Origin of the sequence: Micromonospora sp. CPCC 205546, assembly GCF_036902715.1 — a bacterium.
Taxonomy (GTDB): Bacteria; Actinomycetota; Actinomycetes; order Mycobacteriales; family Micromonosporaceae; genus Micromonospora.
The window spans coordinates 1-46,874 of the sequence record NZ_JBAKHL010000051.1; the positions used below are offsets into that span (position 1 = coordinate 1).

General features: G+C 73.3%; 36 protein-coding genes. 26 read left to right on the top strand and 10 right to left on the bottom strand.

Features of this window, described 5'->3' with window-relative positions; translation table 11 throughout:
• The 4 genes from V6U77_RS21840 to V6U77_RS21855 form a co-directional block, all read left to right on the top strand.
• Positions 1-1,538 (top strand): non-ribosomal peptide synthetase (locus V6U77_RS21840; RefSeq protein WP_334608381.1); only part of this gene is annotated, 1,538 nt, incomplete at its 5' end.
• Complete coding sequence (locus V6U77_RS21845; RefSeq protein WP_334608383.1) at positions 1,535-4,411, top strand: type I polyketide synthase; 2,877 nt, start codon at positions 1,535-1,537, stop codon at positions 4,409-4,411. The genes V6U77_RS21840 and V6U77_RS21845, both read left to right, overlap by 4 nt.
• A complete protein-coding gene (locus tag V6U77_RS21850; protein WP_334608385.1) occupies positions 4,408-6,411 on the top strand; it encodes an amino acid adenylation domain-containing protein in 2,004 nt (667 codons plus the stop codon). Before V6U77_RS21845 ends, V6U77_RS21850 begins: the two co-directional genes overlap by 4 nt.
• Positions 6,412-6,574: 163 nt before the next feature.
• A complete protein-coding gene (locus V6U77_RS21855) occupies positions 6,575-7,618 on the top strand; it encodes a zinc-dependent alcohol dehydrogenase (protein WP_334608387.1) in 1,044 nt (347 codons plus the stop codon).
• Positions 7,619-7,645: 27 nt separating this feature from the next.
• Here V6U77_RS21855 and V6U77_RS21860 read toward each other — a convergent pair whose 3' ends face one another.
• Both V6U77_RS21860 and V6U77_RS21865 read right to left on the bottom strand, forming a co-directional pair.
• Complete coding sequence (locus V6U77_RS21860; protein WP_334608389.1) at positions 7,646-8,602, bottom strand: DUF1152 domain-containing protein; 957 nt, start codon at positions 8,600-8,602, stop codon at positions 7,646-7,648.
• 76 nt (positions 8,603-8,678) lie between these two features.
• Entirely contained in the window at positions 8,679-9,506 is an 828-nt protein-coding gene (locus tag V6U77_RS21865; protein WP_334608434.1) for a DUF72 domain-containing protein, read from the bottom strand.
• 528 nt (positions 9,507-10,034) lie between these two features.
• Here V6U77_RS21865 and V6U77_RS21870 point away from each other — a divergent pair.
• The 7 genes from V6U77_RS21870 to V6U77_RS21900 are packed head-to-tail and all read left to right on the top strand — an operon-like array spanning position 10,035 to position 17,452.
• On the top strand, positions 10,035-11,087 hold the full coding sequence (locus V6U77_RS21870; RefSeq protein WP_442934478.1) for a LacI family DNA-binding transcriptional regulator: 1,053 nt from the start codon (positions 10,035-10,037) through the stop codon (positions 11,085-11,087).
• Between the two features lie 32 nt (positions 11,088-11,119).
• Positions 11,120-12,715 (top strand): FAD-dependent oxidoreductase, encoded by a 1,596-nt coding sequence (locus tag V6U77_RS21875; RefSeq protein WP_334608391.1) that lies wholly within the window; start codon positions 11,120-11,122, stop codon positions 12,713-12,715.
• A 22-nt stretch (positions 12,716-12,737) separates the two neighbouring features.
• Complete coding sequence (locus V6U77_RS21880) at positions 12,738-14,021, top strand: ABC transporter substrate-binding protein (protein ID WP_334608392.1); 1,284 nt, start codon at positions 12,738-12,740, stop codon at positions 14,019-14,021.
• 12 nt (positions 14,022-14,033) lie between these two features.
• The gene (locus tag V6U77_RS21885) at positions 14,034-14,981 is read left to right on the top strand and encodes a carbohydrate ABC transporter permease (protein WP_334608393.1); all 948 of its coding nucleotides are present in this window, start codon (positions 14,034-14,036) and stop codon (positions 14,979-14,981) included.
• The gene (locus tag V6U77_RS21890; protein WP_334608394.1) at positions 14,971-15,813 is read left to right on the top strand and encodes a carbohydrate ABC transporter permease; all 843 of its coding nucleotides are present in this window, start codon (positions 14,971-14,973) and stop codon (positions 15,811-15,813) included. Before V6U77_RS21885 ends, V6U77_RS21890 begins: the two co-directional genes overlap by 11 nt.
• A gap of 2 nt (positions 15,814-15,815) precedes the next feature.
• Entirely contained in the window at positions 15,816-16,760 is a 945-nt protein-coding gene (locus V6U77_RS21895) for an ROK family protein (protein WP_334608396.1), read from the top strand.
• On the top strand, positions 16,757-17,452 hold the full coding sequence (locus V6U77_RS21900; RefSeq protein WP_334608398.1) for an N-acetylmannosamine-6-phosphate 2-epimerase: 696 nt from the start codon (positions 16,757-16,759) through the stop codon (positions 17,450-17,452). The genes V6U77_RS21895 and V6U77_RS21900 overlap by 4 nt, the downstream gene beginning before the upstream one ends.
• Before the next feature lie 15 nt (positions 17,453-17,467).
• Here the strand turns inward: V6U77_RS21900 and V6U77_RS21905 are convergent, their stop codons facing one another.
• Positions 17,468-18,529: a LacI family DNA-binding transcriptional regulator gene (locus V6U77_RS21905; protein ID WP_334608399.1), complete on the bottom strand. Its 1,062-nt coding sequence runs from the start codon at positions 18,527-18,529 to the stop codon at positions 17,468-17,470.
• A gap of 322 nt (positions 18,530-18,851) precedes the next feature.
• On the opposite strand from V6U77_RS21905, the gene V6U77_RS21910 reads away from it, so the two are divergent.
• The gene (locus tag V6U77_RS21910; RefSeq protein ID WP_334608401.1) at positions 18,852-21,812 is read left to right on the top strand and encodes a glycosyl hydrolase family 28-related protein; all 2,961 of its coding nucleotides are present in this window, start codon (positions 18,852-18,854) and stop codon (positions 21,810-21,812) included.
• Between the two features lie 250 nt (positions 21,813-22,062).
• On the opposite strand, the gene htpG is transcribed toward V6U77_RS21910, so the two are convergent.
• The gene (htpG, locus tag V6U77_RS21915; RefSeq protein ID WP_334608402.1) at positions 22,063-23,976 is read right to left on the bottom strand and encodes a molecular chaperone HtpG; all 1,914 of its coding nucleotides are present in this window, start codon (positions 23,974-23,976) and stop codon (positions 22,063-22,065) included.
• Positions 23,977-24,180: 204 nt separating this feature from the next.
• On the opposite strand from htpG, the gene V6U77_RS21920 reads away from it, so the two are divergent.
• The 4 genes from V6U77_RS21920 (at position 24,181) to V6U77_RS21935 (ending at position 29,669) form a co-directional block, all read left to right on the top strand.
• Entirely contained in the window at positions 24,181-24,558 is a 378-nt protein-coding gene (locus V6U77_RS21920) for a hypothetical protein (protein ID WP_334608404.1), read from the top strand.
• Positions 24,545-25,570: a T3SS (YopN, CesT) and YbjN peptide-binding chaperone 1 gene (locus V6U77_RS30090; RefSeq protein ID WP_442934479.1), complete on the top strand. Its 1,026-nt coding sequence runs from the start codon at positions 24,545-24,547 to the stop codon at positions 25,568-25,570. The genes V6U77_RS21920 and V6U77_RS30090 overlap by 14 nt, the downstream gene beginning before the upstream one ends.
• A gap of 213 nt (positions 25,571-25,783) precedes the next feature.
• The gene (locus V6U77_RS21930; protein WP_334608406.1) at positions 25,784-28,573 is read left to right on the top strand and encodes an ATP-binding protein; all 2,790 of its coding nucleotides are present in this window, start codon (positions 25,784-25,786) and stop codon (positions 28,571-28,573) included.
• A gap of 442 nt (positions 28,574-29,015) precedes the next feature.
• Positions 29,016-29,669 (top strand): C39 family peptidase, encoded by a 654-nt coding sequence (locus V6U77_RS21935; RefSeq protein ID WP_334608407.1) that lies wholly within the window; start codon positions 29,016-29,018, stop codon positions 29,667-29,669.
• A 133-nt stretch (positions 29,670-29,802) separates the two neighbouring features.
• Here V6U77_RS21935 and V6U77_RS21940 read toward each other — a convergent pair whose 3' ends face one another.
• Together V6U77_RS21940 and V6U77_RS21945 are read right to left on the bottom strand one after the other, a co-directional pair.
• The gene (locus V6U77_RS21940; protein WP_334608409.1) at positions 29,803-30,573 is read right to left on the bottom strand and encodes a hypothetical protein; all 771 of its coding nucleotides are present in this window, start codon (positions 30,571-30,573) and stop codon (positions 29,803-29,805) included.
• 135 nt (positions 30,574-30,708) lie between these two features.
• On the bottom strand, positions 30,709-31,959 hold the full coding sequence (locus V6U77_RS21945; protein ID WP_442934480.1) for a snapalysin family zinc-dependent metalloprotease: 1,251 nt from the start codon (positions 31,957-31,959) through the stop codon (positions 30,709-30,711).
• A 276-nt stretch (positions 31,960-32,235) separates the two neighbouring features.
• Between V6U77_RS21945 and V6U77_RS21950 the strand changes: the two genes are divergently transcribed.
• Positions 32,236-33,441 (top strand): chitosanase, encoded by a 1,206-nt coding sequence (locus V6U77_RS21950; protein WP_334608411.1) that lies wholly within the window; start codon positions 32,236-32,238, stop codon positions 33,439-33,441.
• A 9-nt stretch (positions 33,442-33,450) separates the two neighbouring features.
• Here the strand turns inward: V6U77_RS21950 and abc-f are convergent, their stop codons facing one another.
• The 3 genes from abc-f to V6U77_RS21965 form a co-directional block, all read right to left on the bottom strand.
• Entirely contained in the window at positions 33,451-35,100 is a 1,650-nt protein-coding gene (gene abc-f, locus V6U77_RS21955) for a ribosomal protection-like ABC-F family protein (protein ID WP_334608412.1), read from the bottom strand.
• Between the two features lie 232 nt (positions 35,101-35,332).
• A complete protein-coding gene (locus tag V6U77_RS21960) occupies positions 35,333-36,427 on the bottom strand; it encodes an SRPBCC family protein (RefSeq protein WP_334608414.1) in 1,095 nt (364 codons plus the stop codon).
• Positions 36,428-36,552: 125 nt separating this feature from the next.
• Positions 36,553-37,752: an RtcB family protein gene (locus tag V6U77_RS21965; protein ID WP_334608416.1), complete on the bottom strand. Its 1,200-nt coding sequence runs from the start codon at positions 37,750-37,752 to the stop codon at positions 36,553-36,555.
• Positions 37,753-38,202: 450 nt separating this feature from the next.
• On the opposite strand from V6U77_RS21965, the gene V6U77_RS21970 reads away from it, so the two are divergent.
• Genes V6U77_RS21970 through V6U77_RS21985 form a run of 4 tightly spaced genes read left to right on the top strand, consistent with a single transcriptional unit; the run spans position 38,203 to position 41,088 of the window.
• Positions 38,203-38,655, top strand: coding sequence for a helix-turn-helix domain-containing protein (locus tag V6U77_RS21970; RefSeq protein WP_334608417.1), 453 nt, complete (start codon positions 38,203-38,205; stop codon positions 38,653-38,655).
• Entirely contained in the window at positions 38,648-39,049 is a 402-nt protein-coding gene (locus V6U77_RS21975; protein ID WP_334608418.1) for a DUF4180 domain-containing protein, read from the top strand. Before V6U77_RS21970 ends, V6U77_RS21975 begins: the two co-directional genes overlap by 8 nt.
• A gap of 43 nt (positions 39,050-39,092) precedes the next feature.
• Positions 39,093-40,283, top strand: a complete 1,191-nt coding sequence (locus V6U77_RS21980) for a spore photoproduct lyase family protein (protein WP_334608421.1) — start codon at positions 39,093-39,095, stop codon at positions 40,281-40,283.
• A 22-nt stretch (positions 40,284-40,305) separates the two neighbouring features.
• Positions 40,306-41,088 (top strand): alpha/beta hydrolase, encoded by a 783-nt coding sequence (locus tag V6U77_RS21985; protein WP_334608422.1) that lies wholly within the window; start codon positions 40,306-40,308, stop codon positions 41,086-41,088.
• 58 nt (positions 41,089-41,146) lie between these two features.
• Here the strand turns inward: V6U77_RS21985 and V6U77_RS21990 are convergent, their stop codons facing one another.
• Positions 41,147-41,653 (bottom strand): DinB family protein, encoded by a 507-nt coding sequence (locus tag V6U77_RS21990; protein ID WP_442934481.1) that lies wholly within the window; start codon positions 41,651-41,653, stop codon positions 41,147-41,149.
• A 309-nt stretch (positions 41,654-41,962) separates the two neighbouring features.
• On the opposite strand from V6U77_RS21990, the gene V6U77_RS21995 reads away from it, so the two are divergent.
• The 5 genes from V6U77_RS21995 (at position 41,963) to V6U77_RS22015 (ending at position 46,784) form a co-directional block, all read left to right on the top strand.
• Complete coding sequence (locus V6U77_RS21995; RefSeq protein WP_334608424.1) at positions 41,963-43,012, top strand: dipeptidase; 1,050 nt, start codon at positions 41,963-41,965, stop codon at positions 43,010-43,012.
• Positions 43,013-43,050: 38 nt separating this feature from the next.
• Entirely contained in the window at positions 43,051-44,661 is a 1,611-nt protein-coding gene (locus tag V6U77_RS22000; RefSeq protein ID WP_334608426.1) for an ABC transporter substrate-binding protein, read from the top strand.
• A gap of 67 nt (positions 44,662-44,728) precedes the next feature.
• Positions 44,729-45,601, top strand: coding sequence for a tetratricopeptide repeat protein (locus V6U77_RS22005; RefSeq protein ID WP_334608428.1), 873 nt, complete (start codon positions 44,729-44,731; stop codon positions 45,599-45,601).
• A gap of 2 nt (positions 45,602-45,603) precedes the next feature.
• On the top strand, positions 45,604-45,807 hold the full coding sequence (locus V6U77_RS22010) for a tautomerase family protein (RefSeq protein WP_089000078.1): 204 nt from the start codon (positions 45,604-45,606) through the stop codon (positions 45,805-45,807).
• Positions 45,804-46,784, top strand: a complete 981-nt coding sequence (locus V6U77_RS22015) for a D-2-hydroxyacid dehydrogenase (RefSeq protein ID WP_334608432.1) — start codon at positions 45,804-45,806, stop codon at positions 46,782-46,784. Before V6U77_RS22010 ends, V6U77_RS22015 begins: the two co-directional genes overlap by 4 nt.
• The last annotated feature ends 90 nt before the right edge of the window (positions 46,785-46,874 follow it).

Here is a 46,874-nt window from a genome sequence, read left to right on the forward strand (position 1 = left end):
CGGCCGGCGCGGAGTGGTCGGGCGCCGCCGACTGCGCCCTGGCCGGCCCGGACACGCCGGCGCGGGCCGGGGCGGCCGGCGGCCCCGGCGTCGTCGGGACCGGCGACGACCCGGTCGAGGCGGCCCCGGCCGACCCGGCACGGACCGCGTACGTCTCCTTCACCTCGGGCTCGACCGGGGTGCCCAAGGGCGTGGTCGTGCCGCACCGGGCGGTGCTGCGGCTGGCCGACGACCCGGCGCTGTTCGCCGACCGGGCGGGCCTGCGGATGATGCGGCTGTCCCCGCTGGCGTTCGACGCGTCCACGCTGGAGCTGCTGGTGCCGCTGGCCAACGGCGACACGGTGGTGGTGTTCCCGCCCGGGGAACCGACGCCCAGCGGGCTGGCCGAGTTCCTACGCGCCGCCGGCATCACCCACGCGTGGCTCACCTCGGGCGTGTTCCACCTGGTCGCCGACCACCGCCCGGACGCCTTCGCCGGGCTGCGGCAGCTCTTCACCGGCGGCGGCGTGGTCTCCCCCGCGCACGTGCGCCGGGTGCTGCGGGCCTGCCCGGGGCTGCGGGTCACCAACGGCTACGGCCCCACCGAGAACACCACGTTCACCACCACCTGGTCCGTCGACCACGCCGACGCGACGCCGGACCCGCTGCCGATCGGCGCGCCGGTGCACGGCACCGACCTGTACGTCGTCGACCCGGCGGGGCGTCTCGTCCCGCCGGGTGCGATCGGCGAGCTGGGCACGGCGGGCACGGGGCTCGCCGACGGCTACCTCGACGACGCCGCGCGCACCGACGCCTCCTTCGTCCGGCTCGGGGATCCGGCGGTGCGCCTGTACCGCACCGGGGACCTCGTGCGCTGGGGTGCGGACGGGCAGCTGCGCTTCCTGGGCCGCAACGACCGGCAGGTGAAGATCGCCGGGCACCGGGTGGAGCTGGTCGACGTCGAGCGCAGGCTGCGGGCGCGGCCCGGGGTGCGCGACGCGGTGGTGTTCACCACCGGCGACCCGGTGACGGGCGTACGCCTGTGCGCCGCGCTCAAGCCCGCCGCCGACGGCCTGGACGTGGCCGGCGTGCGCCGTGCCGTGGAGGCCGAGCTGGCCCCCTACGCCCGGCCGCAGCAGTGGGTGACCGTGGCCGAGTTCCCCCTCGACCGCAACGGCAAGGTCGACCTGCGGGCCCTGGGCGCGCTGGCCGGGGTGGCGGAGCCCGCCGCCGCGACCACCACCGCCGGGACGAGCACCGGCGCGGCGGCGGGGCAGCCGGCACGGGTCCCCGCCGCGCGCTCGGCGTCGCTGAGCGAGTTCGAGGAACTGGTGACGGGGGCCTGGGTGCAGGCGCTGGGCACCGACGACTTCGACGTCGACGAGGCGTTCTTCGACGTCGGCGGGGAGTCGCTGCGACTGGCGATCGTGCGCCGGCTGCTCCAGGAGCGGCTGGCCGGCCGGGCCATCCCGCTGACCGACCTCTACCGCTTCCCCACCGTCCAGACCCTGGCCCGGCATCTGCACGCCCAGACCGAAGGAGCAGGCGCAACCTCATGAACGGCGACATCGCGATCGTAGGCATGGCGGGCCGGTTCCCCGGCGCCGCCGACGTCTGGGAGTACTGGTCCAACGTGGTCGCGGGGAAGATCACGATCAGTGAGCTGACCCGCGGGGAGCTGCTGGCCGGGGGCGTGCCCGCGGACCAGCTCGACGACCCCGCGTACGTGCCGGCGCGCGGCGTGCTGGCCGATGCGGACCTGTTCGACGCCGCCTTCTTCGGCATCACGCCGCGGGAGGCCGAGACCATGGACCCGCAGCACCGGCTGCTGATGCAGACGGCGTGGGCCACCCTGGAGTCCGCCGGGCTGGCCACCCGGCACCCCTTCGGCCGGGTCGGCGTCTTCGCCGGGGCCGGGTTCAACTACTACGCGCTGCACCACGTGTACGCGCAGCCCGGCCTCGTCGAGACCCAGGGGCTGCTCTCGGTCGTGCTGGGCAACGAGAAGGACCATCTCGCCGCGAAGGTCGCGTACCGGCTGGACCTGGGCGGTCCCGCCGTCACCGTGCAGACCGCCTGCTCGACGTCGCTGGTGGCGGTGCACCTGGCCTGCCAGAGCCTGCGTACCGGCGACTCGGACGTCGCGCTCGCCGGCGGCGCCTGCGTGGCCGTGCCGCAGCAGGCCGGCTACCTCTACGAGACGAAGGGCATCATGTCGCCCGACGGCGCGTGCCGACCCTTCGACGCCTCGGCCGCCGGCACGGTCCCCGGCAACGGCGTCGCCATGGTGGCGCTCAAACGCGCCGAGGACGCCCGCCGCGACGGGGACACCGTGTACGCCCTCATCAGGGGGTCGGCGGTGAACAACGACGGCGGCATGAAGGTCGGCTACACCGCGCCCGGCGTCGCCGGCCAGATCGACGTGCTGACCCGCGCGTACGCCGCCGCGGGCGTCGACCCCGCCAGCGTCGGCTACCTCGAGGCGCACGGCACCGCCACCGAGGTCGGCGACGCGATCGAGCTGTCGGCGCTGACCGAGGTGTTCCGCCGGGGCGCGCGGCCGTGCTCGATCGGCTCGGTCAAGGCCAACGTCGGCCACCTCGACGCGGCCGCCGGCGTCACCGGGCTCATCAAGGCCGCGCTGGCTCTGCACTTCCGGCAGATCCCGCCGCTGGCCGGCCTCAAGCAGGCCCGGCCCGAGCTGCTCGACGGATCGACCCCGTTCACCGTGGACAGCGTGGCCCGCCCGTGGGAGGCCGACGGGCCGCGCCGGGCGGCAGTCAGCTCCTTCGGCCTGGGCGGCACCAACGCGCACGTGGTGTTGGAGGAGGCCGACGACCCGGCCGGGTCCGGTCCCGTGGCGGACGACGGTCGTACCGAGCTGATCGTGTTGTCCGGGCGCGACCCGGAGGCGGTGCGCGCGGCCGCCGAGCAGTGGAGCGAGCACCTGCGGCAGCGCCCCGACCTGGCCGTCGCCGACGTCGCGCTGACGTCGCAGACGTACCGCAGGCACTTCGCGCACCGGCTCGCGGTCGCCGCGCCGGACGTCCCGGCGGCGCTGGCCCGGCTGCGCAGGGCGCCCGTCCGCGAGGCCGCGCGCCGGCCCAGCGTGCTGTTCCTGTTCCCGGGCCAGGGGGCGGAGTTCCCCGCCATGTCGCGGGGGCTCTACGACCGCTACCCGTCCTTCCGGGCGGAGCTCGACCACGGGGCGGGGCTGCTGGCCCCGCTCCTGGGGCTGGACCTGCGCGACGTGCTGGTCGACGACGACCCGCGGGGGGTCGTGCACCGCACCGACGTCACCCAGCCCGCGCTGGCGCTGCACGAACTCGCGCTCGGCCGGCTGCTGGTGTCGTGGGGCGTGCGCCCGGCGGCGTTGATCGGCCACTCGGTCGGCGAGTTCGCCGCCGCGGCGCTGGCCGGCGAGATGGCCGCCGACGACATGCTCCGCCTGGTCGCGACGCGCGGCAGGCTGATGCAGGACGCGCCCGAGGGCGGCATGCTGGCCGTGCTCGCGTCGCCGTCCGCGGTGCAGGAGCAGCTGGCGGGCCTGGACGGCCTCGACGTGGCCGCCCGCAACGCTCCCGAGTTCACCGTGGTGGCCGGGCCGGTGGCGCAGCTCGCCGCGTTCCGGGAGCGTCTCGACGCGGTCGGGGTGCAGTGCCGGGCGTTGCCGGCGCGGCGTGCCTTCCACTCGCGGATGATGGCCGACGCGGCGCGGCTGCTCGGCGTCGAGGCCGACGGCGTCGGCCAGCACCCCCGGAGCGTCCCGGTGATCAGCACCGTCGACGGCACGCTGCTGGGCAGGGGGCTGCCACGCGCCGAGGGCTACTGGGGTGCGCAGCTGCGTAGCCCCGTGCGCTACCACGACGCGCTGCTGACCGGGCTGGGGCTGCCCGACCCGGTCCTCGTCGAGGTCGGGCCGGGCACCGCGCTGACCGGCATGGCCCGGCAGGGCGGCCAGCGGGTGCCCGGGTTCGCCCTCCAGCCCCGGTCGACGGGGCGCGCCGACGCCGGCGACGTGCTCGCCGGACTCGGTGGGCTGTGGACCGCCGGGGCGTCCGTCGACTGGGCCGCGGTGCGCGACGGGAGCGTCGCCCGGCGGGTCGCGCTGCCCACGTACCCGTTCGCCCGCACCCGGCACTGGCTCGACGCCGCGCCGCCGCGAGCGGCCGCGGCCGTCGAGGAACCGGCGCCGGAGCCCGCCGGCGAAGGCGAGAACGAGGTGGTGCGGGAGATCATGGAGCTGTGGGGCAGGATGCTCGGCTCGGCCGAGATCGGACCGGACGCGAACTTCTTCACCCTCGGCGGTGAGTCGCTGCTGTTCATCCGCATGGTCACCCAGGTGCAGCGCAGGTTCGGGGTGCGCATCCCGGTGGAGACGCTGTCGGCCGACCCCACGCCGCGCGCGCTGGCCGGGCTGGTGACGGCATGACGGGCCACGACGACCTGGTGGCGGCGGTGGCGGCCGTGCTCTGCCACCGTCTCTCGGGCGCGGCCTCGGTCGCCGTGCGCGGCCCGCGCGGCGACGCCCTGGTCCGTCTGTCCGCAGACAGCACCCTGACGGAGGTACGCGAGCAGACGCGCGGCCGGTGGTGGGGCCCCGCCGTCGACGCCGCGCCGGGCGGGCGAGTGGACGTCGCGCTGGCCGCGACGGGTGCCGCCGGGGCGTCGGCGGTGCTGGCCGGGGTGCCGGTCCGGCTCGCCCGCGACCACGGCGATCCGGCGTACCTGCAGGAGCGCCTGGACACCCTGCACGCCTGGCTCGCCGCCCATCCGGACCGGCCGGTGCGGGAGGCCGCGCTGGTCGGCCCGGTGGAGCGCAAGACGCTGCTCGGCTTCAACCCCGCGCCGACCCCCGCGCCACGCACTGCCGTGCACGAGACGATCTGCCGCCAGGCGGAGCGCACCCCGGACGCCGTCGCGCTGCGCGGCGGCGGCCGGGACCGCAGCTACCGCGAGTTCCTGGACGAGGCGGCGGCGCTGGCCGGGCGGCTGCGCGCCGAGGGCGTGGGTCCGGGGTCGGTGGTCGGCCTGTGCACCGAGCGCAGCCCCGAGATGGTGGTCGCGGTGCTCGGCGTCCTGCTGGCCGGCGGGGCGTACCTGCCGCTGGATCCGTCCCACCCGCGCCCCCGGCTGGACCTCATGCTCGCGACGGCCGACGCCGTGCTGGTGCTGGCCGACGACGCGGGGCGGGCCGCGCTGGGCCACGGCGGCGAGCCGTCCGTGCCCGTACGGCCGCTGACGGGCGGCGACCTGCCGGCCGCGCCCGTCGACTGGCGCGGCTACCGGGCCCCGGAGGAGGTGGTCGAGGGGCTGTCGTACGTCATCTTCACCTCCGGCTCCACGGGGGCGCCCAAGGGCGTGCAGATGACGCACCTGTCGCTGGCCAACCGGCTCGTGTGGATGCAGGACGCGTACCGCATCGGCCCCGGCGACGTGGTGCTGCAGAAGACGCCGTACACCTTCGACGTGTCGGTGTGGGAGCTGCTGTGGCCGTTCATGGCCGGCGCGACGCTGGTCACCGCCGAGGCGCAGGCCCACCGCGACCCGCAGGAGATGGTCGCCGTCGTCGCCCGCGAGTCGGTGACCACGGTGCACTTCGTGCCCTCCATGCTCGCCCTCTTCGTCGAGGAGGCCGGCCTGGATCGCTGCATCGGCCTGCGCCGGGTCATCTGCAGCGGGGAGGCGCTGCCGCCGAAGCTGGTCAACAAGCTCACCGGCACGCTGCCGCAGGTCGAGGTGCACAACCTGTACGGGCCCACCGAGGCCGCCATCGACGTCACCGCCTGGCCGTGCCGCCGACCCGAACCGGACGACACCGTCCCCATCGGCCGCCCGATCGCGAACGTCGCCGCGTACGTCCTCGGCGAGCGCGGCGAGCTGGCCCCGCTGGGCGTGCCCGGGGAACTGGTCGTCGGCGGCGACTGCCTGGCCCGGGGGTACGCCGGGCGACCCGACCTGACCGCCGAGCGGTTCGTCGAGGTGGCGGTCGCCGGGTGGCCGCAGCGGGTGTACCGCACCGGCGACCTGGCCTGGTGGTCGCCGGACGGGCACCTGCACTACGGCGGGCGCATCGACACCCAGGTGAAGATCCGCGGGCAGCGGGTGGAGCTGGGCGAGATCGAGTCGGTGCTCAACCGGCACCCGCTCGTCGCCAACAGCGTCGTGCTGCTGCGCGACGACCTGGGCGCCGCCGCGACCCTGGTGGCGTACGTGGTGGCCGAGCGCGACGCAGACCCGGGCGCCGTGGCCGAACCCGCGCTGCGCGCCTTCCTGGCGCGGCAGCTGCCCGACCACATGGTGCCCCTGCGGTACGTGGTCCTGCCGGAGCTGCCCGCGACCGCGAACGGCAAGGTCGACCGGCGCGCCCTGCCCGCCCCGCCGGCCCGGGTCCGCCGGCGCGCCGCGGCCGGTCCGGGCAGCCCGGCGTGATCCGCGATCCGTGGCGTTCCCGCTCGCCTTCGCCAAGGCACGTCGGGGGGCGTTCTGGTGGCCGGCGGCGGCGAGCGCGCGCCGCGCCGGCTGATTCTTCCTGGTAGCGGGCCTGGTGGCGCAGGTCGGGTGGGAGACTGGGGCGGTCGCCGAGGAGGGTCGTATGTCTGCTGGTCGTTACCTTGCGGTCGCCGGTCCGCGCGAGCTGCGCGAGGGCGAGGTGGCCGCGGCCGAGCCGGGGCCCGGGCGGGTGACTGTCGACATCACGTACACGGGGATCTGCGGCACGGACGTGCACGGTTACACCGACGGGCACATGCTGCCGCCTGCGGTCTTCGGGCACGAGTGGACCGGTGCGGTCTCGGCGGTGGGCGACGGCGTCGACGGACTGCGGGTCGGCCAGCGCGTGGTGGGCGGCGTGGGGCCGGTGTGCGGCCGGTGCCGCCAGTGCGTCGCCGGGCACGCCCGCAACTGCGACACCGTCTTCGCCGAGGCCAACGGGGTCGACGCCGACGCGCCGCCGCACGGCGCCTTCGCCACCCGGGTGCAGGTCTCGGCACGGCGGGTGGTCCCGGTCCCGGAGGGCCTCTCGGCGGTGGAGGCGGCGCTGGTGGAGCCGGCCGCCGTCACCTTCCACGCCGTGCGGCGGGTGGCGGCGGAGTACGGCGCCACCACCCTGGTCCAGGGCGCCGGCCCGATCGGGCTGCTCACCGCCCAGCACGCGCGCAACGCCGGGGCAGGGCCGATGATCATCTCCGAGCCTTCGGCGGCGCGGCGCGCGCTGGCGGGCCGGCTCGGCTTCGCCCACGTGGTCGAGCCCGCCGAGCTGCGGGCCGCGCTGGACGAACTCACCGCGGGCCTGGGCGCCGACGTCGTGTACGAGTGCAGCGGCGTACCGGCGCTGTTCCAGCCGTCGGCGGAGCTGGTGCGCCGGGGCGGGACGCTCGCGTTGCTCGGCTATCCGCTGGAGGACTCGAGCGTCAGCTACGGCGACTGGCAGAGCCGCGAGCTGACGGTGATCGGGTCGCTGGCGTACCACCACGAGGACTTCGTGGGCGCCATGCACGCGATCGCCGCGCGTCGCATCGACGTGGCGGCGCTGCACACGGGCACCTTCGGCCTGTCGTCGCTGAAGGACCTCCTCGAGGAACTCGACTCGGGCCGCAGCGAGCACACCAAGGTGCTGATCGACCCGAACCAGGCCTGATTCGGCCGGTGGCGCGGCTGCGCCGGGTCAGTGCGGGAACGCCCGGGGCGTTCGTCGCTCGACCTCCTCGCGGAACTCGTCGATGCGGGACGCCACCTGTCGTATGCCGACCGTGTGCTCCAGCCGGTCGAGGTAGAGCGAGCGGCGGGCCAGACCGTCGAGGTAGAAGCTGAAGTAGATCGCCATCAGCGGGTTGACGAACAGCGTGCTGCCCCGGGTGCGGCGGGTCACGTGCACGTCCCCGTCGGCGCCGCGGATGGCGGCGGCGATCTGCCCGTGCACGATGCTGGGCCGCAGCGGCGTGGCCGCCTGCCCGTACGCGACCGCGTCCCGGTAGAGCCGCGCCTCCCGGCTGGCGCCGGGGATGGACAGCGCCCCGAGGTACGCGCCGTCGCGGTCGAGGGCGGCGATGTTCTCCAGCACCTGGGTGTGGTTCACCCCGTGGTACGCGTCGATGCCGAACCCGAGGCACGTCACCAGCTTCACCGGCACGTCCAGACCGGCGACCGCGGCGAGGCTTGTCATGTCCTCGACGGGGGTGCCGAGGCCGGCCTCGTCGCCGCGCATGAGGATGTCGGTGCCCCCGTCGACCAGCACCACCGCGTCCACGCCGAGCTCGTCGACCAGATGCCGGTAGGCGTCGCGCAGCGGCTTCACGCCCACCCGAGGGAAGGCGTACACGGTGCACGGCTGGTCGTTGGCGGCGAGCCAGCGGGCCAGCGCCCGCTCCGGGAAGTAGTCGTCCGGACCGGCGGTGTCGGGGGCGACGGCGGCGACGTCCTGCGCCGCCCAGGCGTCCAGGTCGAGCGTTTCGAGCGGCGTGAAGGAGAGGTTGGCCAGGTGCACGGTCCGACCGGCGTCGCGTAACGCGACGGCCAGCGGAATCGCGGCGTACACGTCGAAGCCGCCACCCGCCCCGGCGATCAGCACGGTGCGGGCCGGCTCCAGCGCGGCGAACAGCGGCGGTACGGCCAGCGACGGCATCGGGCCTCTCCTCGGGGTGACGGCCGCAGGGGCTGCGGGCAGGCGGGCGGGACCGGCGTGCGCCGGGAGTGGCCGGTCAGAACAGGGTCGACGGTCCGACCGGCTCCGGTTCCGGCAGCGGCTCGACCCCGGGCAGGCGCGCCCGCACCTCGTCGTGGAAGCGGCGGGCGAGTTCGAGCGCGTCGGCGTTGTCCGGGGTGTGCACGAACACGGTCGGCGAGCGGCCCTCGCGCAGCCAGCCGGTCACCACGTCGAGCCACGGCCGCCAGCCCTCGACGGTGCGTGCGGGATCGTCCCGGCCGAGGTACCGCACGATCGGCCGGTCGGTCAGCGCGCGGGTGCGCAGCGGGGTGCGCGGCTTCCTGGTCCACGCCTCCCGTTCCGCGTCGCTGGTCGGCGGGGTGCGGAAGAACGCCGTCGTGTCGAAGGGCACCCATTCCGCGCCGACCGTGCCGAGCGCCTCCTCCAACGTCCGCGCCGCCCGGGGGTCGTCGAAGAACGCGGGATGGCGCACCTCCACGGCGTACCGGTGGGCGGTGGGCAGCCCGCGCAGGAAGCGGGCCAGCACCGGCACGTCGGCGGGGCCGAACGAGCCCGGCAGCTGGATCCAGAGGGCGTGGGCCCGCGGGCCGAGGGGTTCGACGGCATCCAGGAAGGCCCGCAGTTCCGCGTCGGCGCCGGTGAGCCGGCGTTCGTGCGTGACGACCTTCGGCAGCTTGGGCAGGAACCGGAAGTCGGGGTCGGTCTGCCGCGCCCACGACGCGACCGTCTCGCGGCCGGGGGTCGCGTAGAAGGTGGTGTTCCCCTCGACGGCGGTGCACCAGCCGGCGTACGCGCGCAGCCGCTCGTCAGCCGGCAGCGGGTGCGCCAGGAAGCGCCCCTGCCAGGACTTGTGCGTCCACATGGCGCACCCCACGTGCAGGCGCATCGGATCCTCCCACCGCTCGACGGCCCGACGCGGGGTGACCCGCGCCGCCGGTACGGTATCCGGCCGCGCCAGCGCGGGCGAGTCCACGCACGGTTCGGGGGTGGAACGGGTTCCCGCCGGTGCCGACTGTGGACGTCGCGCAGCACGCCGATGGGCGGGACGAAGTCACGCTAAGTGAGACGGCTCGACATCACAGGGTGGGCGGGCCGTCTAGAGTCGGTTGCTGATACGTATTACCATCTCTGCTTCTCGCATGTTGCTCGACCCGGGCGAGTCTTGTCAAGGGGTCGACCGCCGGCTCCGGCGACGCGGCCCGTCGGTCCTCGCGGAGGCCACCCGCCCGGAACGGCGGGGCCGGCCTTTCGGAGCTAATCCGCATTACTCCAGGGACTTCATCTCGGCGAAATCTCTGCGCCTCCCCCTTGACACGAGCGGGTTCGGCCGGCCAGGCTCCTCCCCAGCGCCGAGCGCTAATACGCATTAGCCGCCCTGGAAGGACCGATGGTGCCCCCTACACCCCGACGCGTCACTCAGCGTGACATCGCCCGCCTGGCCGGCGTCAGCCAGGCGACCGTGTCGCTGGTGCTCAACAACCGGGCCGACGCCGACGTCCGCATCGCGCCGGAGACCCGCGACCGGGTACTGCGGACCATCGCCGAGACCGGGTACGCCGCCGACCCGGTGGCCCGCAGGCTCGCGGCACGGTTCAACCGGATCATCGGCGTCTTCACCTACGAGCCCGCCTTCCCCAGCGGCAGCCGCGACTTCTTCCACCCCTTCCTGCTGGGCATCGAGGAGTACGCGGAACGGGCCGGCTGCGACCTGCTGCTGTTCACCAGCGCCCCGGTGGTCGACGGCCGGCGGCGCATCTTCCACCAGGACAACCGGCTCCGCCTGGCCGACGGGTGCATCCTGCTCGGGCGGGAGATCGACGCCGCCGAGTTGCACCGGCTCAACCGCGACGGCTTCCCGTACGTCGCCGTCGGGCGCCGCGACGACGCCGGCGGCCCGGTGCCGTACGTCGGCGCCGACTACGCCGCGGCGGTGGGCGAGCTGGTCGGCCTGGCCCTCACCCGCGGCCACCGGCGCCTGGCCTACCTGAACACGGAGCTGACCGCGGAGTCCTCGGCGGACCGGCGGCGCGGGTTCGTCGCTGCCGCGACGGCCGCGGAGAGCGCCCGGCACCTGACCACCGTCGGCCGGGACGCCGAGGCGATCCTCGACGACCTGCTGGCCGAGGGCACCACCGTCGCCTTCGTCGAGGACTTCGCCACCGCCGTGGCGCTGGCGCTGGCCACCCGGCGGCGCGGCCTGAGCGTGCCCGGCGACCTGTCGATCCTGACCCTCGGCGACCCGACGGTCCCGGTTCCCACCGACCTCGCGTTCACCGGATTCCGCATCCCCCGCGAGGAGATGGGTCGGCAGTCGGTCGAGGTGCTGGCCAGCGTCATCGACGGCAGCGCCGTCGGCGTCCAGCAGCGGCTCCTGCCCTGCGAACTCGTCGAGGGCGACACCCTCGGCACCCCTGATCGGCGGTCCACCGCAGCTGAGCGGTGACCGTGCAACCCGGAAGGAAGCAAGTGGTACAGATGCGTGCGGACGTCCTCGTCGTCGGGGGCGGGCTGGGCGGGGTGGCGGCGGCGCTCGCCGCGGCCCGGGCCGGCCGGTCGGTCATCCTGACCGAGGAGTTCGACTGGCTCGGCGGGCAGCTCACCAGCCAGGCGGTCCCGCCGGACGAGCACTCCTGGATCGAACAGTTCGGGGCCACGGCGAGCTACCGGGCCCTGCGCACCGGGATCCGCGACTACTACCGCCGGCACTACCCGCTCACCGAGCGGTCCCGGGCCTGGACCGACCTCAACCCGGGCGCCGGCTGGGTGAGCCGGGTCTGCCACGAGCCCCGGGTGGCCGTCGCCGTCATCGAGCAGATGCTCGCGCCGTTCCTCGGCTCCGGCCGGCTGACCGTGCTCCAGCCGTACCGGCCGGTCGCCGCCGAGACCGACGGGGACCGGGTGGTCGGGGTGACCGTGGCGCACCGCGACCGGGACGAGCGGATCGACCTCGTCGCGCCGTACATCCTCGACGCGACGGAGACCGGCGAGCTGCTGCCGCTGACCGGCACCGAGTACGTCACCGGCTTCGAGTCGCAGGCCGACACCGGCGAGCCCAGCGCGCCGGCCGAGGCGCAGCCGATGAACATGCAGGCCGTCTCCGTCTGCTTCGCCCTCGACCACGTCGACGGCGACCACACCATCGAGCGGCCGGCGAACTACGACTTCTGGCGCGACTACAAGCCGGACTTCTGGGGCGACCGGCTGCTGTCCTGGCGGTCGCCGCACCCGCGCACCCTGGAGATCGTCGAGCGCAGCTTCACGCCCAACCCGGACGACGACCCGCTGGCCGTCAACGCCGACCAGCGGCTCAACCCCGGCGACGGCAACCTCTGGACGTTCCGGCGCATCGCCGCCCGGCGCAACTTCACCGACGGCGCGTACGACAGCGACATCACGCTGGTGAACTGGCCGATGATCGACTACTTCGAGGGCCCGGTCATCGACGTGCCGAACGCGTCGTGGCACCTGAGCAAGGCCCGCGAGCTGTCGTACTCGGTGCTCTACTGGATGCAGACCGAGGCGCCGCGGCCCGACGGCGGGACCGGCTTCCCCGGCCTGCGCCTGCGAGGCGACGTGACCGGCAGCCGCGACGGCCTGGCCCAGGCGCCCTACATCCGGGAGTCGCGCCGCATCCGGGCCGAGTACACGGTGGTGGAGCAGGACCTGTCGCTGGCCGTGCGCGGCGAGCACGGCGCGGTCGCCTACCCGGACTCGATCGGCGTCGGGATGTACCGCATCGACCTGCACCCCTCCACCGGTGGCGACAACTACATCGACGTCGGATCCTGCCCGTTCGAGATCCCGTTGGGCGCGCTGATCCCGCAGCGGGTCGAGAACCTGCTCCCGGCCGGCAAGAACATCGGCACCACCCACATCACCAACGGCAGCTACCGGCTGCACCCGGTCGAGTGGAACGTCGGCGAGGTCGCCGGCCTGCTCGCCGACTTCTGTCTGGCGCGGGGCGAGTCCCCGCGCGCGGTCCGCGGCACCCCCCGCCTGCTGGCCGACTTCCAGGACCGCCTCACGGCGGCCGGCGTGGAACTGCGCTGGCCCCAGGTCGCGGGCTACTGACCACCCCCTCTAGGAGAAGATCATGAAATTGGGAAAGGCTGTGCGCGGTGTCGCGGCGACACTGGCCGGTGTCCTCGCGCTGAGCGCCTGCGGTGGCGGCGACGAGGCCGGGGAAAAGGGTCCGGCCAGTCTGCGGATGACCGTCTGGTCCGCCAACGAGGCGCACCTCAAGCTGTTCAACGAGATCGCCGACGAGTACCGCAAGACCCACCCGGACGTCGCGGCGATCACCTTCGACCCGCTGCCGTTCGAGAACTACACCACCACCCTGACCACCCAGATCGCCGGGGGCAACGCGCCCGACCTGGCCTGGGTGTTCGAGAACTCGGCCCCCGACTTCGTCGCCTCCGGCGCGCTGCTGCCGCTGGACGAGAAGCTCAAGAAGACCGAGGGCTACCAGTACGACGACCTCTCCCCCGCCACGCTCAAGCTCTGGCAGAACGAGGGCAAGCTGTACGCGTACCCGTTCTCGACCTCGCCGTTCGGGGTCTTCGTCAACACCGACATGCTCAAGAAGGCCGGGCAGAAGACCCCGGCCGAGCTGATCGCCGCCGGGCAGTGGAACTGGGACACGGCGCTGACCGTCGCCGGCGCTACCGCCGGCGCGACCGGCAAGGCCGGCCTGGTGATCCGCGACTTCGACTACAAGGGCTGGGACAACCTGTCGACCGTCTGGACGGGTTGGGGCGCCCAGGCGTGGAGCGAGGACGGCAAGTCCTGCGGCTTCGCCGCCCCGGAGATGGTCGAGGCCATGACCACCCTGCACAAGGCGATCTTCACCGGCAAGGCGCTGCCCGGCCCGGGTACGACCGCCGACTTCTTCGCCGGTGACGCCGCGATGACGGTCACCCAGATCTCCCGCGCCTCGCTGCTGAAGCCGGACGGCTTCGGCTGGGACCTGGTGCCGCTGCCGGCCGGGCCGAAGGGCAACTACTCCGTGGTCGGTCAGGCCGGCGTCGGCGTGATGAAGAAGAGCAAGAACGCGGACGCGGCGGCGGACTTCCTCGCCTTCCTGACCAACCCCACCAACTCGGCCAAGCTGGCCCAGTTCTTCCCGCCGCCGCGCCAGTCGCAGCTCACCGCGGAGACGCTGGCCAAGACGAACCCGACGCTGAAGCCCGAGCAGTTGCAGAAGGTCGTCATCGACGGCATCACCAACGGCGTGGTCAAGCCCAGTCACGCCGGGCAGGCCGAGCTCAGCCAGCAGGTGCGCGCCGGGCTCGACCCGCTGTGGAAGGCGGACGCGGACGTCAAGGCCGTCCTCGACGGTGTCTGCACCAAGATCCAGCCGCTGCTGGCGAAGTAGGGCAGCCTGACCATGTCCCAGACGGACACGACGGTGGGCGGGGTCGAGGCCCCGCCCACCCGGGACCGGTCGCGGCCGTACTGGACCAGTCGCCGCCGCGACCAGCTCACCGGTTACCTGTTCATCGCCCCGCAACTGCTCGGCAGCGCCGTCTTCGTGATCCTGCCGCTGATCCTGGTGGTCTGGTACAGCCTGCACGAGTGGAACGTGCTGGCCGGCACGTTCGAGTTCGTCGGCACCGAGAACTACGCGAACCTCGCCGACGACACCAACCTCGGCTCGGTGCTGCGGGCCACCGGCCTGTTCTCGGTCGGGCTGGTGGTGTTCAACCTCGGCCTGGCCCTGCTGCTGGCCGTACTGCTCAACCAGAAGCTGCGCGGGACGATCGTGTTCCGCACCCTGTTCTTCTCCCCCGTGGTCGTCTCGCTGGTCGCCTGGACCATCGTGTGGGGGTTCCTGCTGCAGGACAACGGCGGCGTGAACGGCCTGCTCGACACGATCGGCGTGGACGGGCCGAACTGGCTGCGCGGCGAGGGCACCGCCATGTTCTCGGTCGTCGTGGTCCAGGTGTTCAAGAACGTCGGCCTCAACATGGTGCTCTTCCTGGCCGCGCTGCAGGGCGTGCCGGCCGAGCTGTACGAGGCCGCCGAGGTCGACGGGGCGAGCCGGCTGCGCCAGTTCTGGCGGATCACCGTGCCGATGATCAGCCCGACCATCCTGCTCACGTCGATCATCACGGTGGTCGGGTCGTTGCAGGTCTTCGCGCAGATCGCGGTGCTCACCCAGGGCGGCCCCGGCACCTCGACCACCGTGCTCGTCTACTACCTGTACCAGCAGGCGTTCCAGTTCCACCACTTCGGTTACGGCGCCACCCTGTCGATCGTGCTGTTCGTCATCGTGCTCGCGCTCACCGTGCTGCAGTGGCAGATGCGTAAGAGGTGGGTCCACCATGAGTCGTGAGCTGTCGTCCCGGACCAAGCTGCTGCTCTACGGGGTGCTGATGGTCCTGGCGGTCCCGTTCGTCTTCCCGACCTGGTGGATGGTCACCTCGTCGCTGAAGCCGGTGTCGGACATCTTCGCCTTCCCGCCGAAGCTGCTGCCGGTCGACGCGGAGCTGGACGCGTACCGGCGGGTGTTCGAGCTGCAGCCGTTCGGCCAGCAGTACCTGAACAGCCTCTACATCGCGCTGGTGGTCACCGTCGGCACCCTGGCGGTGGCGGCGCTGGCCGGGTACGCGTTCGCCCGGATCCGCTTCCGTGGCCAGAACGTGCTCTTCCTGGTGATCCTCGCCGGCCTGCTCATCCCGAGCGAGGTGACGATCGTGCCGCTGTTCCAGATGTTCTTCAAGCTGGGGCTGGTCGACACCCACTGGCCGCTGATCCTGGTGCCGATCCTCGGCGCGCCGAGCGTGCTGGCGACCTTCATCATGCGGCAGTTCTTCATCGCTCTCCCCGGTGAGCTGGAGGAGGCCGCCCGGGTGGACGGGCTGGGCAGGTTCGCCACCTTCTGGAAGATCGCCCTGCCGCTGTCGCGGCCCGCGCTGGGCGCGGTCGCCATCTTCACCTTCCTGCACAGCTGGAACCTCTACCTGGAACCGATCGTGTTCCTCTCCTCGCCGGAGAAGTTCACCCTGCCGCAGGCGCTCACCCAGTTCGTCGACGCCTACGGCGGCCCGATGTGGAACGTCCAGCTCGCCGCGGCGTCGATGACCGCGCTGCCGGTCCTGGTGGTCTTCGTCATCGCGCAGAAGCAGTTCGTCGAGGGGCTGGCGCACACCGGGCTCAAGGGATGACGGTGGCGGCTGCCCGGGTCGGCCTCGACATCGGCGGCACCAAGACGGCGGCGGCGCTGGTCGCTGTCGACGGGCAGGTGCTCGGGCGTCGCCTGGCGCCCACCCCGGCCGGGTCGGGGCCGGCCGCCGTGCTGGACACCGCCGCGCGGCTCGCCCGGGAACTGCTCGATCCGGGCGGCGCCGTCGCGGTCGGCGTGGGCACCGCCGGCACGCTCGACCCGGCCACCGGCACCGTCCGGTACGCCACCGACAGCCTGCCCGGCTGGGCCGGCACGGCGGTCGGCGACGAGCTGGCCGAGCGGCTGGCCCGACCGGTCCGGGTCACCAACGACGTCAACGCCGCCGCGCTCGGCGAGAGCTGGGTCGGCGCCGCCCGGGACCGGCGGGATCTGCTGCTGGTCGCGGCCGGCACGGGCCTGGGTGGCGCGCTGCTGCAGCACGGCCGGATCTCGACCGGCGCCCGGGGCGGCGCGGGCGAGGTGGGGCACCTCCCGGCGCCCGGCGCGGAGCGGCTGCGCTGCGGGTGCGGCCGGTACGGGCACCTGGAGGGCATCGCCTCGGGCACGGGACTGTCCGCCGCGTACGCCCTCGTGACCGGCGTGCGGATCGCCGGACGGGCCGTGGCCGAGCGGGCGGCGGCCGGCGAACCGTCCGCCCGTGCGGTGGTGGACCGCGCCGCCACGGCCCTCGGCCGGGTGCTGGCGGGTCTGGTCGCCCTGCTCGACCCGCAGGCCGTGGTGCTGGCGGGCGGGGCGGGCGACGCCCTGTTCCCTGGCGCCCGCGCCGCCTTCGCCGACGAGCTGCCCGCCGCCTGGGCGGACGTGCCCCTGCTCCCCGCCGCGCTGGGCGCCGACGCGGTCGTCGTGGGCGCCGCCCGACTGGCCGCTCACGGCCCGCCGGCGGGCAGCGACACCGCCGTGGCCACCGACGAGAGGACGAGAGCGTGAACGTGTTCGACGAGCTGGCCGGCGGCCTCGTGGTCTCCTGCCAGCCGGTGCTCGACGACCCCGACGACCCGATGCGCGACCCGTACGTCCAGGCCCGGGTGGCCGCGGCGGTGGTACGCGGCGGCGCGGTGGCCGTCCGGGCCAACGGCACCGCCGACGTCCGGGCGATCCGCGCCGCCGTCGACGTGCCGATCATCGGGTTGCACAAGCACGGCGTCGACGGGGTGTTCATCACCCCGACGGCGGCGCACGCGCTCGACGTCGCCGCGGCGGGCGCGCACATCGTCGCCGTCGATGCCACCGACCGCCCCCGCCCGGACGGGCGCGGCTTCGCCGACACGGTCCGCGCGCTGCGGGAGCGCACCGACGCGCTGGTCCTCGCCGACGTCTCCACCGTCGAGGAGGGCGTGGCCGCCGTGCGGGCCGGCGCGGACGCCGTCGCGACCACTCTCTCCGGCTACACCCCGGCCAGCCCGCCGACCGACGGACCGGACCTGACGCTGCTGGCCCGGCTCGCCGGCGTGCTGTCCGTGCCGGTGATCGCCGAGGGTCGCTACCGCAGCGCCGAACAGATCGGGCAGGCCTTCGCGGCCGGCGCCCACTCGGTGGTGATGGGCAACGCCGTCACCTCGCCGCTGTGGATCACCCGTCGCCTGGTGCCGGCCACCCCGGCGGGGGCGCGGCTCACCTGACAGCGGGGGCTTGGCTCACCTGACGGCGCGTGGCCGGGTGCGCTGCGGCGCCGCGGCGGTGGTGCCGGGCACGACGGCGCAGGGCAGGCTGCGTTGCAGGGCGGCGGCGCCCGGCGCCGGACCGACCAGCTGCTCGAAGAGCAGTCGCACCGCTCCCGCGCCCATCTGCTCGCGGGGGATCCGGAAACCGGTCCAGTCGATGTCACCGCAACTGCCGTCCTCGGCGTCGCCGAGCTGGGCCAGCGACAGGTCCCCGGGAACGGACATCCCCCGGGCCAGCGCCGCCGCCCGGATCCGCGGGGCCAGCCCGGACGGCCAGACGACCGCCGCGGTGAGCCCGTTGTCGTCGAGCAGGTCGAGCGCCTCGCCGCCGGTCAGCCCGGCGCCGTCCAGCACCACCGGGCGGCTGCGGGCGGCGCGTACCGCCTGGTGGTAGCCCTGCGCGCGGTCGGCCGACGGCTCGTCCCGGCGGAGGTCGCCGAGGAACCCGACCCGCTCGTGGCCGAGGGCGAACAGCCGCTCGACCACCTCGCGGGTGGCGGTCACGTAGTCGGCGCCGACGTACGGCACGATGCCGGCGTCGGACTCCCGTCGACCGATGAAGGCAAACGGGAAGTCGCGGCCGAGCAGGTCCGCCAGGTCACGCTTGTCGTCGTGGCGTCCGAGCAGGACGCAGCCGTCGGCGACGCCGAGCCGGCGGGAACCGTCGCCGAGCAGGCGCCGCCCCTGCCGGGACGGGGTGCTGGTGAAGAAGAGCAGGTCGCAACCGAGCTCCTCGGCCTGCGCCTCGACCCCCACCAGGAACGGGTGGTAGAAGTCCCGGCTGTCGCGCGGGAAGACGGGCTCGTAGGTGAAGACGCCGATGATCCGGGTGCGTCCCCCGGCCAGGCGTTGGGCGGCGGGGTTCGCGACGTAGCCGGTCATCCGGATGGCGTCGAGCACGCGTTGACGGGTCTGCTCACCGACGCGTCGGCGCCCCGTGTCGCCCCCCTTGAGGATCAGTGACACGGTCGCCTGGCTGACCCCGGCGAGCCGGGCGACGTCGGCCTGGGTGGCCCGTCCATTGGTGCCTGGCATCGTCGTCACCTCCGTGTCCCGGCCGCTGGCCGGGGCCCGCTCCCGCGCCGTCGCCCCGGCTGGTCATGCGCATGACCACGCGATCGCACATGGCGACGTCTCGGGAGCGGGCTGCCGTGAATGATCAGCCCGCCGGCCGTCGCAAGTCAATGTTACGCGGGGGTTCCACTTTCTGGCGGCCCGGCTCTTGACAGCGCGGGCCTGCGGAAACATTCTGGTTATGCGCATGACCACATGATCGCCGACCGGTCCCGACAGGGGCAGGAAAGGCGTACCGATGATCCAAGCTCCACCCCGGCGGGCAGCCGGCCGCCGACCCCCAGTGGGCCGGACACGGGTCGGCGTGCTGGCCGGTTTCCTCCTCCTGGCCGCCACGGCCGTGGCGCCGGCGGTCGCCGCCCCGCCCGCGGCAGCCCCCACCCGACCGGCCGCCTCGACCTCCGTCTACCGGAGCATGCCGACCGACCCGACCGCCGTCGTCCTCGGCAGCGCGCGGTTCCCGGTGCACGGCGACGGCGTCGGCGACGACACGGCCTCGGTGCAGGCAGCCGTCGACGAGGCCTCCCGCCGGGGCGGTGAGAACTGGCTGGGCAACATCGTCGGCGGGGCACGCAACGTCACCGTCGGCGACGGCGGCGGCGTGGTCTTCGTGCCCCAAGGGCGTTACCGCCTCTCCCGGCAGGTGGACCTGCACGCCTCGGTACGCCTGATCGGGTTCGGCGCCGCGCGGCCCGAGTTCGTCCTCGGCGAGTCCACCCCCGGCTTCCAGGACGGCAACCAGTCCTTCCTCTTCGCCGCGCTGCGCCGGCCCTTCCAGCCCGGCGCGGCCCGCAGCTTCGGCAACAACGACACCTTCGGCACCGGCCTGGTCAACCTGGACATCCGGATCGAGCCCGGCAACCCCGCCGCCGTGGCCGTACGCTTCAGCGGCGCGCAGATGTTCGTGCTCCAGGACCTCGACATCCACGTGGGTACGGGATACGCCGGGATCGACCACAACGCCAACCTGATCCAACGGGTCAACGTGTACGGCGGCACGGTCGGCATGCTGGCCTTCGCCGCCTCGCCCGGCTGGCAGACCACCCTGCTGGACACCACCTTCACCGGGCAGCGCGAAGCAGCCGTCAAGCTGCACACGGACAGCAAGCTGAGCCTGATCCGCAACCGCTTCGTCGACTCGCCGGCCGGCATCGTCGCCACCGCGAACCAGACCCAGCGCCTCTACGTGCAGGACTCCGTCTTCGAGAACATCAGCGGGGCGGCGATCACCCTCAACGACAGCGAATCCGTCGCGGGTGGCGGCGAGCCGGAACTCTTCCGCGCCCAGAACCAGCTCAACGTGGTCGACACCGGGGTCACCGGGACCGGCGCGCTGCTGACCACCGTGCCCAGCGGACGCACCTGGGTCGGTCCCGGCCCGTCGTACCTGGTGCGGGACGCCACGCTCGGGCTCCGGGTCGACGACGCGCTCGGCGACACCGAGCGGCGCACCGACGGCGTCCTGGTCTCCGCGACACCGGCCGCACCGGCGAGCTTCGCCCGGCTGTTGCGCACCGACGCGCCCCTGCCCCCGGCCACCGGCGGCTGGGTCGACATCGTCGAGTACGCCGCCGCCAGGGGCGTCACGGTCGGCACCGGCACCGGCGACGACCACGCGATCTTCCAGCGGGCCCTCGACGAGCACGACACCGTGTACGTGCCGATGGGGCGGTACCTGATCGGCGACACCCTGCGGCTGCGGCCGCAGAACGACCTGATCGGCCTGCATCCCCGCCAGACCTGGCTGAAGCTGCCGGAGAGCGCCGCCGGATTCACCGACGCGGACCGCCCGAAGGCGATGATCCAGACCCCGCCCGGCGGGCGGAACCAGGTGACCGGCCTCGGCCTGGACTCCGCGCAGCAGACCGCGGGCTCGGTGCACGTGCACTGGCGCTCCGGCGCGCAGAGCTACCTCGCCGACATCGCCACCCAGTTCGTCAAGTGGCACCCGGAGCAGACCGCGCCCGGCGACCCCGGCGCCGGTGATCCCGGCTACCAGTACCGGGGCCGGCACAAGTACAGCTTCTGGGTGCAGGGCGGCGGCGGGACCTTCGCCAACATCTGGAGCGTCGCCGGCTGGGCCGACAACGGGTTCCTCGTCGAGGACACCTCGGTGCGCGGCCGGATGTACGAGGTCTCCGTCGAGCACCACGAGCACCGCGAGGTCGTGCTGCGCCGCGTCCGCAACTGGCAACTGCACGCGCTGCAGACCGAGGACCACATCTACGGCTGGCGCTCCCAGGCCGTCGAGCTGGACGACGTGCACGACGTCCTGTTCGGCAACACGGTCTTCTTCCGGGTGGCCACCGTGCAGGGTCCGTACCCGTACGCGGTGGGGCTGCGCGACAGCAGCGGGATCGTGATCCGGGGCACCCGGGGCTACCGGCCGGACAACGTGGCCAACACCCGGTGGGGTGCCACCGTCGCCGACGTGGCGACCGGCCGGACCGTGCCCGAGATCGAGGTGGCGTACCTCGGGGTCGGGGTGACCGGCAGGACGCCCGGACCGGCCGGCGCCCACGTCGCGCTGGACGCGCCGGAGATCCGGGTACTGCCCGGCCGCGCCGGCGACACCGTGCTGCGCGTACGCAACGACGGCCCCGGCCCGGTCACCGCCCTGACGGTCGACGTCGACGCGCCGGCCGGCTGGCAGGTGCGGGCGCGGCCGGACACCACCCGGCTGCCCGCCGGCGCCACCACGCCGGTCACGGTGGGCGTGCGGGTCCCCGCCGACGCGGTGACCGACGGCACGGTCCGGTTGACCGTCGCGTTCACCCGGGCCGGCCACCGGCAGGAGATCACGCAGACCCTGCGGGTGGGCGTGGCCGGGGAGAACCTCGCCCGGGGCGCCACCGTGCGGGCCAGTTCGGTGCTCTCCGGCAACGTCGCCGCCAACGCGGTGGACGGTGACCGGACGGGAGCCCGTTGGATCTCCGGCTCGGCCGACCCGGCGCCGACGCTCACCCTGGATCTCGGTGGGCCGGCGCAGCTCCAGCGGCTCGACCTCTACAGCGGGGTGGCCGGCTCGGAGAGCCTGCGGGTGCGGGCGTTCCGCGTGGAGGCCCTGCTCGACGGGGCCTGGACGACCATCGGTTCGGCCGGGGCCAACACCGCCAGCCCGGCCCGGGTCGACCTCGGCGGCGCGCCGGCCGGGATCCGACAGGTCCGGCTCGTGTTCACCGAGCCCAGCCCGACCGACGGGTTGGCCCGGGTCTTCGAGGTGGAGGTCCACGGCCTGCGCTGACGCTCAGGCAACGTGCCCGGGGCAGCGGACCGTCAGCGCCCCGGGCACCGCCCGCACCGTGCGCCTGGAGACCTACCCCGCACCCCGCCCCACCCGGGCGGGGGTCGCCGGCTCGTCGCCCGCCGCGCTGCTCGCGCGCACCGCCGCGCCGGCGCGCCGGCGCCCTGCGACCGAGGGTCGTCCGGGCAGGGCAGAAGGCCGTTCGGGACGGGCCGGCCGGCGTGCCTCGCCGGCCGGCCCGTACGTGGTGCTAGAGGGTGCGGGCGAGACGGTCGGCGAGCACGCGGGTGAACCGGGACGGGTCGGCCAGCTCCCCGCCCTCCGCGAGCAGCGCCAGGCCGTGCAGCAGTTCGGCGGTCTCCTTCAACGACTCCTCGTCACCGCCCTGCTCGTGCGCCTTGCGCAGGCCGGTGACCAGCGGGTGCCCGGGGTTGAGCTCCAGGATCCGCTTCACCGCCGGCACCTCGTGCCCCATCGCCCGGTACATCTTCTCCAGCGTCGGGGTGATGTCGTGGGCGTCGCCGACGACGCAGGCCGGCGAGGTGGTCAGCCGGGAGGAGAGCCGGACCTCCTTGACGGAGTCGGCCAGGGTGGCGCCCATCCAGGTGAGCAGGCCGGCGAAGTCCTTGCGCTGCTGCTCGCGCTCGGCCTCGGCCTCCTTCTTCTCCTCCTCGGTGTCCAGGTCGACCTGGCCCTTGGCGATGGAGCGCAGGGTCCTGCCGTCGTACTGGCCGACGCGCTCGATCCACACCTCGTCCACCGGGTCGGTGAGCAGGAGCACCTCGTAGCCCTTGGCGCGGAACGCCTCCATGTGCGGCGAGTTCTCGATCATCGTGCGCGAGTCGCCGGTGGCGTAGTAGATGTCGCTCTGCCCGTCCTTCATCCGACCGACGTAGCCGGCGAGGTCGGTGGGCTCGGCCGCGTCGTGGGTGGAGGCGACCGACAGGATCTCCAGGAGGGTGTCCCGGTTCTCCGTGTCGTCGATCAGGCCCTCCTTGACCGCCGCTCCGAACTCCGTCCAGAAGGTCCGGTAGCGCTCGGCGTGGTTGGCCTTCATCTCCTTGACCGTGGCCAGGATCTTCTTGACCAGCCGGCGGCGGACGACCTGGATCTGCCGGTCCTGCTGGAGGATCTCCCGGGAGATGTTCAGCGACAGGTCGTGCGCGTCCACGACACCCTTGACGAAGCGCAGGTAGTTCGGCATGAGCGCTTCGCAGTCGTCCATGATGAACACGCGCTTGACGTAGAGCTGCACGCCGCGGCGACCCTGCGGAGCGAACAGGTCCAGCGGCGCGTGCGACGGGATGAACAGCAGGGCCTCGTACTCGAAGGTGCCCTCGCCCCGCATGTGCACGATGTCCAGCGGGTCGGCCCAGTCGTGGCTGACGTGCTTGTAGAACTCCTTGTACTCGGCCTCGTCGACCTCGTCGCGGGAGCGGGCCCAGAGCGCCTTCATCGAGTTGAGCGTCTGGGTCTCGGTGCTCGTCCCGTCGCCCTCCGCGGGGCGCTCGACGGTCATCCGGATCGGCCAGGCGATGAAGTCCGAGTAGCGCTTGACGATCTCCCGGATCGTCCACTCGGCCGTGTAGTCGTGCAGGTTGTCCTCGTCGTCGGCCGGCTTGAGGTGCAGGGTCACCGAGGTGCCCTGCGGCGCCTGCTCGACCGGCTCGACGGAGTACGTGCCCTCGCCGGCGGACTCCCAGCGGGTGCCGCCGCTCTCCCCCGCCCGACGGGTCAGCAGCTCCACCCGGTCGGCGACCATGAACGCCGCGTAGAAGCCCACGCCGAACTGGCCGATCAGCTCCTGCCGCGCCCCGGCGTCGGAGGACTCGCGCAGCTTGTGCAGCAGCTCGGCGGTCCCGGACTTGGCGATCGTGCCGATCACCTGGACCACCTCGTCGCGGGACATGCCGATGCCGTTGTCCCGGACGGTCAGCGTGCGCGCCGCCTTGTCGACCTCGATCTCGATGTGCAGGTCGGAGGTGTCGGCCTCCAGATCCTTGTCGACCATCGACGCCAGGCGCAGCTTGTCCAGCGCGTCCGAGGCGTTCGAGATCAGTTCACGCAGGAAGACGTCCTTGTTCGAATAGATCGAGTGGACCATCAGCTGGAGCAGCTGACGCGCCTCGGCCTGGAACTCCAACGTCTCGGCCCGGTTGGTCACACCGTGTCCTTTCATCCTCGAAAGCCACCGAAGGTTCGCGCAAAGGATACGAGCCGTCGCCGACGGCGAGACGACGGGACTGCGCGGTGTCGGGGGCGTCGCGTTGCCGGCACCGCCTACCGTCGGGGTCGGCGCCGACGTGGCCGCCGGGACGGGCCGAGGGCTGACGCGACCGTCGTGGCGGGCGGTCAGTACGGTAGGGATGTGTCTCTATGGATGGCCGCGATGTGGGGACTGGTCGGCAGCGCGGTGGCCGAGTCGCTGAACCTCTCCGGGATGATGCGCCCGACCAGCGGGTCCGCGGGACGGTGGCAGTGGCCGTGGCGGGACCGGCGCGACGCCCCGATCGTCGTGTTCGCGGTGCTGCTCAGGACGGTGGCCGGCACCGGCCTCGCCGCCGCGGCGGGGGCGGGCGGCCTGGCCACCACGGCGTTCGCCAGCTTCACCTTCGGGGTCGCGGCGCCACTGGTGATCGCCAAGATGTTCGACCAGGTCCGGGTGGCCGACCAGCCGGCCGACAGCGGCCGGGACGACACGAACGCCATGAGCGGCACGAGCGGCGAGCACGATGACGCCGCGTGAGAGCCTGCGGGCCAGGTTCGTCTCCGCGCTGGCCGCCCGCCCGGCCGCCACCACCACGGCCGTTCCCGTACGGACCCGGACGAGGCTCGCCGCGGCGCTGGCCGCGCGGCCGGTCGTCGTCCCCCGGCCGCTTCCCCGCCCCGACGTCGGGGACGACGGTGACACGAAACTGACCCATCGGGTCAGGACGGTGCTCGCCGGCCTCCTGGGCGTCACCACCGATCAGTTGCGGGTCGACGCCGACGGTGACGTCGGCATCCGCGCCGGCTCGGCCATGATCTTCGTACGGGCACAGGACGACCCGCCGCTGGTCGACGTGTTCTCGCCGCTGCTCACCGGCGTCGACCCGACCGAGTCGCTCTACCGGCGGCTCTCCGACCTGACCAACGGCCTCGTGGTGGGGCGCGTCTACTGCACCGGGGACACCGTCTGGGCGTCCGTCCCCGTCTTCGGGCAGGACTTCGCCCCCACCCATCTGCTGCTGGCCCTGCGGGCCATGATCGCGCTCGCCGACGACCTCGACGACCAGCTCCGGCAAGAGTTCGGTGGCAGCCGCTTCTTCGGCCCGGAGTCCACCGGCCTGGTGGCGGTGCCCGACCCGACCGGCTACCTGCGCGACCTCGACCGGGCGGGCGAGCACGGGGCGGGCAGCGTGCTGGTCGACCTGTTGGCGGACCGGGGACGCACGGAGGAGCTGCGGCTGCGCGCCGAGCACGGCGACTGGCACGCCGCCGCCCGACTCGCCACGCTGCTCGCCGGGCAGGGCCGCGCCGACGAGGCGGAGCGGTACTGGCGGATCGCCGCCGAGCAGGGCGATCCGCGGACCCGCGGCGAACTTGGCGCCCTGCTGGCCGCCCGGGGCGGGCACGAGGAGGCGGTCGAACTGCTGCGGCAGGCGGTCGACGGCGGCGACCGGCGGCACCTCGCCCTGTTGTTGACGCTGCTCACCGAACGCGGACTCGTCGACGAGGCGGTCGAACTGCTGCGTCGCCGGGCGGCCGACCGGGGCTGATCACCCCCTTCCCGCGTCCGACGACCCGGTCGGCGTGCTCGGCCCACCCCTGATTTCCGTACGTCCAGGTGTCAGGACGCGGACGCCTGGGTACAGAGACCCGCTGGGGTGCCGGCTGACGTGCAGCTGAAGTCGGGTGCCAGGATGTGCGGGTAACGCCAGCAAGGGTCATCGGGGCCCGGAAGTGAGGGCTGCGATGGGGTGCGACCGAGGGTGACGCGACCCACGGGGGACCTGTTCGCCGACGGCGGTGAGACCGGGCGGCTGATGGCGCGTCTGGACTGGGCCGCCACGCCGCTCGGCCCGGTCGAGGGCTGGCCGCAGAGCCTGCGCGCCGCCGTCCGGGTGGTCCTCTCCTCCCGCTACCCGATGCTGCTGCTGTGGGGTGGCCGCTTCACCCAGCTCTACAACGACGCGTACTCCGCCCTGATCGGCGACAAGCACCCCGACGCGCTCGGCGGCGACGTGCGGGTCACCCTGGCCGAAGGCTGGGACGTGCTGGCCCCCCTGATCGACGAGGCGATGACGACCGGGGTCGCCAGCTGGGTGCCGGCCCTGCAACTGCTGCTCGAGCGGTCCGGCTACCGCGAGGAGGCGTACTTCAGCGTCTCGCACGCCCCCGCCCGCGACGACGAGGGACGCACGGTCGGGGTGCTCACCGTCTGCAGCGAGGTCACCGAACAGGTCGTCGGCGAGCGTCGGCTGCGCCTGCTGCGGGACCTGTCCGTGGGCGGCGACGGGCGGACCGTCGACGTGGGCAGCACCTGCGCCCGGCTCGCCGAGGCCATCGGCCGACACCCGCTGGACGTCCCCTTCGCCGCGTTCTACCTGCGCGAGGGCGCGCTGCTGCGCCGCGTCGCCTGCGTCGGCGCAGAGCCCGTGGCCGAGGTCCTGCCCGACACGACGCCGGCCGACCAGGAGCACGGGTGGGGGTTGGCGGCCGCCGCGGCCGGCACGACGACCGAGGTGACCGGCATCGATCGACGGCTCGCCCTGCCGGCCGGCCCGTGGGGTGACGCGGTCGGCACCGCCCTCGCCCTGCCGCTGCCCTCCGCCGAGGCGGACCAGCCGCTCGGGGTGCTGCTGGTCGGGGTCAGCCCGAGCCGGGGGTTGGACGAGGCGTACCGGTCGTTCCACGCGTTGCTGACCCAGCAGGTGGCCGTCGCCGTGCGCAACGCGCAGGCGTACGAGGAGGAGCGCCGGCGGGCCGAGGCGCTCGCCGAGCTGGACCGGGTCAAGACGGGATTCTTCACCAACGTCAGCCACGAGTTCCGGACCCCGCTGACACTGATGCTCGGCCCTCTGGCCGACGCCCTCAACGACAACGAGCATCCCCTGCCGGCGACGCAGCGCGAACGCGTCGACACCGCCTGGCGCAACGCCACCCGGCTGCTCACCCTGGTGAACAGCCTGCTCACCTTCTCCAGCCTGGAGGCCGGGCAGGCGCACAGCGAGGCCCGCGAGGTGGACCTGGCCGGGCTCACCACGGAGTTGGCCAGCGTCTTCCGCGCGGCCGTCGAACGCGCCGGGCTGCGTCTGGAGGTCGACTGCCCGCCGCTGCCCCGCCCGGTCTGCGTCGACCCGGTCAACTGGGAACGCATCGTCACCAACCTGCTGTCGAACGCGCTGAAGTACACCTTCGTCGGTCGGATCCGGGTCGCTCTGACCGCCGACGACGAGGAGATCCGACTCACCGTCGCCGACACGGGCATCGGCATCGCCGAGGAGGACCTGCCCCGGCTCTTCGAACGGTTCCACCGGGTGCAGGGCGCCCGGTCGCGCAGCCACGAGGGCACCGGCATCGGGCTCGCCCTGGTCCGCGAGCTGGTCCGCCTCGAAGGCGGTGACGTGCGGGTGCAGAGCCGGGTCGGGGCAGGAACGACCTTCACCGTGGCGCTGCCCTGGTCCACCACGGGATGGACCGCCGGGCCGGCCGTGGCCGTGGACGGGGTCGGCGACGCCGCCCGGGCCGCCGTCCAGATCGCGACCGGCTGGCTGGCCGACCCGGCGCAGGCGGGGACGTCCGCGCCGGCCGGGCCGCCGGTGCCGGCGTACGGGGCGGACGCGCTGGGGCGCGCCCGGATCCTGGTGGCCGACGACAACGCCGACATGCGCGCGTACCTGGCCCGGTTGCTGGGTGAGCAGGGCTGGCGGGTGGAGACGGTCGGCAACGGCCGGCAGGCCCTCGAGGCGATCCGCCGGGAGCAGCCCGACCTGGTGCTCACCGACGTGATGATGCCCGAGGTCGACGGCTTCGAACTGGTCCGTCGCCTGCGCGGGCAGGAGGACACCCGGGCGCTGCCGGTGGTGGTGCTCTCCGCGCGCGCCGGCGGGGACGCCAGCGTGGAGGGACTCGACCTGGGCGCCGACGACTACGTCGTCAAGCCCTTCGCCGCGGCCGAGCTGATCGCCCGGATCCGCGCCACCCTGCACCGCGCCCGCACCCGGGGCGGCCGGTCCCCCGACGCGGAGGGCACCCTGGGCACGGGAGGCAGCCCACCTGGTTCACCGACCCCGGTGGACGGCCCGCCCGCCACGCCGGGGATCGCCGCGTCGATCGACACGAACGGGAGGTACGCGCACTGTCCGGCGGGGCGATCGCCGGCTCCCGAGCACCTCGGCGCGTTGGACGCGGGCTGGACGTACCCGTCACAACCCACGTCGGCCGCGGCCATGCGCCGGGACGTGCGGGGCGCGCTGGAGGTGCTGGACCTCGACCCGGACACGGTGGCCGATCTCCTGCTGGCCGCCTCCGAGGCGGTCAACAACGCCGTCGAGCACGCGCAGAGCCCCACCCGCCCGGAGGTACGGGTGGGGCTGCTGGTGTCCGACGGCACGGTACGCATCACCGTGCGGGACTTCGGCACGTGGCGCGACCGTCGCCCGGCGATGGACCGGGGGCGGGGCGCCACGCTGATGAACGCGTACGGCGACGTGCGCCTGGTCTCCACCGCCGACGGCACCACCGTCACCATCGAACGCCGCCTTCCGCCCGCCCCCTGATCCGCGCGCGACGTCGCCGACTGACCGGTTCGGCGTCCATTGTCCGGTTCGCGGTGGGCGCGAAGTCCGTCCTGTCGCGTGTGTCGCATCTGTGGTGGCCGGCACCACCGGTGGGCCGGGCATGGGTCGGGGTGCCGGGTCGTTGTAACCACCGTGGCCGCGTGAGCAGGCCCTTCCGGCCGCTCGGGTCGGCCCTTCGTCGGCCGGGTGAGCGGAATGCGGGCCGGGCCGACGCGGTTACATCCCCCCGGAGCACCGAGTACCGCCCCCGGGGCACGGCCTGTGGAATGTGTGGCCCGCCCGGGGAGTTGCAACGCCCCGCAGACGCGCCCCGGCCTTCGCCGGGGACCTGCCTGACGTAGAACCTTTCCTCCGCCCGCGGCGCGCCCGCCCCCCTCTGGTGTGCGTCCGGGTACCCCCGATCGAAAGGTGCCTTGTCATCATGCGTACCGACATGCTCCGTAGGACCGCTCTGACCGCTGCCGGGCTCGCCTTCGCCGGCGGCGCCGTCGCCGGCCCCGTCACCACCGCCGTCGCCACCCCCACCACCCAGGGCAAGCCCGTCACGGTCGCCCAGGACCGCAAGGGCGGCGAGCGGGAACTCGGCGTGCGCTACGAGGCCCAGCCCAACTTCTACTACTGCGGCCCCGCCGCCGCCCGCAACGCCCTCAGCGTCCAGGGCAAGAACATCGACGTCGACGCCATGGCCCAGCGCATGGGCACCACCGAAGCCGGCACCAACTCCATCAACGACATCACCCCCGTACTCAACAAGGAAACCGGCAAGGACGCCTACCAGTCCGTCGAGATCCGCGACCCCAAGGCCGACGACACCCAGACCGACAAGCTACGCGCCGACATCGTCACCGCCATCGACGAGGGCCACGCCGTCGTCGCCAACATCGCCGGCACCGCCACCGACACCGACGGGGGCACCCACTCCTTCGAGGGCGGGCACTACATCAGCGTCGTCGGCTACCGCGACAACGGCGACACCGTCACCATCGCCGACTCCGCCGACCCCACCCAGGCCACCTACCGGATGAGCGTGGACAACCTCGCCGACTGGATCGCCACCCGCGGCTACACCGCCTGACCGACGACAACACCCACACGAAGACCACAAGGGCCGGACCCCGCACAGGGGCCCGGCCCTTTCGTCATGCTCGCGGGCTGCGCCCGCATCATGCCCGCACGCGCGCCCGCACCCGCCCGCCCGCCCGCCCGGATCAGGATCTGCGGTCGCGCTCCTGGCTGAGCCGCTCGTCGAGCCGGCCCAGTTCGTAGATGGCGTTCAGCTCCGTCGGCAGGTGGGTCACGTTGTCGGCCAGGGATTCCTCGTCGGGTTCCGGCGCGGGGGACGGCGGGCTGAGCGACGCGACGGGCTGTGCGCTGACCGGCACCGGGGACGGCGGGCCGACCGGCGCGGCGACGGACTGCGGGCTGAGCGACGCGACGGGCTGCGGGCTGACCGGCACCGGGGACGGCGGGAAGGCCGGCGCGGCCGGGCCGGCAACCGCGGCGGCGGGTCGGCGCCGACGGGTCAGGACGAACAGCACCAGCATCGCCAGGGCACCCAGCACGAGGCCGTGGATCAACGACCGGTCCACTCCCCCGTCGTCCTCGCCGGGCGGGGCCGCCTCGGTCGAGGGAGGGGCAGGGGTGGCGCCCCGCCCGTTCGGGGGTGGCGCCTCGGCCTCCCGCCCGGTCGGGCGTCCGGCGGGCCGGGCACCTGCCGGGGAGGCGCTCGCGGACGGGTTCGCTGACGCCGGGGCGGCCGGGGCGGTGGACGGGTTGGCCGGGGCGGTGACCACCGGGTCGGGTGGGACAGGTGTCGGAGAGGCGCCCGGTGTGGGGGTGGCCCTGCCACCGCCCTCGAGCAGGTCGTCGACGATCTGCCCGACGCCGCCGAGCAGGTCACCGACCGGCCCACCGGAGGCCGACGGCGTCGGAGCGGGAGCGAGCGCCAGGGTAAGGGCGAGCGCGGCCACGGCACGCATGGTTCACCTCGGGAGGGGTCGATGTGCCAGGCACCGTACCGCACTGCGGGTGGTCGTCGCGTGACACCCTGACGGCACGGCCACCGAACGACGAACGGGGGGCGCCGCAAGCGGCGCCCCCCGTACCGGGGTGGGTCAGACCGGCAGGCCGCCGACCTGGGTGTTAATCCAGGTGCGGATGGAGGGCAGGTCCACGTAGATGGACGGGCCCGTGGCGCAGGTCGAGTTGTTGTTGCCGGCGCGGCTGGTGGCGCCGATCAGGGCCCACGCCCCGTTGATCCGGCGCACCTGCGGGCCGCCCGAGTCGCCGTAGCAGGCGCCCGAGTTGCCGTTGGTGTTGTTGGTGCAGATCTCGTACGGGCCGTTGATGCCGAGGCACCGGCTGTCCGCGACGATCGAGGTGTCCAGCTCGTGCGCGACGGTCGGGGCGCTACCGCAGCCGCGCGGGGCGCAGGTCTGGCCCCAGCCGATGATCCGGGTGGCGGTGCCGACCGCGCCGGAGGTGGTCGGGATCGGCGCGGGGGCGTACGTGACGTTGCTGGCGAGCTGCAGCAGCTTCACGTCGACGCTGGGGTGGTTGACCGCCCGGGTCACCCGGACGACGGTGCCACCGCTGCTGCGGTTGACGCTGCCGACCCGCACCGAGGTGGGGGTCCCGCAGTGCTTGGCGGTGACCGCCCAGTTGGCCTTGATCAGGGTGCCGGTGCAGCCGGAGACGTACACCATCCACGGGTAGTTCTCGCTCGCCGGCCGGCCGTTGACCACCTGCGGCGAGATGTCGTCGGTGTCGTTCCACGTGAACGTGCCGGTGGGCACCTCCGACGCGGCGAGACCACCGGCGAAGAGCTGGTTCACCCGCGACGCCTCGGCGGCGCTCGGGTACGCGTTGCGGCAGGAGACCGGCGCGCTGCTGCCGGACATCAGGTCGGAGCAGAGCCCGGTACGCCGGTCGGGCAGGCCGAGGATGTGGCCGATCTCGTGGGTGGCGATGCGGGTGCGGTCGTAGCCCTGGTTGACGGCGGTCCAGCCCATCCAGACCCGGCCGGAGCCGAGCCCGCTGACCTGGGCGCGCGGCCAGCCGCTGTCGACGTAGATGGTGACGTTGCCCGGCGTACGGGCGACCAGCTGGACGTTGCTGACGCGGCTGTTCCAGATGGCCGCGGCCTGGTCGAAGTTGGTGCGGAACTCGCCGGCGCGGCTCGCGTCGTAGTAGACGGTCCGGGCGGCGGAAGCGCCCGGGTCGGCGGACGCGTTCGTGTCGGTGGCAACCTGCATTCCGGTTGCGGCCAGCACCGCCGCCAGCGCGGCGGTCGCCGCGTGCAGCAGTTGTCGTCGGAACATACACGCACTCCCTGAGTTGTCCGGCGGCGTGCCACCGCCGGTCATCGATGTACGTGAATGCTAAAGCGGCGGTCGCCGATATGCGGCATAACGGAATCGTCATACCGGCACCCCCACCCGGCCACCGGCCGCGATCCCGCGCCGGAACGAGGCCACGGGCCGGAACGACACCACGGGCCGGCCGGGGCGTCCCGATTGACAGCCAATCGACGCACTGCTATTTGTTAATACAGTTTCCTGAAGCGGTGGTGGCCGTCCGGCCGTCCACCGGGCCGCAAGCCCACCGAGGCGGCGCGCCGCCATCCCCACCCGAGGAGCGCCATGCCTCGCAAGCGGACCGTCGCTCACCTCTCGGCCGCGCTCGCGGTCACCGTCGCCGCCATCGGCTACGGCCTGCCCTCGGCCAGCGCCGCGGCGGCCGGCCCGGTCACCGGCCTCGGCGGCAAGTGCGTCGACGTCGCGGCGGCCAATCCGGCCAACGGCACCCCGATCCAGCTCTGGGACTGCAACGGCACCGCCGCCCAGGTGTGGACGGTCGGCAACGCCGACGGCTCGGTCCGGGCGCTCGGCAAGTGCCTGGACGTGACCGCCGCGTCCACCGCCGACGGCGCCAAGGTGCAGCTGTACGACTGCAACGGCACCGGCGCGCAGAAGTGGACCGCCAGCAACGGCGCGTTGGTCAACACCGGCTCCGGCAAGTGCCTCGACGTCACGGACTGGAGCACGGCCAACGGCGCGCGGTTGCAGATCTGGGGCTGCTCCGGCAACGCCAACCAGCGGTGGACCCTGCCCGGCGGCGGCGCCACGCCCACTCCGTCCGCCCCGGCCGGCGCGCCCCTCGACGACCCGGACAAGAAGGACGTCGCCATGCAGCTCGTGTCGGCGGCGGAGAACTCCTCACTAGACTGGCGCGCCCAGTTCTCCTACATCGAGGACATCGGCGACGGGCGCGGCTACACCGCCGGCATCATCGGCTTCTGCTCCGGCACCGGCGACATGCTCGAACTGGTGGAGGCGTACACGCGGACCAAGCCCGGCAACGTGCTGGCCGGCTACCTGCCGGCACTGCGTGCCGTCAACGGCACCGACTCGCACGCCGGCCTCGACCCGTACTTCCCCCGCGACTGGCGCACCGCCGCCGCCGACCCGGTGTTCCGGGCCGCTCAGGAGGCCGAGCGGGACCGCGTCTACTTCAACCCGTCCGTCCGCGACGGCAAGACCGACGGCGTACGGGCGCTCGGGCAGTTCGCCTACTACGACGCGGCGGTCATGCACGGCTACGAGGGCATGCGCGCGATCCGCAGCCGCGCCCTGGCCCGGGCGAAGCCCCCGGCCCAGGGCGGCGACGAGCGGACCTGGCTGCACGCCTTCCTCGACGAGCGGGTCGCCGAGATGAGGAAGGAACCGGCGCACTCGGACACCTCACGCGTCGACACCGCGCAGCGGGTCTTCCTCAACAACGGCAACTTCCACCTGAACACGCCCCTGGTGTTCGCCGTCTACGGCGACCAGTACCGCATCGGCTGACGTCCCCGGTCACGGCTGCGACGCGACGCCGGCCGGGGCGGCGGTCTCCCGCAGCCGGCCGTCGGCGAGTCGCAGCCAGCGGTCCACACCGATCGACGCGAGGAACCGCTCGTCGTGGCTGACCACCACGAACGCGCCCTCGTACGCGTCGAGCGCGCTCTCCAACTGCCCGACGCTGACGAGGTCGAGGTTGTTCGTCGGCTCGTCGAGCAGGAGCAGCTGCGGCGCCGGTTCGGCGAACAGCACGCACGCCAGGGTGGCGCGCAGCCGTTCCCCACCGGAGAGCGCGCCGACCGGCAGGTGGGCCCGGGGGCCCCGGAACAGGAAGCGGGCGAGCAGGGTCATCCGCTGCGCCTCCGGCATCGTCGGCGCGTACGCGGCAAGGTTCTCCGCCACCGTGCGGTCGAGCTCCAGCAGGTCCAGCCGCTGCGACAGGTACGCGATGCGGCCGTCGGCCCGCCGTGTCCGGCCGCCCTCCGGCTGCACGTCGCCGTCGACCATGCGCAGCAGGGTGGACTTGCCGGCGCCGTTCGGCCCGGTCAGCGCGATCCGCTCGGGTCCCCGGATCGTCAGCTCCAGGCCGTCGCCGGCGAAGAGGGCCCGGTCGCCGTAGCGGACCTGCATCGCCTCGCCGTGGAAGACCGTACGCCCGGCCGGAAGGTTGGTGCCCGGCAGCTCCAGCGTGATCCGCTGTTCCTCGCGCAGTGCCCGGCCCGCCTCGTCGAGCCGCGCCTTGGCGTCGCCGACCCGCGCGGCGTGCGTGTCGTTCGACCGGCCCGCCGACTCCTGGGCGCTGCGTTTCATCCCGCCGGCGACGATCCTCGGCAGGCCGGCGTTCCTGAGGTTGCGGGCGGCGTTGCCGGCCCGGCGCTCGGCGCGCTCGCGGGCCTGCTGCATCTCCCGCTTCTCCCGCTTGACCTCCTGCTCGGCGTGGCGGACGTTCTTCTCCGCGACCTCCCGCTCGGCGCGGGCCGCCTCCTCGTACGCGGTGAAGTTCCCGCCGTAGGCGCGGACCTCGCTGCGGTCGAGTTCGAGGATGCGGTCCATCCGGTCCAGCAGTGCCCGGTCGTGGCTGACCAGCAGCAGGCAACCCGCCCAGTCCGCCAGCACGGCGTGCAGCCTGCGGCGGGCGTCGAGGTCGAGGTTGTTGGTGGGCTCGTCGAGGAGCAGGACGTCGGGGCGCCGCAGCAGTTGCGCCGCCAGGCCGAGGGAGACCACCTGACCGCCGCTGAGGGTGTGCAGGGGGCGGTCGAGAGACACGTCGTCGAGGCCGAGCCGGTCCAGCTGGGCACGGGTGCGCTCCTCGACGTCCCAGTCGTCGCCGATCGTGGTGAAGTGCTTCTCGTCGGCGTCGCCGGACTCGATGGCGTGCAGCGCCGCGAGGGCCGGCGCGACCCCCACGACCTCGGCCACCGTCAGGTCGCCGGTCAGCGGAAGGTTCTGCGGCAGGTAGCCCAGCGTCCCGTCGACGGTCACGGACCCGCCGGTGGGCCGGAGCTCACCGGCGATCAGCCTGAGCAGGGTGGTCTTGCCGGCGCCGTTCGGCGCGACGAGGCCGGTGCGCCCGGCGCCGACGGTGAACGACAGGTCGTCGAGGACCGGGGTGTCGTCGGGCCAGGAGAAGGAGAGACCCGAGCAGATGACGAATGCTTCGGACATGCGGAAACCCTCGGAGTGACGTGGGCGCGCCGGGCGCGCCGCGACGGGATTCGGGAACGACGGCTCTGGGCCACGTCGGCGGTCGGACGCCTGCCGGTGGCCGGGCACTTCCGGTGTCACCCGGAGATGTCGTCGTCACCCGCCATGTCTGGTCTCCCTGTCCGTGATCACTCGCGCCCATCCTAACAGCGCACGACGGGCACGACGGGCACCACGGGTACGCGCGACGCCGTCAGAGCCCCGCGCACGGGTCGTCGCCCAACGCGCAGTCCTCGGGCGCCCGGGTGAGCGGGTCGACGTCGCGGACGGCGAACGTGAACGTCCGCGAGCGCCCGGCCGGCACGGGCGGCCCGGTGAAGGTGACGACCTGCCCCCGCTGCCGCCACTCGGCCCCGCTGACGTCGGTGAGCGTGCCGCCCTCGGCGAGCGTGACGACCACCTTCCACCCGGTCACCGCCGCGTCGCCGGGGTTGTCGACGACGACCTCGCCCGTGTAGCCGAGCAGCGGTCTCGACACGGTCTCGTAGCTGGCGGTCATGGCGGCGGCCGACGGCGCGGGCGAGGTGGGCGTACGCGACGGGGTCGCCGAGGGCGTCGCCGACGGCGTACGGCTCGATCGGGAGGGGGTCGGCGTGGTGCTGCGCGAGGGGCGGGCGGAGGGGGTCGGCTGCGGCGTGCGGCTCGGGGTGGTCGAGGCGGTCGGCGACGGCACCGGGCCGGGGCCGGCGACCTGCTCCGGCTCGGCGGGCAGGACCGCCCACACCGCCGCCCCGGCGACCAGCACGACGCCGGCCAGCCCCGCGACCAGCAGGGGCCAGCGGCGGCGGCCGGCCGGTGCCGGCTCGTCGCCGACCACTTCGGTCACCGGCATCTCGGTCGTCGTCCCGGCCTCGCCGCGACGCAGGTCGACCTGGCGGAAGGCCAGCCAGTCGAGGATCGCCGGCAGCCGCCCCGTCAACGCCTGCCGGTAGGACTCCTCGCGACGCTCGCGCTGCCCGTCGGGCCAACCGCCGTGCTCCAGCGCCTCGCGGACCGACAGTCGGCAACCCGCGGTCGTGGGGACGACGGCACAGCTCAGGCGGCTGCGCCGGCCGCCCTCGAGGCACCGCAGGGCGATCAGCTCCGGCTCCCGCCGGTCGGTCACCTCCGCGTCGACGGCGGCGTCGAACCCGGGCAGGCCGGCCGTGAAGAGCAGCAGCCGTCCGCGTGCCCCGGCCATCGGCTCGACCTCGGTGAACCAGCGCGCGAGCAGAGCGCGATCCGTCAATGCGCGCCACACCCGGTCCGCCGGGTGGAACAGGTCGACCTGCACGTCGATCTCGGTCACGGAGAGACTCTACGGGCATCGATCGCGCACCCGTCGGCACGGGGGATGCCCGGCGCACGTCGCCGGCACCACGTGGGCCGTGGGCGCGCGACCGGCGCCCACCCCTCGCGGGCGCCGGTCGGCGGTCATCCCTTCACGCAGACCACCTGCTTGAGGTGCGCCACCACCTCGACCAGGTCCTCCTGCTGGGCCATCACCTGGGTGATGTCCTTGTACGCGCCGGGGATCTCGTCGACCACCCCGGCGTCCTTGCGGCACTCCACGCCGGCGGTCTGCGCGGCCAGGTCGGCGGTGCTGTAGGTGCGCTTCGCCTGCGCCCGTGACATCCGCCGCCCCGCCCCGTGCGACGCGGAGCAGTACGCGTCGGGGTTCCCCTTGCCCCGCACGACGTACGAGCCGGTGCCCATCGACCCCGGGATGATGCCGAGGTCCCCCCGACCGGCCCGGATCGCCCCCTTGCGGGTGACCAGCACGTCGACGCCGTCGTAGCTCTCCTCCGCCACGTAGTTGTGATGGCAGCTGATCGGCTCGTCGTAGCCCACCTGCGGGAACTGCTCGCGCACCACCTGGCAGAGCAGGGCGAGCATGACGGCCCGGTTGCGCCGCGCGTACTCCTGCGCCCACCACAGGTCCCGGCGGTAGGCGTCCATCTCCGGCGTGCCGGTGAGGAACACCGCGAGGTCCCGGTCGGGCAGGTCGGTGTTGTGCGGCAGCCGCCGGGCGACGGCGATGTGCCGCTCCGCCAGCTCCTTGCCGATGTTGCGGGAGCCGGAGTGCAGCATCAGCCACACCCGTCCCTCGTCGGCGCCGCCCTGCTCCAGGCAGACCTCGATGAAGTGGTTGCCGCCGCCGAGCGTGCCCATCTGCCGCTGGGCCCGCGTCTGAAGCTGCGCCACCCGCCGGTCGAGGTCGGCGAACCGGCGCCAGAAGTCGTCCCAGCCGGCCTGCTCCAGGCCGCGGACCCGGCGCGGGTCGACCGGCTTCTCCCGCTGGTTGAACCCGACCGGGATCGTGGCCTCGATCGCCGAGCGCAGCCCGGCCAGGTCGTCGGGCAGGTCGGCGGCGGTCAGCGAGGTGCGCACCGCCGACATGCCGCAGCCGATGTCGACACCGACGGCGGCCGGCGAGACGGCCTGGCGCATCGCGATGACCGAGCCGACCGTGGCGCCCTTGCCGAAGTGCACGTCGGGCATGACCGCGACGCCCTGCACCCACGGCAGCGCGCCGATGTTGCGCAGTTGCTGGGCGGCCTGCGGCTCGATGCCGTACGGGTCGGTCCAGACCCGTACCGGCGCGCGGGTGCCCGGGAGCGGGGTGAAACTCATCGTCGTCTCCTCGTGTCGTCGGCTGGTCGGCCGCGTCCCGGCGGGTTCGCGACGGGACGCCGGCGCCGTCACCGGCGTGGCTCGGGGGTGGGGGAACTCGGGATGCCGGGGACGAAAGAGCCGCCCGGACCCCGGTGGGGTGGGCGGCTGCGCGGACGTGCCGGCGCTAGACGCGCCGCCACCCGGGCCGCCGACCCCGCGGGGAACGGTGGCGACACCACTGCGGTGTGCCCGCTGGCAGCGGGGCACCGCCGCGCGGCGTCGGCCACGTGGCGTCGGTGCGGGTGCGCTGCGGCACGGCGTACTCCCCTGGGTCGTCGGTCGACCTTGCGTCGATGACGGTAAGCGGGCCCCGCGGTGGCCGCAACACATATCCACGGCCGCCCACATCACCGACGGGCCCCGAATATGATTCCCTATCGCTCCCTTTCCGGGCTAGGGTGGGGAACGATGAGTGAGGAAATGTTCTCAGTCGAGCAGGTGGCCGAGCGGTTGGGCCTGCACGTGCGCACCGTGCGTGGCTACATCCGCACGGGTCGGCTCAGGGCGGTGCGGATCGGCAAGCAGTACCGGATCGCCCGCGCCGACCTCGACGCGCTGACCGGGCGGCCGGCGCCCGCCCGTGCCGTCGGCACGGCGATGGAGGTGTCGAGCATCCTGCAGATCGACGGCGTCGACCGCGCCGCGGCCGACCGGCTGGCCACGCTCGTGCTGGCCGCGGCGAACACCAGCCACCACCCCGCGCACCGGCTGCGCATCCAGACCGTCCACGACGAGGAGCGCAACCGCATGAAGATCGTGATCCTGGGCGACGCCTCGGCCACCGCCGACGTGCTGCGCCTGGTCGATGCCGTCCTCGACGGCGACAACGGCCTGCTCGGCGGAGGGGCCGACGGTGCCTGACCTCATCCAGGAGCGGGCCGGGGTGCCGGTGCTGGTGTGCGACCCGGCCGGCCCGCCCGTGGCCACCGAGCAGGACGCGCTCGACCTGATCGGCGCGGCCTTCCTCGGCGCCGAGCTGGTCGCCGTGCCGGCGAGCCGGCTCGACGCCTCCTTCTTCTCCCTCGGCACCCGCTTCGCAGGCGAGATCATGCAGAAGTTCGTCAACTACCGCATCCGCCTGGTCGTCGTGGGCGACATCAGCGCGCACCTCGCCGCCAGCTCGGCCCTGCGCGCCCTCGTCCACGAGTCGAACCGCTCCGGCCACGTGTGGTTCGTCCCCGACCTCGACGCCCTCGACGCCCGGCTGGCGCCGGCGGCGGGACCCGGGCCGCACGGGGCACCGACACGCGGCTGACCGCCCCGGGGTTGCCGCCCGGCGGGGCGGGTAACCGGCGCGGATGAGGCCGCAGGCCGAGCCCGTGGACGTCGACGAGCCACTGGCCGTCGACGTACCGCCCGCGCCGCACGACGCCAGCGGCGAGCGCGTGCCGACCCGCGACCTGGCCGGGCTGGCGCCGGCCGCGCGGCCGGCGCGGCGGTGGACGCCGCGCCGGGTGGTCGCCACGCCGGCCGCGCTCGATCATCCGCACGGCCGACGGATCGCCCACCGCGTCGAGGCCCTGGGCATCGAGGTGGAGCGGCTGCGCGCCAACCGCCTCACCGGCATCCGCGGGGGCACCGAGCGGGAGACGTACGCGCGGGCGAAGGCGACCATGGCGATCGTGGTCAGCCCGCCGTCGCGCCGGAAGCTGCAACCCATCGCGCCCAGCGCGGACTGGCGCTTCGACCTGGCGGAGGGCTGCCCGGCGCACTGCCAGTACTGCTACCTCGCCGGCTCGCTGTCGGGACCGCCGGTGACGCGGGTGTACGCCGACCTGGACGACATCCTCGCCGGCCTGGCCGACTACGCCGGGCGGGGCACGGTGACCAGCCGCAGCACCGGGCGGGCCGCCGAGGGCACCACCTTCGAGGCGTCCTGCTACACCGACCCGCTCGCCCTGGAACACCTCACCGGCAGCTGGCGGCGGGCCGTGGAGCACTTCGCCGGTTGGGACGCCCCGGTGCAGCTGCGCTGGACGACCAAGTACGCCGACGTCGACACGTTCGTCGGGCTGCCGCACGCCGGGCGCACCCGCGTCCGGTTCAGCGTCAACTGCCGCCCGGTCAGCGAATGGATGGAGGGCGGCACGGCCCCGGTGCCGCACCGGCTGGCGGCGCTGCGCCGGCTCGCCCTCGACGGCTATCCCGTGGGGTTGACCGTCGCGCCGATCATGCCGCTGCCGGACTGGCGGGAGCACTACGGCGAGTTGCTCGACGCGGTCGCGGACGCCGTCGCCGGGGTGCCGGGGCTCGACCTGACCGCCGAGCTGATCACCCACCGGTTCACCCCGGGCAGCAAGGAGGTGCTGCTCGGCTGGTACCCGCGCACGAGGCTGGAGATGGACGAGTCCGCCCGCAGCCGCAAGTACGGCAGGTTCGGCGCGGTGAAGTACGTCTACCCGCGCGACACCATGGCCGAGCTGCGCACCTGGTTCGACCGCGAGCTGGCCGCCCGGCTGCCGGCCTGCCGGGTCCTCTACTGGACATGAGGATCAGCTACGGTCGACGACCGTGGCCCTCATGCGTGTCGACTTCCACTCCGAGGTGCTCGGTCTCAGCACCTCGATGACGGTGATCCTGCCCCAGCGGACCACCACGCAGATCGGCATGTCCGGCAGCGCCGGGCAGGGCGACCCGCCCGTGCTCTACCTGCTGCACGGGCTGTCCGACGACGACACGATCTGGCTGCGCCGCACCTCGATCGAGCGGTACGTGGCGCCGCTCGGCCTGGCCGTGGTGATGCCCCAGGTCGGGCGCAGCTTCTACGCCGACGAGGAGCACGGCAACCGGTACTGGACCTTCCTCAGCGAGGAACTGCCCCGGCTCTGCCACGGGTTCTTCCGGCTCTCCGCGCGCCGGGAGGACACGTTCGTCGCCGGGCTCTCGATGGGCGGCTACGGGGCGCTGAAGTGGGCGCTGCGCGAGCCGGGCCGGTTCGCCGCGGCGGCGAGCCTCTCCGGGGCGCTCGACGTGGCCACCCGCCGCCACCATCCGAGCGCGCCCCTCGACCCCGCCGTCTGGCACACCGCCTTCGGCGAGCGCACCGTGGCCGGCAGCGACGACGACCTCCTCGCCCTGCTCGACGCGGCGGCGGGCGCCGACCTGCCCGCGTTGCACGTCGCCTGTGGCACCGAGGACTTCCTGTACGAGGACAACCTGACCTTCGCCGCGGCGGCCCGCGAGCGGGGCGTCCCGCTCACCGTGGACCTCTCCCCCGGCGCGCACGACTGGGCGTACTGGGACGCGAAGATCCAGGACGTGCTGGCCCGGCTGCCGCTGCGCACCCGCGGCTGACCCGACCGGCCCCGGTGCCGACCGGACCGCCCCGGTGCCGGTCCTGCGGGCTGCCGGCTCAGGCGCCGACGGCGCCGTCGATGCCCTCGCGCAGCAGGTCGGCGTGGCCGTTGTGGCGGGCGTACTCGTGGATCAGGTGCAGCATCACCAGCCGCAGCGACACGTCCTCGCCTGACCTGGCGTGGTGGCCGGTGACGTCGAGCGACGCGGCCTCGCGCTCGATGCGGCGGGAGTGCGCGACCTCCCGCCGCCAGGCGTCGAACGCCTCGGCGCGGGTCGCGCCGCTCGCGTCGTACGCCACCTGGAAGTCGCCGGCGTCCGACCAGACCAGCGGGACGTCCTCGCCGTCTATGGTCCGGCGGAACCAGGCCCGCTCCACCTCCGCCATGTGCCGCACCAGGCCGAGCAGCGACAGCGTGGACGGGGGCATCGACTGCCGGCGCAGGTCGTCGTCGGACAGCCCGGCGCACTTCATGGCGAGGGTCGCCCGGTGGTAGTCGAGGAAGGCGCGCAGCATCTCGCGCTCGTCGCCCGTGACGGGCGGCCCGATCCGTTCGGTGTCCACGGCCCACTCCCCCTCGCCTGACGGCGCCCCCGGCGGCCGGCGGTCGTCCGGCGCGGCGCCCGTCACCCTCTGATCGTCCCGCCGCCGGGCGGCCGGCCGCCACCCGGGGTCGGACCCGCCCGGCGCGCCCGGCCGCCAGCGACGTCGTCCCATTTGTGCGGTGGTGCTCTCCTATGGCGACTCGCGATCCTCGGATATGACGAATTTCGTCGCGACTGACGGCCTAGACGACGATTATGCCTAGGTCTATGGACAATAACCGGCGGCTCTCGTAGGGTCTCCCCATCTTCCGATGATCCTGGAGATGACGTGAACACTGCCCCCACGGAAATTCCCGCCAACTCGGCGACCGAGCTGCACGCCGCCGCCACCGTGGTGGACGGCAGCACGGTCATCGAGCTCAGCGACGCCCACCTGGACCGGATCCGGCGAGGTGGCGTCACTGCCGTCAACCACACCGTCACCAGGCCCTACGCGGACACGGTCACCGCCCTGCGGGAGGTGAACCGCTGCCGCAGGTGGATCGACGAACACCCCGACGACGTGCTGCTCGCGCTGACCGTCGCCGACATCGAGCGAGCCAAGGCTGAGGGCAAGGAAGCCGTCATCTTCGGTCCGCAGGACACCGAGATGATCGGTGTCGATCTCGATCTGCTGGGCACCTTCTACGACCTCGGCGTCCGCATCCTGCAACTGACCTATCAGCGGCAGAACCTGCTCGGCGCCGGCTGCGGCGAGGAGACCGACTCGGGTCTGACGCACCGCGGTCGCCGCTTCGTCCAGGCGATGGACGAGCTGGGCATCCTGGTCGACGTCTCGCACTGTGGCGAGCGCACCGGCCTGGACGCCATGGAGGCGTCCGCCAAGCCGGTCGTCGTCACCCATTCCTTCTGCCACGCGATGTCGCCGCACATCCGGGCCAAGTCCGACGGATACCTGCGCAGCCTCGCCGAGCAGGGCGGCGTCATGGGTATCACCACCCTGTCAGGGTTCCTCTACTACCCGGAGGACCCGTCGCGTCGTCCGGATCTGGCCCGCTTCGTCGAGCACGTCAGCCGCGTGGTGGAGGTGGCCGGCGTCGATCACGTCGCGATCGCCACCGACTACGACGAGACATGGACCGAGCCGATGCGGATCGCACAGCTGGAGTCCATCGCGCGGTCGAAGTCCAAGGAGAACCAGAACCTCCTCGGTGACTTCGGCTGGACCGAGCGCCGGGCGATCGGGATGGACGACGCCGCGGACTTCCCCAACTTCACCCAGGCGCTGCTGGACGGCGGTTTCTCGCCGGCCGACGTGACCAAGATCCTCGGCGGCAACTGGCTCCGGGTCTACGGACAGACGTGGAAGCCGGCCTGACCTGTAAGCGCTGATCGTGACACCAGCCAAGGAGACCAATGCGTACTCGTGTTTTGACCAAGGTGCTGGCAGTGGGCGTCATCTCGGCGCTCGCCGCCGGCTGCGGAGGCGGTGAGCCTCCCTCGAAGAACAGCGGCAGCAGCTCCAACGACGGTCTGAGCGGCAACGTCCGCCTGGAGGACGAGTCGCAGCCGGCAGGCACCCCCAAGTCCGGCGGTCGACTCCGGGTCATGATCCGGTTGGACGCCAACGAACTCGACCCGCACCGCATGTCGGAGACCTCGGCCTTCGTCATCAACGAGCAGATCTACGAGTCGCTGGTGCAGTCGTACCGGGGCGAGATCAAGCCGGCGATCGCGGAGTCGTGGACGCAGAGCACCGACGGCCTGTCGGTGACGTTCAAACTGCGCGACAACGCGGTCTTCCACAGCGGGCGCAAGGTGACCGCCGCCGACGTGAAGTACTCGATCGAGCGGATCAAGAACCCGGCGACCCGGGCCCCACGGGCACGTAGCTACGAGGGCATCACCTCGGTCACGGCGGTCGACGAGCGTACCGTCGAGATGAAGCTGGCCAAGCCGAACGCCGCCATCCTGACCCTGCTCTCCACCGCCGCCTCGTCGATCGTGGACCGGTCGGTGGCCGAGGCGGGCGGCCTCAACGGCAGCGTCGACGGCGGCAGCGGCCCGTTCAAGATCGCCTCGCGGGTCACCGGCCAGGCCATCAAGCTCGACAAGCACGCCCAGTACTGGGAGCCGGGCGTTCCCTACCTGGACGGGATGGACTTCACCTTCAACCCGGACGACAACGCCCGCGCCGCGGCGGTACGCAGTGGCACCGTCGACTTCCTCTGGCGTCCCGCCCCCGAGTTCATCGACGCGCTCAAGCGCGACGAGAAGCTCAAGTGGTACGGCGGCTCCGGGTCGCTCTCGCTGCACCTGCGGCTCAACACCTCCAAGGCCCCGTACGACAACGTGAAGGTCCGGCAGGCCATCTTCCTCGCGCTCGACCGCCAGGAGATCCTCAACGTGGCCAACTCCGGCTTCGGGACCGCGCTCAACTCGGGCTACCTGCCGCCGGACCGCTTCGGCGCGGTGAAGGAGCCGATCTACGGCAAGGCCGACGTCGAGAAGGCCAAGGCGCTGCTGACCGAGGCAGGGTACCCGGACGGCTTCGAGGCCAAGCTCATGGTCATCGCCACCTCGGCGTTCCAGGTGCGCTCGGCCGAGGTGGAGCAGCAGCAGCTCGCCAAGATCGGCATCAAGGTGACCATCGAGTCGGTCGAGTCGACCATCGCCGACACGAAGACGAAGTCCGCCGACTTCGACATGTACCAGTCCGGCTTCGGCCTGACGTACGACCCGGACGAGCGGTTCACCGCCAGCTTCCTCTCCGGCGGCGGCCTGAACTACGGCAACTGGTCCGACAAGGAGTACGAGAGCCTGGTCGTCCAGGCCCGCTCGGAGATGGACAAGGACAAGCGTGCCGCGCTCTACCAGCAGGCCGAGAAGATCCTCGCCGAGCGCGGGCCGGTGGCCATGACCTTCCTCAACGCCGACTTCGACGTGCTGCAGAAGGACGTCATGGGCTACAAGGGCGACCCGACACCGACGTACCGCTTCTACCGGCACATCTGGCTCGACCGCTGACGCCGTGGCGGGGGCGCCGGTCTCCCGGCGCCCCCGCCGTCACCCCAGGACGACGAAAGGCAGGCCCATGACGTCTGTACCGCTGACCGACCGCTATGTCATCGCCGCCCGGCTCAAGGGCTACCTCAACAAGCACGGCGAGTCGGTGGCGCTGCTGACCGAGGCGCTCGAACTGGAGCCGGGCAGCGCGCGGCTGCTGCGTTTCCGGGGCCACCGGCGCATCTCGATCGGCGACTACGCCGGCGCCATCGCCGACCTGCGCGCCGCGGCCGACCAACTGCCCGGCGTCGAGGACGAGTACGAGATGTACCAGCCCGAGGTGGAGAAGGACGTCATCAGCCTGATCCTCGGCCGGCCCGAGCAGGTACGCCCGCAGCACCTCACCGACACCATGGCCGCCCAGGACCCGGAGGCCCTCGGCCGGTACAACACGACGCTGCACGCCGGCATCTGGTACCACCTCGGGGTCGCCCAGTACCTGACCGGCGACTTCGAGGGCTGCCTGCCCAGCTTCCGCGCGGCCGAGGAGTCCTCCCGGCACCAGGAGGGCACCGTGGCGTCGCAGGACTGGCAGTACATGGCGCTGCGCCGCCTCGGCCGGCCGGCCGAGGCCGAGGAGGTGCTCGACCGGTTCCGCAAGATCACCCTGGTCCAGGAGGACCACCTGGTCGGCTACGAGGGCCGGATGCAGCTCTACACCGGCGACATCACCCCGGAGCAGCTGTGGGCCATGTGTGACGGCAACGACCTGAAGACGGTCACGCAGGGCTACGGTCTGGGCAACTGGCACTACCACCAGGGCGACATCGAGAAGGCCCGCGAGGTCTTCGACGGGGTGCTGCGCACCGGTGTCACGCACGCCTTCGCCTACCTCGCGGTCAAGGCCGAGTACGCCAACAACCCCGACTTCGCCGCGGCGGCGACGACAAAGGAGAACTGACGATGGCAATCATCCGTGCCGAGATCGGCAAGCGTGACCAGGAGACCAAGAACGCGATCATCGCCGAGCTGACCGACGTGCTGGTCAAGTACGGCTCCCCGCGGGAGAACACCCACGTCCTGCTCTACGAGGTCTCGTACGACAACTGGGCCAAGGGCGGCCTGACCTACAACGAGCGGAAGAAGCAGGCGCAGGAGTCGTCATGACCGTCGCCGCCAGGGGACCACACGTCCTCATCACGCCGAACCTGGCCGAGCTGCTGCCGCAGCTGCGCGAGCGCTATCCGCAGTGCCGGTTCACCTCCGTGCCGGAGGACGAGCCGGTACGTGAGGAGTACCTCGACGCCGAGGTGATCCTGCGCAGCGCCATGAACGAGGACACCTTCGACGAGCTGCTGAGCAAGTGCGACGGGCTGCGCTGGATCCAGATCACCGCCGCCGGGTTCGACTGGGTGGGCGGCGACATCATGCGCCGGCGCCTCGACGAGGGGCTGGTCTACACCCGGTCCGGGAACTCCTACAACGTGCCGATCGCCGAGTACATCATCGGTGCGGTGCTCCTGCACCAGCGGGCGTTTCCCGAGCTGCGCGAGGCGCAGGAGCGCCGGGAGTGGGTACGGATCGTCGGCCGGGACCTCATCGGCAGCACCATGCTGGTCTTCGGCACCGGCGGGATCGGCCGGGAGGTGGCCTGGCGCGCCCGCGCCCTGGGCGTCACCGTGATCGGGGTCAACCGTTCGGGTACGCCCGCCGAGGGCTTCGACCGGGTGGAGTCGTTCGCCGACCATCTCACGCTGCTGCCCGAGGCCGACTCCGTGGTGCTGGCCATGCCGCTGACCGAGGAGAACCGGTACTTCTTCGACGCCGAGCGCTTCGCGGCGATGAAGGAGAGCGCCATCCTGGTCAACGTGGGGCGGGGTGCCCTGATCGTCGAGGACGCGCTCGTCGACGCGATGCGGCAGGGTCGGATCGCCGGTGCCGTGCTCGACGTGTTCGAGGAGGAGCCGTTGCCGCCGGACCACCGGTTGTGGAGCCTGCCGCGCACGACCGCCACCCCGCACACGTCGTTCCGCGGTTCGGGCAACCTGCAGCGGCTCTACGCGGACTTCTGCGCCAACTTCGACCTGTACCTGGCCGGGAAGCCGTTGACCGGCACGAAGCGCCAGCCGGAGCTGGGGTACTGACCGACCCGACCCGCGTCGAGAGGCGGGGGGGCCCCCCGGGACCGGGGGGGCCGCCGCCCGGTGTCGGGCCCGGGCCGTGCGCGCCCGGCC

Coding starts and splice junctions, on each gene's coding strand:
- V6U77_RS21965 (WP_334608416.1), bottom strand. CDS start 37,752: ATGAGTTTCACCCCGCTCCCGGGCACCCGCGCGCCGGTACGGGTCTGG.
- V6U77_RS21905 (WP_334608399.1), bottom strand. CDS start 18,529: ATGCCAGGCACCAATGGACGGGCCACCCAGGCCGACGTCGCCCGGCTC.
- V6U77_RS30090 (WP_442934479.1), top strand. CDS start 24,545: ATGACGCCGCGTGAGAGCCTGCGGGCCAGGTTCGTCTCCGCGCTGGCC.
- V6U77_RS21865 (WP_334608434.1), bottom strand. CDS start 9,506: ATGTGGACGCACAAGTCCTGGCAGGGGCGCTTCCTGGCGCACCCGCTG.
- V6U77_RS21940 (WP_334608409.1), bottom strand. CDS start 30,573: ATGCGTGCCGTGGCCGCGCTCGCCCTTACCCTGGCGCTCGCTCCCGCT.
- V6U77_RS22005 (WP_334608428.1), top strand. CDS start 44,729: ATGACGTCTGTACCGCTGACCGACCGCTATGTCATCGCCGCCCGGCTC.
- V6U77_RS22015 (WP_334608432.1), top strand. CDS start 45,804: ATGACCGTCGCCGCCAGGGGACCACACGTCCTCATCACGCCGAACCTG.
- V6U77_RS21880 (WP_334608392.1), top strand. CDS start 12,738: ATGAAATTGGGAAAGGCTGTGCGCGGTGTCGCGGCGACACTGGCCGGT.
- V6U77_RS22010 (WP_089000078.1), top strand. CDS start 45,604: ATGGCAATCATCCGTGCCGAGATCGGCAAGCGTGACCAGGAGACCAAG.
- V6U77_RS21950 (WP_334608411.1), top strand. CDS start 32,236: ATGCCTCGCAAGCGGACCGTCGCTCACCTCTCGGCCGCGCTCGCGGTC.
- V6U77_RS21970 (WP_334608417.1), top strand. CDS start 38,203: ATGAGTGAGGAAATGTTCTCAGTCGAGCAGGTGGCCGAGCGGTTGGGC.
- V6U77_RS21855 (WP_334608387.1), top strand. CDS start 6,575: ATGTCTGCTGGTCGTTACCTTGCGGTCGCCGGTCCGCGCGAGCTGCGC.
- V6U77_RS21890 (WP_334608394.1), top strand. CDS start 14,971: ATGAGTCGTGAGCTGTCGTCCCGGACCAAGCTGCTGCTCTACGGGGTG.
- V6U77_RS21885 (WP_334608393.1), top strand. CDS start 14,034: ATGTCCCAGACGGACACGACGGTGGGCGGGGTCGAGGCCCCGCCCACC.
- abc-f (WP_334608412.1), bottom strand. CDS start 35,100: ATGTCCGAAGCATTCGTCATCTGCTCGGGTCTCTCCTTCTCCTGGCCC.
- V6U77_RS21845 (WP_334608383.1), top strand. CDS start 1,535: ATGAACGGCGACATCGCGATCGTAGGCATGGCGGGCCGGTTCCCCGGC.
- V6U77_RS22000 (WP_334608426.1), top strand. CDS start 43,051: ATGCGTACTCGTGTTTTGACCAAGGTGCTGGCAGTGGGCGTCATCTCG.
- V6U77_RS21945 (WP_442934480.1), bottom strand. CDS start 31,959: ATGACCGGCGGTGGCACGCCGCCGGACAACTCAGGGAGTGCGTGTATG.
- V6U77_RS21860 (WP_334608389.1), bottom strand. CDS start 8,602: ATGCCGTCGCTGGCCGTACCGCCGCTGTTCGCCGCGCTGGAGCCGGCC.
- V6U77_RS21875 (WP_334608391.1), top strand. CDS start 11,120: ATGCGTGCGGACGTCCTCGTCGTCGGGGGCGGGCTGGGCGGGGTGGCG.
- V6U77_RS21935 (WP_334608407.1), top strand. CDS start 29,016: ATGCGTACCGACATGCTCCGTAGGACCGCTCTGACCGCTGCCGGGCTC.
- V6U77_RS21850 (WP_334608385.1), top strand. CDS start 4,408: ATGACGGGCCACGACGACCTGGTGGCGGCGGTGGCGGCCGTGCTCTGC.
- V6U77_RS21980 (WP_334608421.1), top strand. CDS start 39,093: ATGAGGCCGCAGGCCGAGCCCGTGGACGTCGACGAGCCACTGGCCGTC.